Source organism: Roseibium aggregatum IAM 12614, assembly GCF_000168975.1.
Lineage (GTDB): Bacteria > Pseudomonadota > Alphaproteobacteria > Rhizobiales > Stappiaceae > Roseibium > Roseibium aggregatum.
Genome location: NZ_AAUW01000030.1, coordinates 1 through 57,671, shown reverse-complemented (window position 1 = coordinate 57,671; position 57,671 = coordinate 1). Strand labels below are relative to the sequence as shown.

Genomic DNA, 57,671 nt, shown 5'->3' with positions numbered 1-57,671 from the left:
TGTGAGGCATGTTTTGCAGTGTGTCAGCAAAAGGGACGGAAGATGGATCAGGCCGAAACCCAGAACCAGGCGCTTGCCTACCTGAGCAGCCTGCCTTCCGACGATCCTCAACGGCCCAAGGTCAAGCGGATCGACACTCACGCCAATATCGTGTTTCTGGTGGGAAGCAAGGCCTACAAGGTCAAGCGGTCGGTCAAATTCCCCTTTCTCGACTATTCGACGCTGGCCCTTCGGGAAGAGGCCTGCAAGGCGGAAATCACCTATAACCAGCCAAATGCGCCGCAGATCTACCGGCAGGCACTGGCGATCACGCGAGAAGCGGACGGCAGCCTGACCCTTGGAGGCTCGGGTGAGGCCATTGAATGGGCGATTGAAATGAACCGGTTCGAACACCAGCACGAACTGGACATCATCGCCGAAGAAGGCCCGCTTCCCGACAGCCTGTCCGACCGGCTTGCAGACATGATGGTAAGCGCCCACGAGACCGCGCCCCTGCGCCAGGGCAGCGGGTTCTACTCCGAGCTTGCAAGCTACGTGGAGCAGAACGACGATGCCTTTCGTGAGCATCCCGATCTGTTTGATGCAGAATCGGTCCGCCATCTGACCGAAACATCCCGCACCGTCCTGACTTCGCTGCACGAACTCATCCTGCAGCGCGGCGAGCAGGGTCTCGTCCGCCGTTGCCACGGCGATGCGCATCTTCGCAATATCGTGCTGGTCGACGGCGCGCCTGTGCTCTTCGATGCGGTTGAATTTTCAGATGCGATCGCCACCGGCGACGTTCTTTATGATCTTGCGTTTCTGCTGATGGACCTGTGGGACCGCGGGCAACAGCGGGCGGCCAACCGTGTGTTCAACCGCTATCTGGACAAGAGCCGCCTGGACACACATTCGGAAGGTCTGGCGGCCCTGCCCTTCTATCTGATGATGCGCGCTGCAATCCGCTCCAAGATCGCGGCCAGTGCCGCTCTCAACCAGTCGGACCCGGACCAGAAACAACGTGAGCGCGATCAGGCGCAAGCCTATTTCCGCCATGCCCTGGCCTTTCTGGAGCCCTCGCGGCCGCACCTGGTTGCCATCGGCGGACTGTCCGGCACCGGAAAGACCACGCTCGCCTATGAAATCGCGCCGGAGATCGGCCGGGCACCGGGAGCACGCGTGCTGCGCACGGACGTGATGCGCAAACGGCTGCTCGGCATCGCGGAAACGGAGCAGGCACCGGCCGAAGCCTATACACGGGAAGCCTCGCAGAAGGTGTACCACGCACTGGACGAGACAATTCAGACCGTCCTTGCCGCCGGGCACTCGGCAATTATCGATGCCGTTTTTGCAGCAGAGAGCGAGCGGGAGCGCATCGAAAGCATCGCGGCCAAGGTCGAATGCGGCTTCTGTGGCCTGTGGCTGTCGGCGCCTGAAAAAGTACTGAAAGCCCGCGTGTCTGCGCGCGAGGACGACGCCTCTGATGCAACGCCCGCCATCATCGATACCCAGCTTGGCTATGATCTCGGCCGGATGACCTGGGCGGAGATCGACGCGGGACACAACGTTGACGAAACAGCGGCCCAGGTTCGGCGCGTCTTGAACGGCTAGCAGCTTACAGCCCGGCAGCCCTGAGGGCGGCAGCGGCACCGGCAGCGCAAAAGACGGCGACATATTCCTTGCGCAATGTCACCTGTGCTACGGCGGCAACGACAAGGCACAGCGCCACCGCCAGCCCGCCTTTCAGCACGATTGGCAGGATGGTGGACACGATGATCGCTCCCGGCAAGGCCTCCAGCCCCCGGCGTACCCTCGGCGTGATCGGAAGCCTGCCCATGACCCAGTATCCGCCCGCCCTGAGCGCGTAGGTGACAAGGGCCATGCCAAGCACGGCCAGAAGGAAAATCGGATCGGCGGTCAATGCTCCCTCAGTCATCAAGGTAGGCCCCCGCGAACGCACCGGCGATGGCACCGGTGAAAATGCTCCAGTAGCCGCCGACCAGATACCAGGTCAGCGCGGCAATACCGCCGGCAAACAACCAGCTCACCGTCTGGCGTTTGCCTTTCCAGAGCGGCACCAGCAGCGCGGCAAAGAAAGCCGGCAGAACCACATCGAGCCCGTAGACTTTCGGGTCCGACACCAGGCTGCCGGCGAAATAGCCCGGAATGACCGCCAATGACCAGACCGCCCAGGTGAACAGGCCGCTGCCCAGATAGATCCCCCAGTCCCGCGTGCCCTTGTTGTATTCCGACAAGGCGAGCAACCAGTTGAGGTCGGTCAGCAGGAACAGGGACGGATAGGTCTGCCAGGCCGGCACCTGGCCGAGCCAGGGCCGCAAACTTGCACCAATCAGGAGCATGCGCATGTTGACCGCGGCCGTGACCCCGATCATCGCCACCACGAGACCGTAGGTCAGCGGATCGTTGTAAACTTCCATTGCAACGAACTGGCTGGCCCCGGCAAAAACCAGCGAGTTGAGCAATATGGTCTCCAGGAAGGTCAGCCCCTTTTGCGCGGCCACCGTTCCGAAGACCAGGCCAAGCGCGATGATGCCCGGCGACACCGGAATGCAGATCGTGGCTCCCCGCACACAGCCTTGCAGGCTGAGGGTCACATTTTTGTTCAACATGTCTGTCCAAGAGTTTCAGGCGGCGGGAAGACCCCGCGAAGAAAGGTCAGTATTGCTGATAAATCGCCTAAGAACCATTGAAACCTTCGAGGGAACTGACCAATCGTCAGAACAGGACACCATAGATCATGCGCAGGCCGGTGAACCCGAGGAACAGCGCGAACACCAGCTTGAGCTTCGACGGGTCGATGGCATGGGCGATCTTGGCGCCCCATGGCGCGGCAAAAGTGCTGGCCGGAATGATCAGGAAGAAGCCGATGAGGTTGACATAGCCAAGCGAGAACGGCGGGCGACCTTCCTCGCCCCTGCCGAAGAATATCGACAGCAAGGTGCCCGGAACGGCAATGATGAGGCCGATGGCCGCCGCCGTGCCAACCGCCTTGCGGATGGGGTAATTGAAGAGAGTCAATGTCGGGACACCAAGCGTGCCGCCGCCGATGCCCATCATCACGGAGATCCCGCCAATCAGAAAACCCAGTGCTTCCTTGATCGGAGATCCGGGCAGCTTGTCGGCCAGATGCGAGCCATCCTTGCGGAACATCATGTTGGCCGACACGGCGAGCGCCACGATCCCGAAGACCAGTGTCAGCGCGCCGCCGGAAATGTTTCCTGCAAGCGTTCCGCCTGCAATGACACCGAGGGCGATCGCCCACCACCAGCGTTTCAGGAGATCCATGTCGACGCTGCCACGGTTATAATGGGCGCGCGCCGAGGATGTGCCGGTTGCCAGAATGGTTGCGAGCGATGTTCCAACGGCCACATGCATGAGGACGGACGGGTCGATCTTAAGCGCGGTGAACATGTAATAGAGCACCGGCACGATGACGATGCCGCCGCCGACACCAAGCAGGCCGGCAATGATCCCGGCCACAAGCCCGGTTGCCAGCAGTGCAACAGCCAGTAAGCCAAGGGAGAAAAGGCTAAGATCTTCCACGCGATTATCCTCGTTGCCGACGGCCGCCAGTGCCGGCCGCCAAAGTCGTTCCCCTGCGCTTAGACCAGCTGCGCGAATTTTTCCAGCCGCATCCGCGGACTATCTGTCTTGCAGCCACAGGTGGTGCTTGCGGCAAGCGCCTTTTGCGGCCAGTCTCGGCACTGGTTCATTCGGGCCATATTCATTCGGGCCAGGTTCAATTGGCCCAGCTTCATCGGGTAGCGAGGAAACATGAGCGGTCACTGGCTTGCGCTCTACACATTCGGCCAATTCCGTACCCGGTCAGACCACCCGGATGTGGACCCCTTCCATCAGTCCGAACCCTTTGTGTGGGCGGCAATGGAACGGGCCGAAGGGTTCGTTGCCCGATCCGGCTACGAGGACGAGCCGGGGCCGGAGAGTTGGGGCGAGCAGGTGTTTCCAAAATACTGGCAGGACAATGGCGACGGCTGGGCCCCTTCCACCATCTCGCTTTGGCAAGACCTGGAATCAGCGCTGGCTGCCGTCTATCGCGGGCCACACGCCGCGATCCTGAAGAAGGGCCCCGAGTTCATGCGGGACGACCATGCCTACCCTGCCTACGTATTGTGGTGGGTGCCCGAAAGCCATCAGCCGGACTGGGTGGAAGCGGTCGAGAGCTTCGAGCGTCTGGGCGACGCGGGCCCCACACCTGAAGCCTTCACATTCAAGTCTGCGTTCGACCCTGCGGGAAAGCCGACAACAGTGAATGGCGGCGTTTCGAAACAGATCGCCGAACGCAACCGCACCCGAGCTGAAGCTCCCAAGGCGGTTCAATAGGTTATTGTTCAAAAATCGATGACTAATTGTCCAGTTTCGGCTGAATTGTAAAACGACCGGTCAATGGCAATCTAAAGCTCAACAACGCACGAGCCTTTTCGTGCCAGAGATTGGGAAAGGATTGATCCATGAACCAGATACTGCGTCCGTCGGATGCCAGAGGTGATGCCGATTTCGGCTGGCTGAAAAGCAAACACTCTTTTTCCTTCGGCTCCTACTTCGATCCGAACCACCTCGGCTTCGGTGCCTTGCGGGTGATCAACGAGGACCGTGTTGCCCCCAGCGCGGGCTTCCCGACACACCCGCACCAGAACATGGAGATCATCTCCTACGTCGTTTCCGGCGGTCTGGAACACAAGGATTCGCTCGGCACCGGTTCGGTGATCCGTCCGGGTGAACTGCAGCGCATGAGTGCCGGCACCGGTGTCCGTCACAGCGAGTACAATCATTCGGACACGGATCCGGTCCACTTCCTGCAGATCTGGATCATACCGGAGGCCGAAGGACTTGCGCCGAGCTACGAGCAGAAGGCTTTCCCGGAAGATGGCCGCCGCGACGCCCTGCGCCTGATCGGATCGCGCGACGGGCGGGACGGGTCCGTCACCATCCACCAGGACGTCGATCTCTATGCGTCGCTGCTGTCTGCCGACCAGAGCCTTGCCTTCGACATCCGGCCCGGCCGGAAGGTCTGGCTGCAACTTGTGAAAGGCAAGATCAGCGTCAACGACCAGCCGCTTTCCGCCGGCGACGGTCTCGGCCTGCTTGAGGCTGGAGCGATCTCGCTGGCGGCCAGTGAGAATGCCGAGTTCCTGCTGTTCGATCTGGCAGCCTAGACCATGTTGGGGCGGGATCATTCCCGCCCTTCCCGCTCCTGACAGTGCCGAGCCCTGCGTTGATGGGGAGGGATGAAGGACCGGAGCGGCATTCGCCTCTTCGCACAAGGACCAAGAAACGGAACAGATGAGCCGAGCAATCGTTCTCATCCCATTCAGGAGACCGACAATGCCCGAAACAACTTCCCCTTTGATCACGCTGGAACAGGACGGCAGCAAGGGCCGCTATGAGGCCAGGGTAGACGGGATCACTGAGCCCGCCGAGCTCACCTTTTCCATCGTCAACGAGCACCTCATCATCGCCGACCACACCGGCGTGCCGGACAGCATGCGCGGCATGGGAGTCGGCAAGGCTCTGGTGGAACGGCTTGTCGACGACGCCCGCCGCAAGCAGGTGAAGATCGTACCGCTGTGTCCTTACGTGAATGCCCAGCGGCGCAAGCACCCCGAATGGGCGGACGTGTTTCAGGCTTAGGCGATGCCGGTGGTCAGGAGTAGGAGAACACCTCCATTCCAGCCGCACCCGATTTTAAGCAGTCCGCTTGATATCATGCCGGACGTCACGATATGAGCCCGGTTGGCAATGAACCACCTAGGCCTTTGCTTCTTCGGACGTCTCCGGCCCCGTGTCACCGTTCAGCTTGCGGCGCGTGCGCAAGAACTGGCCTGCAAGGCCGTAGATCAGCGAAACCGCACTGAAGAGCAGCAACGTTCCGGCAATCGGGCGGGTGACAAAGGCGGTGACATCGTAGTCGCTCAGCATCAGGCCCTGGCGCAGGCTGAGTTCGGCGATCGGGCCAAGCACAAGACCGATGATGAAACTGGCAACGGGAAAGCCGAACCGGCGCATGGCGAAACCGACGACGCCGAAGACCAGCATGACCGCGAGATCGACCACATTGTTCTGGAGGGCGTAGACACCTGTCATGCACAGAACCACGATGGCCGGGCCGACAAGGGCGTAAGGCGCCTTCAGCACGAGGGCGAAATAACGCGCCATGCGCACGCCGACGATCAGCATCAGCAGGTTGGCCAGCATCATGCCGATGAACACCGAATAAACCAAATCGGAATTTGTCTGCATAAGCTGCGGACCTGGGATGATGCCGTGGATCGTCAAACCGCCGATCATAACCGCGGTGGTGGCGCTACCGGGGATACCGAGAGCGAGCAGCGGGATCATCGACCCGCCGACGGCTGCATTGTTGGCAGATTCCGGCGCCGCGATGCCTTCCGGAACGCCGGTGCCGAATTTTTCCGGATGCTTGGACCAACGCGAGGCTTCCGAATAGGAGATGAAGGCCGCCGTTGTTGCCCCGACACCCGGCAGCGCGCCGATGACCGTGCCGATGACGGAAGAGCGAAGCAAGGTGACCCGGGTCTGGATGAATTCGCTTATGGTCGGCAGTTCCGTCGAAACATCATCGATCACATAGCCTTTTTGCGGGCCTTCCCCGAACCGCTGCAGAACCTCGGCAAGTGCGAAGATGCCGATGATTGCCGGCACGAAGCCGACACCGGTCAGAAGCATCATGCTGCCAAAGGTGAAGCGGGGCATCCCCGTCAGAGGGTCGATACCGATGGTGGCAACGCCCAGCCCGAGCAGTCCGGCCATCAGCGCTTTCAGTACCGAACCGTGGCCGATGGACGCAATGGCCGTGATCCCGAGGACAGCGAGCGCAAAATACTCCGGCGGGCCGAATTCAAGCGCCAGTCTGGCAAGCGGCGGTGCCGCGACCATCAGCACCACCGTGCCGAAGATACCGCCGATGGCCGATGCCGCCAACGCGATGCCCAGCGCCTTGCCCGCCTGTCCCTGGCGGGCCATCGGATACCCATCCAGCGCAGTGCAGGCCGCTTCGGGTGAGCCTGGCGTGTTGAACAAGATGGCGGAAATGGATCCACCGAACGTCGAGCCGACATACACCCCGCCCAGCAGCAGCAGTCCTTCGATCGGGTCGAAGGCGAACGTGAACGGGATGAGCAGCGCGACACCGACGATCCCGGTGAGACCGGGGATGGAACCGAACGCGATGCCCCACACAACACTGAAGATGATGAGCAGGAACGTGAAAGGGTTGCTGGCCATGTAGCCGAGCGCGGACAGGTAAGAGTCCAGCATTTTCGGAAAGCTCCGTTTATGGGTCTGCCCGGAGCAGGCTGCATTCGGCTGAATGCAGAAACGATGCTCCAACACGCTGAAATCTGGAGGCTTTTCAGCCTGCGGTCGATTTCTGGCGGCGACTGTTTCCTAGTAAAGCAGCAGGCTGAGGTCGTAGAAGATACCCTGGCCGCGCGGCAGCGGCAGTGACAGCCCGCGCGTGAAGAACAGGCACAGACCGAACGTGAACAAGGGTGAAAACAGCAGTTTCGCAGTCAGGTTGCTGTAGGGCGTGGCAAAGGATGCCGCCCACAGGAACAGCATGGTCGCGACGACGAAGCCCAGCCACTGCAGGGCAAAGAAATAGGCCAGGATGAGACCGCCGATCAGAACAAGACGCACCACATAAGCCGGGTCTACGGACGACCGGGTTCCTCCGGAGGCCGACTGCAGACTCGCTCGCAACCCCACGGCCTGTTGCAGCAACTGCAGGAACGACACAACCGCGAGAGCGCCGCACACCAGCTTCGGCCAGTAGTCGGAATCGATCTTCGCGTATTTCATCGAGTTCGGAAATTTGTCGGCAACGAACCACATCGCGACCGCTAAAACCAGAATGGCGAATACAACGACCATTTCCATAATTCTGGAACGCATTTCAGACCCCTCCCAAGGCTAGTTGCAAATAACCGGCCCCGAACATCTCCTGGACCGGTCATCGCGATCGGTCTACTCGACGTAACCGAGCTGCTTGAGCACGTCGGTGTAGATCTCCACCTCGTGCTCCATGAACTCCTTGAACTGGGTCGGGCCGAGAACCTTGGAACGGAACTGGAGACCGCTTTGCGTTTCGATGGTCTTGTAGCTTTCCGAGACCGCCGCCCTGTCGAGAATGCTGAACATGGTGTTGGCATTGGCTTCGTCATCGGACGCATGCATGGCGAAACCGCGCCACCGGCCAAGGCTGACATCAAAGCCCAGTTCAGTTGCGGTCGGAACGTCGCCGAGTACCGGCAGGCGGAATTCAGAGAAAAGCACGAGCGGCCGAAGATCTCCGGATTCGATCAGACCCCGTGCCGGGCCGTATTCCTCGTACATGAGGTCGACATGACCGCCGAGCGTGTTCGACACCATTTCCGATGCGGAGAACGGCACCGTGGTCAGTTCTGCTCCACTCTTGATGTTCCAGAGACCGACCAGCGTATCGTCGAAGCCCGCTGTGCCGGTGACGGCAACCTTGAGCGAACCGGGATTTTCACGCGCCGTCTTGATCAGATCGTCGACGGACTTGATCGGGCTGTCCTTGGAGACGAGAAACAGACCCTGGTCGTACTGGATACGTGCAATCGGCCTAAGCTCGTCGATATTCATCCGGCCAAGGACATGATTGATCACCTGTTCCGGGCCAACCGCCATCATGCTATAGCCGTCGCTCGGACGCTGCATGAAAGTGACCGCCGCCGGCACACCGCCTCCGCCTTGCACCGAAATCGGAACCAGTGCCTGGCCGGTGATCTCCTGGAACGGTTCGCCGATTGCGCGGATGAAGCGGTCCGTCCCTCCGCCCGGACCGAACTGATGGATCGCCTCGACGGTGCGCGACGGATAGTCGTCGGCCCGTGCGGGCATTGCCGCAAGCACGGATCCGACTGCGGCCATCATCATGGCCGCACGCATTGACTGAATTGGAAACATTTCAAACCTCCCTAAGTTTCGGCTGGAAACCCCAGCCTGGCTCCTCCTGTCCGGGCAGAGTTTTCCGCCCGGACTGCATGGCTGCCCTCAAGACAGCGTCACGTCATGCGACCTGCGAGGCCTCCTGTTCCTGTCCGGCTGCCTCCAGAAACTGCATCGCCACCTCCACGCCTCCCGAGCGGTGGGGCACGCCTGCCTTGCGCAGGCCCAGTTCGACGCCGGACAAGGTTCCGATCAGCATCAGATCGTTGAAATCGCCCAGGTGCCCGATGCGGAACACGCGATCGGCGACTTTCGACAAACCGTTCCCGAGCGAGATATCGAAATTCGAAAGCGCGGTGGCGCGGAAGGCATCCGCGCTATGTCCGTTCGGCATCATCACTGCCGTCAGCACACCGCTTTCCTGGCCTTGCTGCTTGCAGAGAACTTCCAGCCCCCAGGCGCGCACCGCGGCGCGCGTCGCCGCCCCATGCCGCTGATGGCGGGCAAAGACGTTGTCGAGCCCTTCCTCGTGCAACATGCGGATGGCTTCGTTCAGGCCATAAAGCAGGTTGGTGGCAGGGGTGTAGGGGAAGTATCCGGTCGCGTTCAGGGCCTTCATGTCATGCCAGTCCCAATAGGACCGGCGCATGCCGCCGGTTTTGGCAACCTCCATCGCTTTGGCGCTGGCGGCATTGAAGGAAAGCCCCGGCGGCAGCATCAGGCCCTTTTGCGAACCCGATACCGCAACATCGACACCCCAATCGTCGAAACGGAAATCGATGGAGGCGAGGCCGGAAATGGTGTCGACCATCAGCAGCGCCGGATGACCGGCTGCATCGATGGCATGGCGAACAGCCGCGACCGGTGAAACCGAACCGGTCGACGTTTCGTTGTGAACGACGCAGACCGCCTTGATCTCGTGAGCGGTATCGGCCCGGAGCCGCTGCTCGATGCTGTCCGGATCGGCCCCGCCGCGCCAGTCGCCCTCGATAAATTCCGGCTTCAGGCCGAGGCGTGTTGCCATCTTCATCCAGAGCGTTGCGAAGTGGCCGGTCTCATACATCAGAACCCGGTCGCCCTCCGACAGCGTGTTGACCAGGGCCGCCTCCCAGGCGCCGGTTCCGGACGCCGGAAAAATGAAGACGTCCTGGGTTGTCTTGAAGATCGTTTTCATGCCGCTGAGCGCGTCCAGCCCGACCTGAGCGAAATCAGGACCCCGGTGGTCGATCGTCTGTGCGGAGATGGCCCGAAGAATCCTGTCCGGCACGGCACTCGGCCCCGGAATCTGCAAAAAATGTCGGCCGGCTTTTCGAGACATTCAGTTCTCTCCCTTGGTGGTGCGCCCCCGATTTTGGCGGCATAATTGAATTATGTATTTTGCATTTTTAATTTTGCATTATGAATTACATTCGAGTATCGGTGTGTCAACAGGAATTCTTTCGGGAGGAAAACGTGCTAGAAAAAGCCCTGAAAAACGGCTTCTCGGGCGAGGTCTACTTCGACCGCTTCACGCGCGGACGTTATGCGACGGACGCGTCGTTCTACCAGATCATGCCCAGGGCGGTGGCCATCCCCCGTGGCAAGGAAGACATCGAGCTTGCGCTTGATGCAGCCAGGGAAGCCGGCATTGCCATCACCGGGCGCGGGGGCGGCACCTCCCAGTGCGGACAGACCGTCAACACGGGTCTGATCCTGGACAATTCCCGGCACTTCAACCGCATTCTGGAACTGGATGTCGAGAACCGGCGCTGCATCGTGGAACCCGGCATCGTGCTGGACGACTTGAACCGCGCCCTCAAACAGCACGGCCTCTGGTTTCCCGTTGACGTCTCCACCGCCTCGCGCGCGACGATCGGTGGAATGACGGCGAACAATTCTTGCGGCGGGCGGTCCCTGCGCTATGGCACGATGCGGGACAATGTGCTGTCGATCGAAGCTGTCCTGCATGACGGGTCGACCGCACGCTTCGGACCGGTGTTTGAGGACTTTCCGGGCAACGACACGTTTTCCCGGATCGCAAGGGACGTCATCACGCTCGGCGAGAAACATGCCGACCTGATCGACGAGCGCATTCCCAAACTCACCCGGCGGGTTGGTGGCTACAACATCGATGCCCTTGTGCCGAACGGCAAACCAGCGAACCTTGCCCACCTCCTCGTCGGGTCAGAAGGCACCCTCGCCTATTTCACCAAGATCGAACTGAAGCTGTGGCCGCTTGTCGGCAAGCGGGTGCTCGGCGTCTGCCACTTCCCCACCTTCTACCAGGCGATGGATGCGACCCAGCATCTGGTGGAACTTGGACCGCTGTCGGTCGAGCTGGTGGATTCGACCATGATCGCGCTGTCGCGCGAGATCCCCATGTTCCGCAGCACCATCGAGCAATTCGTGCAAGGCACGCCCGACGCCCTGCTTCTTGTCGAGTTCGATGAAGGCTCGCAGGACGCCAATCTTGAAAAGCTGCGCCTGCTGGAAGAACGGATGGGCGATCTCGGCTTTGCCTGGAGTAACGAAGGCAAGGGCTGGGGCGGCGTGCTGACCGTGACCGACCAGCAGCTTCAGGGCCAGATCGCCGAGGTGCGCAAGTCCGGTCTCAACATCATGATGTCGATGAAACAGGAGGGCAAACCCGTTTCCTTCGTCGAGGATTGCGCCGTTGAGCTGAAAGACCTTGCCGAATACACCCGTGAACTGACGGATGTGTTCGAAAAGCACGGCACCCGCGGCACCTGGTATGCCCATGCGTCTGTCGGCTGCCTGCACGTGCGGCCGGTCCTGAACCTGAAACTTGACAGCGATGTCCGCCGCATGCGCGCCATCGCCGAGGATGCATTCGAACTGGTTGCAAAATACAAGGGCTCACATTCGGGAGAACATGGCGACGGCATCGTCCGGTCCGAGTTTCACGAACGCATGTTTGGTTCCCAGATCATGGCCGCCTTCAAGGAGGTCAAGCGGAGCTTCGATCCGGACCTGCGCTTCAACCCCGGCAAGATCGTTGACGCGCCAAAGATGGACGACCGCAGCCTGTTCCGCTTCAAGCCGGACTACAAGGTCAAGGAACTGAAGACTCATTTCGACTGGTCGGCCTATCCGGGTGCCGGCGGCGGTTTCCAGGGCGCGGTCGAGATGTGCAACAACAATGGCGCGTGCCGCAAGCTTGCCGGCGGGACCATGTGCCCGTCCTACCGCGCAACCCGCAACGAACGCGACCTGACCCGTGGCCGTGCCAACTCGCTGCGGCTTGCCCTTTCCGGCCAGCTTGGCCCGGATGCTCTGACGTCCGACGAAATGATGGAGACCTTGAAGCTTTGCGTTTCGTGCAAGGGCTGCAAGCGGGAATGCCCGACTGGCGTCGACATGGCCAAGATGAAGATCGAAGTCCTGGCCGCCAGAGCGGAAGAGAAAGGCATTTCGCTGCACGACCGTCTGGTGGGGTATTTGCCGCATTATGCCGGTCTCGCCTCACGGCTTCCCTGGCTTGCCAACATGCGCAATACCGTTCCCGGCCTGGCAAAGCTCCTGGAAAAGCCAACCGGCTTTTCCGCCAACCGCAAGCTGCCGCACTGGTCGTCCCGGCCGATCCGCGACGCAGAAGTAAAACCTCAAACGGGCGATGCCGACGTCGTGCTGTTTGCCGATACATTTAACCGTTACTTCGAACCGGAAAATCTGCGCGCTGCGCTGAAGGTGCTGGAAGCGGGGGGCCGGTCCGTCACCCTGGCCCAGCCGCAGTCCGGCCGGCCGCTGTGCTGTGGCCGCACGTTCCTGTCCGCCGGCCTGGTCGACCGCGCAAGAACCGAGGCAAAGCGGCTGGTATCGGCGCTGCTGCCTCATGTGGAAGCCGGCCGCCGGATCGTCGGTCTTGAGCCGAGCTGCCTCCTGACCCTGCGCGACGAGATCCCCTCACTGCTTCCCGGCGATGACGCTGCACGTGTCGCAAGGGCGGCGCGCATGTTCGAGGAATATATCGCGGAGGAAATCGACACCGGCACGTTCAACCTGTCCCTGCGCTCGCCCGCACCGAAGGTGCTGCTCCACGGCCATTGTCACCAGAAGGCCTTCAACGTGGTGCCCGCAATCCGGAAAACCTTGGATCTTCTGCCGGAAACGAGTATTGAAATGGTTGAAACAAGTTGCTGTGGCATGGCCGGATCATTCGGCTATGGAGTTGAAACGGAAGAGGTATCACGGCGTATGGGCGAGATCAGTCTGTTCCCGGCTGTCCGGGCAGAAAGCGCTGAGGCAATCGTCGTCGCCGACGGAACTTCCTGCCGCCACCAGATTCATGACGGCACCTCGCGGAATGCCATTCACGTGGCGCGCCTGCTCGAGCTTGCCCTGGACGGGAGCTCCCCGGCATGAACCGCCCCATCGCGACCGTCACGTCCCTGCGCCGGAAATCGCTTCACGAGGAACTGGCCGAGTCGCTGCGCGAGCTGATCGTCAGCGGAGAGCTGAAACCCGGCGAGAAGGTTCCCGAAAAGGACCTGTGCGAGATGTTCAGCGTTTCCCGCACTCCCTTGCGGGAGGCGCTGAAGGTGATGGCTGCCGACGGCCTGGTGTATCTGGAGCCCAACCGGGGCGCCTGGGTGACGCCGATCACCGTGGAAGACATCGAGGAGGTGTTCCCGGTCATGGGCGCGCTGGAGGCCCTGTCGGGCGAACTTGCCTGTCAGAACATCACTGACGCGGAAATCGCCCATGTCCGCAGCCTGCACGAGAAGATGGTTCGCGAATATGAGGCCGGTAACCTGGCCGACTATTTCCATATCAACCAGGAAATTCACGAAGCCATCCTGGCCGCGGCCCGCAACAAGACGCTGAGCACGCAATACATGTCGCTGGCAACACGGGTGCGCAGGGCGCGCTATGTCGCGAATATGACCGCCGAACGCTGGAAACAGGCAACGGAAGAGCACGAACTCATCCTGAATTGCCTGGAAGCACGCGATGGCGCCCGGCTTGCCGAAATCCTCAAGGACCACCTCAAGAACAAGCTTGAGACGGTCAAGGACTGGCTGATTTCGCAGGAGGAAGGGCAGGTCTGACGCGGGAGCACTCCCGCCGAACCGAACGCCCTCTCATCTTCGGCCAGAACGCGCCTTGCATCATCCCCTGCTCCGCCGAGCGTCAAAGGCTCAGCTCGACGGCCCAGAGCCTTCCACGACAGTCTCGCAGCCCCTGAGGGTGTAGAGCGCACGGGTCAGCATGTCGCCGGCCTGCTTAAAGGCTGTGTCGGTGATTTCCGGACCCGCCGCGCTCAGCCCGGCGGCCGCCAGCTTGATGTCGGCAAGGTTCCGGTTCAGATCCTTCAATTGCTGCGCCACTTCCCAGTGGTCCTTCAGATCCGGATCGGTAAGCTCTGCCATGAGAGCGGATATCTTTTCGTCGAGGGCTTCGATCCGGGCCTTGAAGTCAGCCGGAGAGACCTGCAACCGGGCGAGCGCGGCTTCGGTCACATTACCGGCGATGCGTTCGCCTGCACTGTCGACCCTGTTCAGCACGACAAGCGACAGCACGCAGGCCGCAATGACGAGCAGCGCCGTCGCATTCACAAGCGCCAGCAGAAGCTGACCGGGCAAGCGGACCAGACGGCGGCCAAGACCGGGGGCATCGTGATAGGACATTCTGCGTTCCTTTGAGATCAGGTGATCTCATTCAGACTGAGTCCCGCATGACGCACAACGGCCTAAGCACCCCTCAACCGGCAGAAACACTTAATTTCTTGGGAGAACGGGCCGTGGCCTCTGCAATCCAGCCGGGAGTTCTTGCGCACCTCCTGCGGATTGAGAGTTGAGGTGACAGTCCTGAAAACGAGCAATGGTGCGAAGGGATGCCCCTCATTTCGCGTCATGAAAGATAATTCCTGCGGTATGCCGAATGCCGGAGCGGACGCGGCTCACGCCGTGCCTCATGTTCACACGGTAGGTCCCCTTCGTTCCCTGAACCGGACGGCTGTGAACGGCAAAGGCAACCGCATCGCCTTGACGCAGGCTCACGACCTCAACGCGGCTCTGCATGCGGGGGCGTTGTTCGGTCATGCAGAACTCACCGCCTGTGAAATCCTTGTCTGGTTCCGACAGCAAAATCGCGACCTGGATCGGAAAAACAAGCTCGCCATAAAGGTCCTGGTGAAGGCAGTTGAAGTCGCCGGGACTGTACTGCAGCAAAAGTGGCGTCGGCCGGTTCTGGCCCGCCCCATGGCAGAGTACCAGATAGTCAGCGTGGGTATCGGGATATCGCTGGTCGAACCCCATTGTCGCGTTCCACCTGTTGGCGAGACCAGCGAAACGCGGATAAAGCGCGGTCCGCAATCCACCGAGAAGATCCGGCAGCGGATAATTGAAATAACGGTACTCCCCCTTGCCGAACCCGTGCCGCGCCATGACGACATGGCTTCTGAAATGGGTCTCATCGGAATAGAGAGACGAGAGGGCACGACACTCCTCGGGCGACAAAAGTCCTGGCAGCGCGGCACAGCCATGACCGTTCAATTCTTCGCTGACAGCGGTCCAATCATAGCCGGCGACCCGCGCTTCAACGGAGGTCTTGGTGACGCCCGAACGTTCCGGGACGGTGGAGGTGGTCTTCATGCCAGCTTCTCCCGCTCGATCAGATCGCGCTTACGGTCGACACCCCATGCATAGCCCGAAAGTGAACCGTCATTGCGCACCACACGGTGGCAGGGAATGGCCACCGCGAGGTTGTTTGCGGCACAGGCCCGTGCGACGGCGCGGGTTGCTTTTGGTGCCTTGATGCGCCGGGCAACTTCCGCGTAGGAGACCGTTTCGCCGGCAGGGATTTCCTGAAGGGCTTGCCATACCCTTTGCTGAAAAACGGTGCCGCGGACATCAAGAGGAAGATCCAGGCCGATCCTCGGACACTCGACGAACCCGACCACCCGTGCGACCAGCACTTCATAGTCGTGGTCCGCACCAACCAGTCTTGCCTTCGGGAACCGATCCTGCAGGTCCCTGACCAATTCGCCCGGATCATGTCCAAGGAGAATCGAAACAACGCCTTTCCTGCTGGATGCGACCAGGATTGCACCAAGAGACGTCTGGCCGACCGCGAATCTGATTTCCTCATCCGCCCCGCCGGCGCGATATTGCGACGGTGTCATGCCCAGCATTCCAGTGGACTTTTCGTAAAAGCGTCCGCTGGAGTTGAAGCCTGCGTCGTAGATGGCCTCGGTCACCGTAATTCCGGAACCAAGTCCGTCGCGAACCTTGTTGGCCCGGTGGGCCGAGGCATAGTCCTTCGGTGTAAGGCCTGTCGCCGCCTTGAATATACGGTGAAAGTAGCTCGGGCTGCGACCTACGGAGCGCGCGAGGTCGTCCAGCGACGGCTCTTCCTCGCTTTGTTCAATGAGGCGGCAAGCCCTGGCAACGACAGCGGCATTCTCGGCGCCGGGAGGCAGGCCCTCCGGCTTGCATCGTTTACATGCCCTGAAACCGGTTGCCCGCGCGCTTTCAAGCGTTTTGTGGAGCTGCACGTTCTTCGGATTGGCCAGGCGCGACGGGCACGAAGGGCGACAGTAAACCCCGGTCGTTGAAACGGAATACCAGAACTGGCCGTCTGCGGTCTTGTCGCGGGCAGCGATGCGTGCCCACCGGGGATCCTCGGCAACGGGCAGCTTTATCTCATTGGTGTGTACGGCTTCCATTGGTGCGTCTTCCCGGACTTGTTGTCTTCAACTTCGCTGATCCTGCCACCGGCATTACGGCCGCGCACTCCGGTCCTTACCTTCAAATCAGACCCCTCTGCGACCCGGTTCCCGAGCCACGGGCGAATTCGAATATCAAGGCAGAGAACGGAGTGGGCGCAGCATTCGGTCTTTCTAAATTGGCGCTATCAACGCCAATTCAGGAGCCCCCATGTCAGCATCCGTCCAACATGCTTTGCCTTCAGGAGCCGCCAGCTTCGAACGCCGTCACGTTGCCGGTACTGATGGTCAGGCTTCTGAAGATCCTGTCCCGGCGCCCGCTCTTACGCGGGCCGGCCTTGCCTCTGGCCATGCCGCTTCGCTCGCAGCAGAAGACGACCCAGGCATCCGTCTCATGTCCGAGACAGAGCGAGCAGCGTCGCTGGAGGCCTTCATGGCACACCGGCCTGCAGGTGACGTCTGGGTATTTGCCTATGGGTCTCTCATCTGGAACCCGGCCATGAACGTGGTGGAGCGCAGATACGCACGCGTCGAAGGCTGGCACCGGGCCTTCTGCCTTTCAATGACAGCGGGCCGAGGGACAAAAGCGCAACCGGGTCTGGCGTTGGGGCTTGATCGCGGGAGGGCATGTACCGGGTTGGCCTATCGCCTCAACGAAGACCAAATCAGCACGGAGCTTCCGCTTCTGTGGAGCCGCGAGATGCTGTTTGGCGGATACATTCCGCAATGGGTGGGGATCCAGGATAAAGGGGGAGGAACCTTCGGAGCGGCAATCGCCTTCACGATCGACAGGCAGCACCGGCACTATGCCGGCGCTTTGCCGCGAGCAGCCATCGTTCGGCACCTGGCGACTGCGACCGGCAGTTGGGGCTCGGCGGCAAACTATCTGTTCCGCACAGTCAATGCCCTGCGCCAACATGGCATCCACGATGCCGATCTGGAGACTGTTGCCGCGCATGTGGCGGCAACACTTCTGACCCCTTGAGTTGGGCGACCGGTCTCTTGAATTTCGACCACATTGTCATTTCGCTGCGGAGACCTTTTTGGGTGTGGCCCCATAAATCTTGCCACAAGGCGGCCGACCGCCTTGTGGCAAAGTCGTGTGCTTATGTCAGCCGAATGGACATGCCGCCATCGACAATCGTCGGGCTTCCCGTCATGAAGCTCGCCCGATCAGACAGCAGGAAGAGCGCCGCCTGGGCGATCTCCCTCGCGTCAGCCATACGCTTCATGGGATGCAGTCCGGCAATGAACGCCATGACGTCGGGATTGCCTTCCCCACCGGCCGGCGTAATCGTGCCACCGGGCATCAGGGCATGGGCGCGAATACCTTCTGCGGCATGGTCGGCAGCAAGTGATTGCACAAGCCCGTTAAGACCGGCTTTGGAGGCTGCATAAGCGCCCATGCCAGGCATGCCTGCGTTGCTGAACCCAACGAATGACGATGTGAAGACGATCGATCCACCACCGGTTTTCTTCATGGCCGGTATCTGCACCTTTGCAGCTAGAAAAGCCGCGGTCAGGTTGACCGTGAGGACTTCTTTCCAGTTGCCAATCTCCATGTCCGGGATCGGCTCCATCGCGCCGACGATGCCCGCATTGTTGAAGGCACCATCCAGCCGGCCAAACTCCTTCAGGGCAAGGTCGACGAGCGCGTCAGCATAGCCCTCGTCCTTGACGTCACCGTCCAGGAACACGGCAGTGCCGTTGGCCTTAAGAATTTTGGAAGCAACAGCCTCAAGCTCCTCGGAACGCCGCGCACCGAGCACGACATTCGCTCCTTCGGCAGCAAACAATGCCGCTGCAGCAGCGCCGATCCCACTGCTTGCCCCGGTGATGATGATCGACTTGTTTTCGAGTTCCATGACGTTTTCTCCTGTCTGTCATTGGCCCCGGCCTGAGCCAGGGTCCGCGTGACAGGTGTCATGATCGAGCCGAACCGAACTATCCGTTTCTTGTCTTGAAATCCATAAGCGGCATTTGACAACTATGGCCAGGCCAAGGGGGCACCAGCTCACGCCACCTTCAAACATCGTTGGCGCGCTCAAGGAGGCCAACGTCCTCTATCGATCAATGTGCGAGTGGACTTTAGGGGTGACGACAGGCAGCTTCAGAGGTGACCGTACGTTTACTGACCGTAACCGGATGCACTCGAGGCTTCCCCGTATGTCGAACCTGTCCCGCAACAGATTTTCATTACATAGGTATTTCCCATAGTCACAAAACTGTCGCTCGGGATGGCACCTTCCTTTTTCAACCCCTTGGTGAAATAGAGAGCTTCTTCCTTGTCGAATGGCTTAGCAATCGTCACCGCATACCATCCATTGGTCGCAAGGTAGACCGCCAAAGGAAGATCTCTGGCCATAGCGTAGCCAACCGCTTCATCGATGTTGTCGAAACTTTTGACCTGGATGAGTCTAAGCTCGCCAGGTGTGGCATCGAATTGATCCACTCGTATCCATGTATGATGCATATACCCGGTTACGCCTGCAACATTCACACGATACCAGCGGTCTTCCTCACCAGTGATTTGTACAGCTACGCCATTTGTAAAGCGACGCAGGCTATGAGATTTCCCGTCAGGTGCCGCCTTCATTAAAACTGAACCCTTGGGGTGCCGGACACGTCCAGAACGAGCAACGGGAATGGTAACCCTGCTCGGCTCAACTTGCTTCGGATTTGTCGATACGGAAGGTCGTGATGCGACATACGGCTTTGTTTCGCTTGATGGCTTGGAGATTGCGGCCGTGTCCGTGGCACCCTCAGACAAGGTAACTCCAAAGTTAGCCATCTCCTGCCCAGAGAGATATCTAATGTCATTCGCTTCAGTCTTGAATGCGAGCTGCAAGAGTGCGGGGTTCACTCCCATCTCCACCATGTACCCAATAATGTCCGCAGTGACGTCCTGAACAGCAGAAACAGCCTCCTCCTTGTTGAAAGGAGTTGTTGGCGAGAACGAAGACTTGTGCACGCCGATGGAGCCCGGTTCAGCATATCGTGATCGGCCACCCATAAATGCCAGGGCGCAAGCGGAAGCGCATTCCAGCTGGCGGAGTTGGATCGTGGCTAACCCGTGTGATCTGATGATCCGACCAAGTTCCATCGCCTTGAAAATGTTCCCGCCGTCACTGTCAAAGCCGATCACGTTGGGATTGAAAGAACGAATGACTTTCTCGAATTCGGACAGGTCATCACTGGGTGTGAAGGTACCCTCGACAACAACAAACCTCAGACCATCGTCCCCCTCCCCCGAATTGTAGCTAAGTTCGGCTTTTCCCACAGAAGGAAGGATGGTGACCAAAAAGATCATGAGGATTCGGATGATCATGGGTAATCACACACTCAGGTACAATTCATTGACACCGCAATTCAGTGTATTCGAGCGACTTAAGGTATTGCAACCAGACTTCACGCCATATGGTTGATCTGCTCAGCCCAAATTTCAGTGTTTTGAGGTAAGTCTGTTTCCAAGTTAAGGTTACAGACTATGAAGCGATCCAGATTGTGCGAAGAAAGATCATTGGTATTTTGAAGGAATATCAGGCAGCCACTGCGGGTTCGCCGGCCTTTGATTGCCTGTAGGTGCGCATTCTGCAGTGCAGTAGCAGCATTCTTGGAGCACCATACTGCAGCGCTCAGCCAAAGCAATGGCAGCAAGAATGTCTCGCGTTCCAAAAAATAAATCTTAGAGTTTAAGAAGAGGGGGATGGTACAGACGAGTGGATTCGAACCACCGACCTTCGGAGCCACAATCCGACGCTCTAACCAACTGAGCTACGTCTGCTTAAAGGCGTGAGGTGACGCGGACCATACTGACCCGTGCCGCCATTTGCAAGGGCGTCTTCTAAACTCGTTTTTTCCAACCCGCAAGCGGGAATTTGCGGAAATTTTCGAGCTGTTGAAAAGCAAATGCCCGGAGCGATGCTCCGGGCATATCAACTGCTTGCCGAGGGTCTCGGCATGGCCTGGGCAATCCGCACTCGTGTGAGTGCGGCCGCCCGATAAGCCGATTAGTTGAGCTTCATGTCCTTGAAGGACTTCTCGAACGCTTCCTTGACCGGAGCGGAAACGTCGGTGCCGAGCTTGGTAGCCAGCTCCTGCATTTCCTTGGACTGGGCGCTCAGAGCGTCAAACTGCTGGCGAGCAAACGTGGACTGCAGCTCGATAGCTTCAGCCAGGCTCTTTGCAGACATGATGTCCTTGACGAAAGTGAAAGCAGCGTCGGTGTTGGCTTTTGCAGCATCAACAGCCTTGTGGTTGAATTCGACAACACCCTGACGGGACGTTTCGAAGGTGTCTTCCATCAGGTCAGTCGCGTCTTCAGCAGCGTTTTTCACTTTTGCATAAGCTTCGCGGGCGTTCTCGATGCCTTTTTCCGTGGCTTCACGGAACATGGCAGGAACTTCCATTTTCGGCATGGCAAAGGCTTCAAAGTCCGGGAAAGCTACACCAGGAGCAGCGGTTTTCGCTTTGGTGGTGCGGGCTTTCGGGGCCGTTTTTGCCGGGCCAGTGGTTGTGGTGTCAGTCATGATCTCATCTCCTTGAGTCCGGATGCGATCATTGGTGTCATTTCTTTCCGCCGATACGTTTGCCGGCGGACCCTGTCGTCATCCGCATCCCTTACATAGTGCATGTCGTGCTGCATTGCAACATTTTTTGCACTGCACAATTAAATTACCGTCGGGGATCTCTCGTGTTTCCGCTGTTCCGTTCTGCAACAAACCTGTCGGAAAGAACGCGTGGCATGCCAAGTCATTGGCCTGACAAGAGAAGATGAAATCGGGTGAATGCACCTGATGAAAAATACAACCAAAACTGGAGAAGTTCAATGAAACACTTTTGACGCCTTGCGCGGGGTTGTGCCGCCCTGCGCAAGGAAAAAAGCCGGGGGGCTTATTTTTTCTGGGTCGCCTTGGCGGCGTCCTGAACGGCCTTGGTCGCCGAGTTGGAAAACTCGCGCGCCTGTTCGCCGAGGGATTCCATCTGCCTGCGCAGATAGTCCTGCTGCAGCTTCATCATGTCCTCGACATTTTCTGCCTTGACCAGTTCCTGTGCGAATTTGAAGGCCGCGTCGACATGCTCTTCAGCATAGGACAGTGCCTTCTTGTTTACATCCGCGGCTCCGGCCTGAACTGCATTCGCGCTATCTTCCACATTGCTGACAGCCTTGTGGGTCGCGCCCATGAAGTCGTCGAAGGCCTTGCGGGCCTGGTCGACACTCTTTTCCGCGAAATCGCGCATCTGGTCGGGAATTTCAAAACCGGGTTTGTCTGTACTCATGTCGGCACTCCTCAGGTCGACGAAAGATGTCAGGCGGGTATCCTGAAATCCTTCCATGCCAAAAATTCGTAACACGGCGATGGCATTCCGGCAAACTTGTCCAGTTGGATTAACCACGCCTTCATGTAACCCCTTTAGCAACCTTGCTTTACGTGGACTGAGTTGGAGATTGCTTGTATTAACGGAGTGTTTACCACTTTAGGCAAACCCGGCCGCCACGCACCCGTCAACCGGTATTGCGGACCAGTTTGGAGCAGAGCCATGGACGAACAGACCCTATCATTCCTGGAACTGACCGCCATGGATGATCTGGTTCAGCTTGTCGACGACAAAAGGGCAGCCTGGCTCTGGTCGGCGGACGGCGCCCGCATTCTTTGGGCGAATGCTGCCGGTGCGGCTTTCTTTTCCGCGCAGACCGTTTCCGATCTGGCCAGCCTGACGTCGCTCGAGCGCTCGCCGGCCCGTCCGCATATCGCGCGCATTGCCGAATCCGGTCTCACCGACAAATTCAGCATCGACAGGCTCCGCTTTTACCGCGGCCTGCGCGTCATGCTGCTGACCTGCCAGTGCATGCGCATCGAGCTGGAAACTGGCGATGCCGCCGCCCTGATCGTATGCGGCGACAAGGGGCTTTCGATGACGAAGGACCCGCTACCGGCATTTGCACATTTGCTGCGCGGCAGCGATGCCACCGTGTTCGTGACGAATGCCGGTTCGGTGGAGAGCCGTGTCGGCGAGCTCGGCGGAACGCCGGAAGACCTCGACATACCGGACGGCCAGACGGCGCTGTTCGGACCGCTGGAGCTGGAAGGTGCCTTTCACGAAGGCGTCGTGCTGAAGCTGACTGACCGTCAGAAGCTGGTGGTGCTCGAAAACCAGCCTCTGGCAGACGGCGAAACGGACGCCGGGGACAGCGCTTCCGAAAGCACGCCCGCGCAAGAGACATCCGCGACTGGGGCCGGGCTTCTCGCCGCCGGTGCCGCCACTGGTGTTGCGGCAGAGACAACTTCCTCCGACGAGGACAGGGCGACCGAAACCGCCATGGACGATGCCGGCTGGGTGCGAGCCGATGAAGACGAGCTTGAAACCTCCGAGGACGTAGCTCAAACGCCGACCGCGGAGGCGCCAGCCGAAGATGAGCCCTTTGAGGAAGATCTCGACAGCCAGACCGATGACGAGCAATCGATTGCCGCCAGCCCTGTCATGTCTGACGAGCTCTCTTCGATGGATCCCGGCGAGGTCGACCTCGACGCCTCTATTCTAGAGACGCCTGACGAAATTGAAGAGGGCAGCGCAGAGACGGCTGAAGACATTGCCGCGGATGCTGACGGCGAGGACGCCGGCTCCGAAAGGTCTGAGCCCGAAGCTGCTGCTGTTGAAGAAGCAACCGCCGAAGACACAGCCGGGGATACGGATACGGACCAAAACGATGACTTCGTCTTCCAGCCGCGGCGCAGGCCTGTGCGTTTTGCCTGGAAGATGGATATCGACCAGCGCTTCACGTTTCTGTCCGACGAATTTGCCGAAGTTCTCGGCCCGTCGTCGACAGACATCGTCGGCCTGACCTGGCAGGAGGTAGCTGAGGCATTCGACCTCGACCCGCGCGGACACATTGCGCGGGCGCTCGACCGGCGCGATACCTGGAGCGGCAAGACCATAGACTGGCCTGTCTCGGGCGCAGCCCTGCGCGTGCCCGTCGATATGGCTGCCCTGCCCGCCTTTGACCGGAACAGGAAGTTCGAAGGCTATCGGGGCTTCGGCGTGTGCCGGACCGCCGACGCGGTGCCGGAGCGCGGCGACCTGCCCACCGGACCGGTGCTCGCCGTTGTCGGGGCAGGTGAGACAGTCTCTCAGGAGACCGAGGCCGGAGCCGACCAGCTTTCGGAGGAAGACATCGCGCGCAGCGCTGACACGCAGCCGGACGCTGTCGCCGGTGCAGAAGCCAGTGCCCCCACCGCAGTGGCGGACATGGACGATGACCGTGCCGCCGACGGCGATGACAACAAGGCCGAAGTCGCACGGGACGATGATGACGCCGTCTCTGAAACAGCCGACAAAAGCACGGAGACGCCCAGCCGCGACGTTGAAGCGCTGGACGCAGCACAGCAACAGGCAACGGCTGACGCAGCAGCGAAGCTTGCGGAGTTGAAACCGGCAAAACCGGACTCTTTTGCGGGCAAGACATTTCTGGGTGCAAGCGCAGCGGCTCTGGTCGGGTCGCTGGCGAAGTTTACCGGCAAGACCCCGCAGCGCCCTGCCGAACCGCCTGCAAAGCCAGATCAGCCTGCAAAGGCAGACACCGCAGCTCGTGAGGCTGACAAAGCGGCTGATGATGCCCGTCCGGAAGCTGACCAGGATTTCGACGATCTGCCGGGTGCGGCGCTCGACAGCAAGTTCAAGGCCCTGGAATCGGGCCTGCAAGACGCTCCGGAAAGCGTGGTTTCACCGGAAGAAAGCGCCGTTGCGGAGGCGACCGAAGAGGCGTCTGTCTCCAGCGATGATGAACCTGCTGAAGAGACCGGTGATGCATCCGGCTTCGACGCTCACACTGAAGATGCAGGAACGTTGAGCGAAGAAACTGGCGACGACGAGACGGAAGACACGCTGGAAGCGGCAGCCGAAGACCTCGACCCTGACGCAGGCGATCCTGGCGCAGACGATCCTGAAGTCGACACCAGCGACGCCGCGACAGAGGCTGCCGCGTCTGACCAGGACGATGCTGATCTGACGGACGAGAGCGATGAGGCAAGCGACGAACCGACCGTTGAAGAGACCGGCACTGCCGTGGTTAAGCCCAAACCTTCAGCCGTCGAGCCGACCGGCATTTCCGGACCCGCGGCGCTGAAGCCGGCCGAAATCGAAAGCGCGGTCAAGTCGCTGGCCAAGGCCTACAAGGAAGCTGCCAAGAAGCCGCGTGACCTCTTTGAGGAAGACGACGACATGCCGACCATAGCGGTGGAAGCCGACGATACTGACGACCGGCTTACCGAGGCGGACGAAGTCCTTCAAACGGGGAAAGAAGATACCTCGACACGGGACGAGGATCCGTTCGAGCCAGAACCCGCTTTTGAAGACACGCATTTCGATCTCGTCGAGGAAGAAGACCGTGAGATCGAAGCTGTGGCCGCATCGCTCGAAACGGATGATGCCGCCGACGAGCGCGAGTTCTTTGAGGAAACCGCTGCCTTCGAAAGCGAAGACAAGGCCGCCGAAGTGGCGGACGAACCGAAGAAGACCGGACAGGTCATCCCGCTTGCGACTGTCAAGCCGCGTCTCGTTCCGGTGGATACCTCTGGCCTTTCCCGGCCCGAGCGGCAAGCTTTCCGCAAGATTGCCGAAGCACTCGGAGCACGGCTTGAGGGCGATCTTGAAGATTTCGACGCCCCCGATCCGGAAGAGCCGGTCGACGACCTGCCGCCGGAGGTTCCGGAAGCCGGGCCGATCGACCCCAGTCTGCTGGACCGCTTGCCCATCGGCATCGCCATCGCCCACGATCGCGAGGTTCTCTACGCCAACAAGGCGCTGTTGAGGATGCTTGGTTACAGATCGATTGCCGCCCTGTCCGAAGCAGGCGGTCTTGAGGCGCTGTTCATCGATGACGCGGAAGAGTTGCCGGATGAAGGCATGGACGGCGAGGTCGACGAGACCATGAAGATGCGCCTGTCCGACGGCGGTGTTCTGAATGTCGATGCGCATATGCATTCGGTGCCATGGAACGGCAGCCGGGGGCTGATGATTTCGATCACCGAACGCAAGGTAAAACCGGCACCTGCGGCTGCGGCTCCATCCTCGCCGAACTTCTTTGCGGAGGTGCGCGCGGAACTCGACAGCGCACGCAACCAGATCGCCGAGATGGACACCATCCTGGAAACGGCTACCGATGGTGTTCTGGTGCTCGATCAGAACGGCACCATCTTGAAGGTGAACGGTTCGGCGGAAGCCCTGTTCAGCGCCAACCGGTCCGACATGATCGGAGCGCCGCTGACCGAATTCCTGGCGCCGGAAAGCCACCGCGCCGCCGCCGACTATCTGGATGGGCTGTCGCGTAACGGCGTAGCCTCCATCCTCAACGATGGCCGCGAAGTGCTGGGCAAGGTTCCGACCGGCGGGCTCATCCCGCTGTTCATGACCATCGGCCGGATCAGCGGCACCAAGGACGATGTCAAATACTGCGCGGTGCTGCGAGACATCACCCAGTGGAAGACGGCTGAAGAGGAACTGACCCAGGCCAAGCGCCAGGCGGAAAACGCAAGTTCGCAGAAGTCCGATTTCCTGGCCAAGATCAGCCATGAGATCCGCACGCCTCTGAACGCCATCATCGGCTTTTCGGAAGTGATGATGGAAGAACGCTTCGGCCCGATCGGAAACGACCGCTACAAGGACTACCTCAAGGACATTCGCACATCCGGCTCGCACATCATGAGCCTGATCAACGATCTTCTGGACCTTTCCAAGATCGAGGCGGGCAAGCTGGATCTGAAGTTCTCCGCAGTCTCGACCAACGACGTCATCAACGAGTGCGTTGCCCTGATGCAGCCGCAGGCCAACCGGGAGCGGGTGATCATCCGCGCAAGCCTTCCGGAATCCGTGCCTGATGTCGTGGCCGACCCGCGCTCGCTGCGCCAGATCGTGCTGAACCTTCTGTCCAACGCCATCAAATACAACAAGTCGGGTGGCCAGGTGATCCTGTCGACCGCGCTGGAGAGCAACGGCGAGGTTGCGCTGCGTGTCCGCGACACCGGCACCGGCATGACATCAAAGCAACTGGCCGCCGCCCTTGAACCGTTCCGGCAACTTCATACATCCAGCCGCGGAGGCGGTACCGGGCTTGGCCTGCCGCTGACAAAGGCGCTGGTCGAGGCCAACCGGGCCAGCTTCCACATCGATTCCACGCCTGACCAGGGCACGCTGGTGGAAATCATCTTCCCGACGCAGCGGGTGCTTTCGGAATAATGCCGGGCCCCGTCAGGAGCGGTTCTTGATTGAAGTCGACAGCAATATCTGGATCCTGGAAGGGGGCAATGTCTCCTTCTACGGCCTCGCTTATCCAACCCGCTGTGTGATCGTCCGCTTGCCGTCCGGCAGGCTTTGGGTCTGGTCGCCCATCGCCCTGACGCCGGAGATCCGCCGAAAGATCGATGACCTGGGCACCCCGGCACATCTCGTCAGCCCCAACAAGATCCATCACCTGTTTCTGCAGGACTGGAAGGCTGCCTGGCCGGAGGCAAAGCTCTGGGGACCTCAAAGCACGATTTCCAAACGCTCCGATCTTGTCTTCGAAGCCGCGCTGGACGAGACCGTGCCTGACGCCTTTGAAGGCGCCTTCGACATGGTCCGCTTTTCCGGCTCGCCCGTGATGGACGAAGTCGTGTTCCTGCACAGGCCATCCAGAACGGTCATCCTGGCCGATCTCAGCGAACATTTTTCGCAAGGGTTCCTGGAGCGGTTCTGGAAGCCCTGGCAGCGCTGGATCGCCGGCCTCTGGGGCATTGTCGAAGGCAAGGGGTATGCGCCCCTGGAATGGCGGTTGAGCTTTTTCGACCGCCGGAAGGCCCGTGCCTGCCGGGACAGGATCCTGGCATGGGCGCCGGAAAAGGTGATCATGGCCCATGGCGTCTGGCAGCAAAGCAACGGCACAGCCTTCCTGCGGCAGGCATTTACCTGGGTGTGACAGTTTTTCACGCCACCGGTAACGCGTTCGTGATCAGCCACAGAGACGGGCTTTGCCAGCTCTGCACCCATAAAGTAGAGTCTTAAACTCCTGTATTCTCACCGGTTTTCGGGAAAATAGTGGAATGCAATCCTCCAGTTAGTTTTGAATAATTCTAAAGTATTGATTTTGCTTGATTTATTGACTTCGGACCACTCCGACGACATATTCCCGGCAAGCGTCGGACCCAAAATCCGGCCAACAAGAACCTTTTCACCGGGAGAGTTACATGAACTCCACTTTCCGTATCCTGGCAGGCGCCGCCCTGCTGTCTTCGGCAACCCTTTCTGCCGTACCCGCATTTGCCGACGGGGAAGTGAACATCTACTCCTACCGCCAGCCTTACCTGATCGAGCCGCTGCTGGACGCCTTCACCAAGGAAACCGGCATCAAGACCAACGTGGTCTTTGCCGCTGAAGGCCTGGGCGAGCGCATTGCAGCGGAAGGCGCCAACTCACCTGCCGACGTTCTCCTGACCGTCGACATCGGCCGCCTGGACGGCGCCAAACAGCTCGGCATTTCGCAGCCGGTTGAATCCGACATCGTCAACGCCAACGTACCGGCCGAATTTCGCGATCCGGAAGGCCACTGGATCGGCCTGACCAACCGCGCCCGCGTGATCTACGCCTCCAAGGAGCGGGTCGAGCAGGACAGCATCACCTATGAGGAACTTGCCGATCCGAAGTGGAAGGGCCGCCTGTGCACCCGTTCCGGACAGCATGTCTACACCGTCGGGCTGGTCGCCTCGATGGTCGCCCATCATGGCCCGGAAGAAACCGAAAAGTGGCTTGAAGGCGTTCGCGACAACCTTGCCCGCAAACCGGCCGGCAACGACCGCGCCCAGGTGAAGGCAATCTTCGCCGGTGAATGCGACATCGCGCTTGGCAACACCTATTACATGGGTCTGATGCAGACCAACGATAAGGAGCCGGAACAGCAGACCTGGGCCGAGAGCGTGCGCATCCTGTTCCCGAACACCGACGACCGCGGCAGCCACGTGAACATTGCAGGCGTCATCCTGGCGAAAAACGCTCCGCACAAGGACAATGCGGTCAAGCTGATCGAATTCCTGTCCTCCGGTGAAGCCCAGGAAATCTACGCCGAGACCAACCATGAATATCCGGTCAAGCCAGGTGTTGCGGTTTCCGAACGCGTTGCAAGCTGGGGCGACTTCAAGAAGGACACCCTGCCGCTGGCCGACATTGCCAAGAACCGCAAGACGGCAAGCGAGCTGATCGACAAGGTCGGCTTCGACGACGGCCCGGCCTCCTGAGCCTAGATCGACAAGAAAGACTGGCGCCGCATTTTGCGGCGCTTTTCTGTTGAGAGCAAGGAAGGCGGACTTTCAAACTATTATGGGGCCCGTCATTGCCGGACTTGATCCGGCAATGCATGCCGTTCCCTGTCGACAAAATTCAGAGGTGACGTCGATCCGATCCTCAACGGCATGGATGCCATGGTCGAGCCATGGCATGACGAAAAGAAAACCACCGCAAAAATTCAGGTCACGCCTCGGGATCTCTTGGCTTTTGCATTTTCCAGCAATTGCCTATAGAGCTTCCTGCGAACCATTCTCAAAGAAATGACAGGCCTTGCTGCGCACGCCCTCCCTCACTGTTGCTGACCGTTTCTGGCAAATTGCATCGCTGGCGATTGCCGCGCTGGTGCTGTTGCCGATGGCTGCGATTGTCTGGATTGCAGTGACGCCCACGGGCGAGGTCTGGGGCCATCTTCTGACGACGGTTCTGCCCGGCTCCCTGCAAACCACGGTCCTGCTGATGCTGGGCGTCGGGCTGACCACGGGCATTACCGGCGTGGCCACCGCCTGGCTGGTAACGATGTGCAATTTCCCGGGAAGGAAGGTTCTCGACTGGGCCCTTCTCGTACCTCTGGCCGTGCCGACCTACATTGTCGCCTTCGCCTATGTCGAAGTGCTCGATTATACCGGACCGGTGCAGAGCCTGATCCGCACACTCTTCGGCTTCAAGACTTCCAGAGACTACTGGTTTCCCGAGATCCGCTCGCTCGGCGGCGCCATCTTCGTCATGGGCGCGGTGCTCTACCCTTACGTCTATCTGATAACCCGGGCGAGCTTCCTGATCCAGTCCGCTTCGACGCTGGATGTCTCGCGCACGCTTGGTGCTTCACCTTACGGGCTTTTCTTCCGCGTCGCCCTGCCCCTGGCACGGCCCGCCATCGTCATCGGCATATCGCTTGCCTTGATGGAATGCCTCAACGATATCGGCGCTGTGACGTTCTTCGGCGTAAAGACGCTGACCTTTTCCGTCTATGACACCTGGCTGCACCGCTCCAGCCTTGGCGGCGCCGCCCAGCTTGCGCTGGCCATGCTGGTGATGGTGTTCCTCCTGCTCTGGCTGGAACGGTTCGGCCGGCGGAAACAGCGCTTCGACAGTGGCGGCGGTTCCAAGCACCGCCCGCCAACGCGGTTCGAACTGGGCCGTTGGCAGGCTGCACTGGCGCTGCTGTTGTGCCTGACACCTGTCTTTGTCGGCTTCGTTGTGCCCGGCCTGTTGCTTGCAGACCTTGCCAGCCGGCGGCTGGAGAGCTTCTGGGACGGCCGATTTCTGGATGCAATCTGGAACAGCCTTAGCCTTGCCGCCATTGCGGCATTGATCACCGTACTCATTTCCGTTGCCCTGGCCTATGCCCTGCGCCTCAATCCCAGGGGCCCGCTGAAAGTCGCCGTCCGGCTCGCCTCCATCGGCTACGCCATTCCGGGCACCGTTCTGGCCATCGGCATTCTTGTGCCGCTGGCAGGCTTCGACAATTTTCTCGACGCCCGCATGGAAGCCTGGTTCGGCATCAGTACCGGTCTTCTGTTGCTGGGCAGCGGCACCGGCCTGGTTTTTGCCTATGTGGTCCGCTTCCTTGCCGTCTCCTATGGCCAGGTGGAAGGCGGCTTCGGCCGGATCACGCCGCATCTCGACATGGCCGCGCGCACGCTCGGCCGCAACAGCGGACAAACCCTGACACAGATCCACCTGCCTATCCTGAAGCCGGTGCTGCTCTCCGCGGCCCTGCTCAGCTTCGTCGATTGCATGAAAGAACTGCCGGCAACGGTGCTCCTGCGCCCGTTCAACTTCGAAACCCTGGCAACGACAGTGTTCGAGGCGGCCTCGCGCGAGGCGTTCGGCGAGGCCGCCTTGCCCTCGCTAGCGATCGTCCTGGTCGGTCTGATCCCGGTGATCTACCTTGCCCGCTCCAGCGCGTCATCATTCCGGACGCAAACCTCCAGACGGCAGGTAGAGCCGGTCGTCTGAACCCGACCAGCCATGCCGTGTCGCGCCCCACTTCAAGCCCCACTTCGCGCCTTGACAGCCTCCGGGCGAACCGCGTCAATGGCAACATAGTTCAGATATTTACCGGGACGATTCCTCAATGGAAAAGAAACACCAGATAAACCTTTGGTACGCCTTCATCGCCATGATGCTGGTGCTGATGTTCCAAAGCTGGTGGACCACCTACAAGACTGTCGAGCAGATTCCCTACAGCCAGTTCGAGCAGTATCTCAAGGATGGAAAGATCGAGGAGATCGCCATCAGGGAGAATTTTATCGAAGGCAAGTTCAAGGCGGAGCTCAAGGACGGAAAGCAGTATTTCATCACCACCCGGGTCGAGGTGCCTCTCGCCGACGAGCTCAGCAAATATGACGTGAAATACACCGGTGTCGTCCAGAACACCTTCATTCGCGACATCCTCTCCTGGGTGCTGCCGGTGCTGCTTCTGTTCGGTCTGTGGATGTTCTTCATCCGCCGTTTTGCCGAGAAACAGGGCTTCGGCGGCATGATGACGGTGGGCAAGTCCAAGGCGAAGGTGTTCGTCGAAAAGGACGTGAAGGTCAGTTTTCAAAATGTCGCCGGCGTCGACGAAGCCAAACGGGAGCTGAAGGAAATCGTCGACTTTCTGAAGGAGCCGGCCTCCTATGGCCGCCTCGGGGCGCATGTGCCCAAGGGCATCCTTCTGGTCGGCCCTCCGGGCACAGGCAAGACGCTGCTCGCCCGGGCGGTTGCCGGTGAGGCCGGTGTACCGTTCTTTTCGATTTCCGGTTCCGAATTCGTGGAAATGTTCGTCGGTGTCGGCGCGGCGCGTGTGCGCGACCTGTTCGAGCAGGCCCGCAAGGCCGCCCCCGCCATCATCTTCATCGACGAGCTGGACGCTCTCGGCCGGGCACGCGCGGCTGGCCCCATGGGCAGCAACGACGAGAAGGAACAGACCCTCAACCAGCTCCTGACCGAACTCGACGGCTTCGATCCGTCCAGCGGCATCATTCTTCTGGCGGCGACCAACCGACCCGAGATCCTGGACCCTGCCCTCCTGCGTGCCGGGCGTTTCGACCGGCAGGTGCTGGTAGACCGGCCGGACAAGATCGGCCGGCGTGCGATCCTCGACGTTCATGTGAAGAAGATCAAACTGGCCGCCGATATCGATCTCGACCAGGTGGCACAGCTCACTGCAGGCTTCTCGGGCGCCGATCTTGCGACGCTGGTCAATGAGGCCGCCCTCCTGGCAACACGGCGGCAGGCCGATGCCGTCACCCTTCTGGACTTCAACGAGGCGGTGGAGCGGGTGATTGCGGGACTGGAAAAACGCAGCCGGATCCTGTCCGACAAGGAACGCAAGACCGTCGCCTTCCACGAAATGGGCCATGCCCTGGTGGCCGCCAATCTGGACGGCTGCGACCCGGTGCACAAGATCTCGATCATCCCGCGCGGCATAGGCGCGCTCGGCTACACGATGCAGCGGCCGACCGAAGACCGTTTCCTCCTGTCATCAAAGGATCTGGAAAACCGAATGGCTGTCCTGATGGGCGGCCGGGCGGCGGAGGAGATTGTGTTCAACGAAATCTCCACGGGTGCTTCGGACGACCTGCAGAAGGTGACCGAAGTTGCCCGCGACATGGTCATGCGCTACGGGATGGATACCGATCTCGGCAATCGTGCCTATTCCACCCAGCGTCAGAACTTTCTCGGGCAACCCGCCGGAGACATTGCCGAGGTTTCCGAAGAGACGCAGCGGGAAATCGATCTTGCTATCAAGCAACGGGTGGAAGCCGCACTGCAGCGCGCCAAGGACCTCTTGAACAGCCATCGCAGTGAGCTTGACGAAGGGGCCACGATGCTGCTCGCAAAGGAAACCTTGACCGACAAGGACTTTCCCGCAATCCGCCCGATTGGCGAACGGCGGAAAAGCGAAGCGGCGGAATAAGCTGCGGGGCTCTGCCGCTTGCAGCGTCAGGCGGCGAAAGTGTTGCCATTTTCCGGCCGCGTCCCGGCGGCCGGGTTGCGTTGCCAACCCTCGCGCTGGAAAGCTTTCGACCAGGCTTCGAAATGCTCCGCTGTCATCGGCCGGGCAAACAGGAAGCCTTGCGCGGTCGTGCAGCCGTTCTCGGCCAGGAAAAGATACTGCTCTTCCGTTTCAACACCTTCGGCGACGACTTCATAGTGGAGGCTTTTGGCCATTGCCAGAATGGTCTGGACGATTGAGCGGCTGTGATGGTCCGCGGCAAGGCCGCTGATGAAACTGCGGTCGATCTTGAAGGTATTGAACGGCAGACGCTGAAGATGCGCCAGACTGGAATAGCCGGTGCCGAAATCATCGATGGCAAAGGTGATGCCTGCCTCCAGAAGAGGCTTGGCCGCCTCCGAAACCCGATCAGGATCTCTCATGGCAACGGTCTCCGTCACTTCGAGCTGCAGCAGGCTGGCCGGAAACCCCGTGACCTCCAGAACGTCAAGCACGCGCGCCGTAAACCCCGGCTTTTCGAGTTGCCGAATGGAAACGTTGACCGCCAGGGGAAGGCGCTGGCCATGATCGAGCCAGACCCGCCCCTGACGGCACGCCTGCTCCAGAACCCTGTCGCCCAACCGGGTGATCAGGTCGCTTTCCTCGGCGACATCGATAAAACAGCCCGGCGTCAGCAGGCCGCGTTCGGGATGATCCCAGCGGGCAAGCACTTCGGCACCGGCCACCTTCAGCGTGGCACAATCGATCTTGGGCTGGAAGGCGATGGTGATCTCATCCGCCAGAAGAGCCCGCTTCAGTTCCGCTTCCAGGCGAATGCGTTCGTGAGACCGCGAGTCACGTTCGATTTCGTTGAAGAAACACGCCCGGTTGCCGCCGGTCCGCTTGGCCGCATACATGGCAATGTCCGCGTTCTTCAGGATGGCCGTATAATCCTCACCGTCATCGGGATAGGTCGAAACTCCGATGCTGGCGCCGACGGCCATGGTCAGGCCGTTGATTTCCAGAGGTTGCTCCACACATTGCACCAGCTCATCGGCAAGCGTGTAGACATTGGCCATCGGCTTTTCCGCGGGAATGACGATGGCGAATTCGTCGCCGCCAAGCCTGGCAACAAGCGGCGGGAAAGCGGGCGGTGCCTCACCGGCCCTGTCCGCGCTGTTCAACAGGCGTCGCAGCCGCGACGCCACTTCCTTCAACAACGCGTCGCCATGGTCGTGGCCGTAACTGTCATTGACCCGTTTGAACCGGTCGAGATCGATGAAGAGGACGGACATGCGCACAGGCGTGCCGTCAGCGGTCTGCATGTTTGAATTGAAGTGCAGCCGGAAGCTCTCCCGGTTCGGCAGGCGCGTTACAGGGTCCAGATAGGCCAGTTCGTGAATGCGGGCCATGTTGCTGCGGATGGTCCCGACCATGTCGCGATAGGCGCGGGCCAGAACGCCGATTTCGTCGGTCCGCTGCACCGGGAACGGCGCATCGAAATTCCCGGCACTGACCGTGTGGGCAGTCTGGGTCAGGGCCTTGATCGGCCGGACGAAGTTCTCCGCAAAGTGAAACGTCACCGGAACGCAGAATATCAGGAGGACGAGTGTGATGAAGATGTTCCGGCTCCAGATGGCGAACAGCATGCCATTGGCCTGAAGCCGCTTCACCGACACCAGCGCAGCGCCAAGAACCGGGCTGCCGTCCGTCTCACGCACTGGCAAGGCGATTTCGATCCTGTCGCCTGTCTGGCGGATCTGGTCGAGACCGGTTTCCAAGGACAGTTTGATCAGCGGGTGCAGGTCCTGTTCGTCGAAGTAACTGGTGTCCGGATCGCTGTCGATGGTGACTGCGCGAGCGGGATCGTGCACCTGCGCCAGCTCGACAACACCGCTGCCTGCAATGCTCTCAAGTTCCTGTTCCAGGATCAGGTAGTGGTGGTTGGTCAGATGGGGCACGGCCAGACGGCTGACGGTCGCCCCGATGGCCCGCGCATCGGAAACCACCCTTTGCTCCTCGTCGCGCAGATCCAGGTAGCTTGCCACCATGATCATCACGACCGAGAGGACCAGAAACAGCCCGGCAACCAGCAGCACGAAACGGGTGCGCAGGCTGGGAAGCCAGGTCGACAGGACTTTGATCAGCTTTGAGACAGCCCCATGCGTTCCAGGCACGCCTAACACCCCTTGCGATTACCTGAAAACCATACAGAACAAGTCTTGAAGGTGGATTGAAGAGGGTAAAGGCAGGTCTTCAAAACGTGTAAACACTGACCTGTTTCTTAGCCGGGAAATCGACTTTCCCGGCTTTTAAAGGATAACGGGCTGTCAATGCTTTGTTTACACGCATTAATCGCAATGCCATCCATTAACGAATTCGGATATTTCCTCCTCAATTCTACGAATTGGTTCCAATTCGGGACATTCTGCGCATAAGCAGCTTCAACAAAATAGTTTTTATTGAAATCAGATCGCCGGAAATGACCAGTCGGACATAAAAAAGGTGCCTGCGAGACCGCAAGCACCCTTGCTTGTAACGACACTGTCGGTTGTTTCCTGCCTTACGACAGAAGCGTTGCCTGTGTCTTTTCCTTGACCTCGTCCAGCGTCACACCGTCAGCGAGCTCAACCACCTTCAGGCCGCCCTCGACGACGTCGAAGACACCGAAATTGGTGATGATCCGGTCAACGCATTTCACGCCGGTGAGCGGCAGCGAGCATTCTTTCAGAAGCTTGGGATCGCCGGCTTTCGAGGTGTGATCCATGATCACGACCACGCGCTTGACGCCGGCGACGAGATCCATCGCGCCGCCCATGCCCTTGACCATCTTGCCCGGGATCATCCAGTTGGCGAGATCGCCCTCTTCGGACACTTCCATTGCGCCCAGGATCGACAGGTCGATGTGGCCGCCGCGGATCATGCCGAAGCTGTCGGCAGACGAGAAATAGCTGGTCTGCGGCAGTTCGGTGATGGTCTGCTTGCCGGCGTTGATGAGGTCTGCGTCAACCTCGTCGTCGGTCGGGAACGGGCCCATGCCCAGCATGCCGTTTTCCGACTGGAGGGTCACGTGGACACCTTCCGGAATGTAATTGGATACAAGCGTCGGAATGCCGATACCCAGGTTCACATAGAAGCCGTCTTCCAGTTCCTGCGCGGCACGCTTTGCCATGTCATCACGAGTCCATGCCATGATGTTATCTCCCTCAGGCTGCGCGCGTGGTGCGCTTTTCGATGAGTTTTTCGTGGCTGCCGACGATGATGCGGTCGACGAAGATGCCGGCGGTGTGGATGTTGTCCGGATCGAGTTCACCGATCTCGACAAGCTCCTCCACTTCCACCACACAGGTCTTACCGGCGGTTGCCATCATCGGATTGAAGTTGCGCGCGGTCTTGCGGTAGATCAGGTTGCCTTCCTTGTCGGCCTTCCAGGCCTTGACCAGCGACACATCGGCCACCAGGCCGGTTTCCATGATGTAGGTCTCGCCGTTGAAGTCCTTGTGCTCCTTGCCCTCGGCAATCAGCGTGCCGACACCTGTCTTGGTGTAGAAGCCCGGAATGCCTGCGCCACCGGCACGGATGCGCTCGGCCAGCGTGCCCTGCGGGTTGAACTCCAGCTCAAGTTCACCGTTCAGATACTGCTTTTCGAAAGTCGCGTTTTCACCGACGTAGGATGAAACCATCTTCTTGATCTGGCGTGTCTGCAGCAGAAGACCGAGGCCAAAGTCATCGACACCGGCATTGTTGGAAATGGCGGTGATGTCTTTGGCTCCGGAATCCCGGAGCGCCACGATCAGATTTTCCGGAATGCCGCAGAGGCCGAACCCGCCGGCCATCACCGTCATGCCGTCAAAGGTCAGCCCCTCAAGGGCGGCCTTTGCGTCCGGATAAATTTTGTTCATGTTTCACTCCCGTTTAAGACCGCTACATGCGTGAGGCGCACATTCGCCGCTTGGTTCGACCGGGTCAAGAGCTCTTTCCCGCGTTGCAGCGAAAAACATGAATGACCCGTCACTTAATCGATTTGCCCCGCAATGCCCGACGCCAAACTGCCGTTGCGGCGCGGTTTTAGGCGGTTTCCGGCAAGTTGTTTATGGTTTGTAAATTCTTAATGGCAAGAATTGAGCACCGGCTGCGGGGTGTTATCACCACTCTCCAGCACACCGGATACCTTGAGCCTACTGAGAGACACCACGCACCGTGTTCCCGTTTCTGTCGACATTCTTCAAGATCGCGGTCATCTCGCTGCTCGTCGGCGCGGGTCTTTCCTTCGTGAATATCACCGCACAGGACATTCTGGGGTCTGTCGGCATGAGCCCGCTGGAGCTGTGGATCTATCTGCTGGAGTTTCGGGACTGGGCCATTCCCAACATGATCCTCGGCGCATTCATCGTCGTGCCGATCTGGCTGGTCATCTACCTGATCCGGCCACCCCGGGCGGGATGACAGGTCCCGATCAGGCTGTCTGACTGGTTTTCTGCTGTTTCCAGCGATCAACGGTTTCCCGGAGACCCTGTTTGGCCTTCAGGGCCGTGATCGCTGCATGGCCTTTGACCGTAAGCGGCAGAAGCAAGCGACGCGTTGACTGCTCCATGGCGCCGAACCTGCTTTTGTACGCCTGCAGACCAGTGCCGAAACTGTAGATCCGAATGTTATTGTCCCGCGCCCAATAAATGGATTGAACGAGCACCACAATTCCAGGTGAAAACCGGTGCCATTGCTCCGGCCCGATTGAAATCAAGATACCGGTCGCGCATCCATTTTCCACCAACATGGCAACCACGGCGACAATGTCACCGTCGGACGTCAGCGCCAGAACCTTGAGCGGATTTCCACCTCCCGCCTGGGCCGCAAGGGCGCGATAAAAATTCTCGCGGTTGTCCTGTTTGAGGGAATTCGCGCGGCCGAGAGCTTTGAACCGCTGCGCCCTGCAGACCATCAGGGCCTCGAGAATTTGCAAGCGCTCTTCAGGGGTCGTCGCCTCGACTAACTGCACGCCTTCATTTTGAAGCTTGCGAAAGGTGCCACTTGTCTTCTTGTAAATCCCTTTCCCGGAGCTCGCTCCGGCCGCAAGCAGCGCGTCGGCATCAAGGTAGAGGGTGCAGCTTTCCGCACTCGCCTTTGGATGCAGGAAGAAAGGATTATGTGCGCTGCCAATCGAGGCGTGCAGTTTCTTGATGTCCACCACATCAGCATCGGGAATGGCGTCGATCATGGCGGCCATGACCGCCTGCACCGTTTCTTCGCCTTCGCTTGCGAGCGCCTTGCTCAAAACCGGGCCGTTCTGGTCCGCGACGCCAAGGTCGGGCGTGGATGCGATGCGAACCGGGCCTTTCCGGAGGCGGATCAGCGGCAGCAATGCAAACGGGTCCGGCAAGCCAGCTCGATAGGCGGCAAGGACCCCGAAGGTGTCGCAGGCAGCAGGTGCCATTTCCTGAAAAAAGCACTCGACGAATTGCCGGGTCTGAAAAGCCGAACAGACCGCCCCGCCGGGAAGAGACGCCCAGAGCGAACGCAAAAGGTCTGCACCGGGTTGCTCATGCCAGACAACATGAAGATCCTGCCCAGCCAACTGCCCGCAGAACGGCTCGTTTTCAGCCATCGCCAGCATTTCGGTCACGAGTCCACTCCGTTCCTGCGCAGCGCGATCTGAAGCACGTTCTGTGCGGCGCGATGCGCTTCCCGGGCACCGACAAACAGGCGTCCGCGTGTGCTGAGGGGCATAAGCAAGCGGCGGGAGGGGTGTTCCTCCCCCCCGAAGCGCTGCTTGTATTCCTGCTGACCCGTGCCAAAGCTGAACCAGCGCACGCCTGCCTCGTAAGACCGCTCTATCGCCTTGGAAAACAACACCATACCCGGCGAAAAGGCGTGCCATTTCTGATCCCCGATGGAGACGAGGACAGCGGTCGCCTGCGCACCCGTCATCATCAACACCATGGCAGCCACGGTCTCTTCGCCCTGCTTCAGCGCAAGGGCCTTGATAGGGGTTGGCGACGCTTCCATCGCCGCCAGGCGGAGATAGAAGGCCGAGCGGTCTTCCCGACCAAGGCTGTCGACCCGCCCGAGCTGGCGGAACCGTTCCCTGCGCTGTGCGGCCAGGGTTCTGAACAGGCCGACACGCTCTTCAGGCGTTACCGCCTCGACCAGCGTGACGCCTTCGCTCACGAGCCTGCGGAACTTGGAGCGGGTCTTCTTGTAAATGGACTTTCCGCACCAGTTGCCGGAGGCATTCGCGCTTCGAAGATCAAGCACAAGCGAGCTGTTGTGCGAGATCGTTGCAGGCAGAAAACTCAGAGGATTTTCCAGGCTGCCGACCTGCTCGTGCAGCTTGTGAATGTCGACAACGTCTGCATCGGCGATACGCTGCAGAAACGCCTGGATCATTTCAGCCCGGCAATCGCCGGAGAGCCGGCATCCTGCTGCAATGACCGGCGCATTCTGATCGGCCAGTCCGAAGTCCGGCATGCCGACGACACGGATCGGGCCTCGCTGATAACGCGCCAGCGGCAACAGCATCAGGGGATGTTCGCTTTCGCCGGGCTCTGCGAAAACACCGACGGAAAATCCGCCTGCCCCCGTCTTCTGACCGCTGTCCTGAAATGCTGCGAGAAATTCCGGTGTCTGGAATGGCGTCGATACCACGCCGCCTTTCAGGGAAGCCCAAAGACTGTTCATTTGCGACAGCGACGGGGCCTTGATCTCACGAACCCTGATACGAGATACAGCGCGGCTTTCCAGAGCCAGCAGATGCTCTGTTTCACGCAATGCCATCACTCGCAATACCCCAATACGAAACCACTGGCCTGAACACACCTAATAGGTGCAGCGCCTGCCTGCAATATAGGCATGGTTTTGTTAAAATTCAGTATTGCAGGCAGACCCGTCTAACCGATCAGGGCCTGCTCTGCTGTGTTTCTCTTTCAGCCTTCCGCGCCGAAAGCGGCTCGTTCATCCCGTTCCTTTTGCACCTGCTGGCGTTTGGTCGCGATGGAGGCTGCGATGACGCCCATGGTGACAAGAACAACAAGGATGGTGCAGACCGCGTTGATTTCCGGTGTCACGCCGAGCCGCACCTGGGAATAGATCTTCATCGGCAGCGTGGTTGCCCCCGGGCCCGTGGTGAAGCTGGCGATCACCAGATCGTCCAGCGACAGTGTGAAGGCCAGCATCCAGCCGGCGATGACGCCGGGCAGAATGATCGGCAAGGTGATCAGGAAGAAGGTCTTGACCGGCGGGCAGCCAAGATCTTCCGCCGCTTCTTCGATCGATTTGTCGAAACCGACCAGGCGTGACTGCACCACGACAGCCACATAGCAGCTTGCAAAGGTCGTGTGTGCCAGCATCACGGTCCAGAAACCACGGGAATAATCCATGGCCACGAAGAGCAGAAGCAGCGACAGGCCAAGGATCACTTCGGGCATCACCAGCGGTGCGAAGATCATGCCGGAAAACAGCGACCGGCCGACAAATCGTCCGGAGCGGACAAGAACAAGCGCGGCAATGGTGCCGATGATCGTTGCAAGGGTGGCCGAGGCAAAAGCAACACGCAGGGTCACCCAGGCCGCGTCGAGCAGTTGATCGTTCTGCAGCAGCGAGGCGTACCATTTGGTGGAGAAGCCACCCCAGACGGTCACCAGCCGGCTTTCGTTGAACGAATAGATCACCAGCAGCAAGATGGGCAGATACAGGAACGAAAAGCCTGCCACGAGTGAAGTGATGTTGAACCAGGTCGGACCGCGCGTCATCCTTCTCTCTCCGACATTTTCTGCTGCTGGTTCTGGAAGAGCACGATGGGAACCACCAGGATCATCAGGAGGATCACGGCGACTGCCGACGACACGGGCCAGTCGCGGTTGTTGAAAAATTCCACCCAGAGCGTCTTGCCGATCATCAGCGTGTTGGAGCCGCCGAGAAGATCCGGGATGACAAATTCACCGACCGCGGGAATGAACACCAGGAAACACCCCGCTATGACACCAGGCAGCGACAGGGGCACCGTGATTTTCCAGAAGGCCTTCCAGGGTGGGCACCCGAGATCCTCGGCCGCTTCCAGCAGGCTTCCGTCCAGCCGCTCCAGGCTGGCGTAGAGAGGCAGGACCAGGAACGGCAGGTAGGAATAGACGATGCCGATGAAGACCGCGATGTTGGTGTTCATGATCACCAGCGGTTCGTTGATGACGCCGAGCGTCAGCAGGAGCTGGTTGAGAAGTCCTTCGTTTTTCAGGATGCCGATCCAGGCATAGACGCGGATCAGGAAGCTGGTCCAGAACGGCAGGATCACCAGCATCAGCAGCGTCGGGCGCAACGATTGCGGACTGCGTGCCATGCCATAGGCGATGGGATAGCCGATGATGAGCGTCAGCAGCGTTGAGATGGCTGCGATAACCACCGAGGACAGATAGGATTTCCAGTAGAGATCGTCTTCCGTCAGCCAGACATAGTTCTCGAAGGAGAACTCCGAAACACTGTCCCAGATGCCGTTCCAGCCTTCCGCCAGATCGAAGGTTGGCACATAGGGCGGAATGGCAACCGCCACCTGCGACAGGGAAATCTTGAAGACGATCAGAAACGGCGCCAGAAAGAAGATCAGCAGCCAGACATAGGGCACCGCGATCAGCAGCCAGCCGCCAAGCGATCGTTTGGGTTGGGCGGGAACGTGTACGTCGGACATCGTTTCCTCCTACCCTTTGAGTATTACGCCGGCATCCCGGTCGAAGGACATGACGACCTCGTCATCCCAGGTGATCGGGTTTTCGACCATGCGCGAGACATTGGCGAATGTGGCTCGCAGCGTATCGCCGTCGTCGTCGCCGACTTTCGAATGGATGATGGACATGTCCCCGAGGTAGGCGATGTCCCAGACGACGCCGTCGATCCTGTTGGGAACACCCTTTTCGCGGCGACCTTGCGCAATGCGCACCTTCTCCGGACGAATGGCATACCAGACCCGGTCGCCCACGGCGGCATCGGTCACCTGATCGCTATCGATGGAGAAATTATCCGCAACCGAGCGAAGCCTGGTGCCGTCGTCCGATTTCTCGATGACGTTGGCTTCGATCAGATTGATGTCGCCGATGAAGTCGGCCACGAACTTGGAGTTGGGGGCTTCGTAGATTTCGGCCGGAGTGGCGACCTGCACCAGTTCGCCCTTGTCCATGACTGCGATCCGGTCCGCAACGGTCATGGCTTCTTCCTGGTCGTGGGTGACGATCAGGAAGGTCATCTTCAGTTCTTCCTGAATGTTCATCAGTTCGAACTGGGTTTCCTCGCGAAGTTTGCGGTCGAGCGCGCCGAGCGGCTCGTCGAGCAGCAGCACCTTCGGGCGCTTGGCAAGCGAACGGGCCAGCGCGACGCGCTGGCGCTGGCCGCCCGAGAGCTGATGTGGCCGGCGTTTGGCAAATTGTTCCAGCTTGGTCAGCCGCAGCATTTCGGCAACGCGCGCATCGACCTCGGACGCCGGCAGCTTGTCCTGCTTCAGGCCGAAAGCGATGTTCTTTTCAACGCTCATATGCGGAAACAGCGCATAGGACTGGAACATCATGTTGGAGGGACGCTTGAAAGGCGGAATTCCGGCAAGGTCCTGACCATCCAGAAAGATCTGCCCGGATGTCGGCGTCTCGAAACCCGCCAGCATGCGCATCAAGGTGGTCTTGCCACAACCCGAGCCACCAAGCAGCGCGAAAAACTCGCGCTCGTAGATCTTCAGAGACAGGTTGTTGACCGCGGTGAAATCACCAAATTTCTTTGTGACATTCCGGAATTCGATAAACGGTGCTTTTTCCGGATCGTCCCATGGGCTGTACGCCCGACGAACCGGTCCAATCGATTTCTTCGCCAAAACAATCTCCCACCCCTAAGAGACCCGCACAAAACCAAAAACGCCGGACCCTTGGAAGGGCCCGGCGGTTCGCGTTCGCTTACTGCCCGCTCTTGACCGCGGTCCAGGTGCGGGTCACGACCCGGTTCACCTTCGGCGGATAAGGGGTGACGGTGTAGAGGTTCTTCACCGCTTCCTCGGTCGGGTAGATCGCCGGATCGCCGATCACGTCTTCGTTGAGGAATTCCTGCGAAGCCTTGTTGCCGTTGGCGTAGTAGACCACGTTGGAGGCCTTCGCCATGACTTCAGGGCGCATGATGTAGTTCAGGAACTCGTGCGCTTCTTCCTTGTGCGGAGCATCCGCCGGGATCGCCATCTGGTCGAACCACATCAGCGCCCCCTCTTTCGGGATCGAATACTCGACGGTCACACCATTGTCGGCTTCCGCCGCACGGTCGCGGGCCTGCAGAACATCGCCGGACCAGCCGACCGCCAGGCAGATATCGCCGTTGGCGAGCGCGTTGATATATTCGGAAGAGTGGAACTTCTGGATGTACGGACGTACCGACATCAGCAGCTCGCCGGCCTTTTCGATTTCCGCCGGATCCTTGCTGTCCGGATCAAGACCCAGATAGTTGAGCGCCGCCGGGATCAGCTCGGTCGGAGCGTCCAGAATGAACACGCCGCAATCCTTCAGCTTCTCGATGTTCTCCTTCTTGAACAGGAGATCCCAGCTATCCACCGGCGGGTTGTCGCCGAGGGCGGCTTTCACCTTCTCGACATTGTAGCCGAAGCCGGTCGTGCCCCACATGTAGTTGATGGAGTGCTTGTTGCCCGGATCGTACTTGTCGACGCGCGCCTCGATGTCCTTCCACATGTTGGACAGGTTCGGCAACTTGGACTTGTCGAGTTCGGAGAAGACGCCTGCCTGGATCTGGCGGGCCAGGAAGGTTCCGGTGGGGACGACGACGTCGTAGCCCGTGCCGCCAGCCAGCAGCTTGGTTTCCAGCACTTCGTTGCTGTCGAACACGTCGTAGACGACCTTGATGCCGGTTTCCTTGGTGAAGTCTTCCAGAATGGTTTCGTCGATATAATCGGACCAGTTGTAGACATTCACCACCTTGTCCTGGGCGAATGCGGCACCGCTCATCAGGCTGAGAACGGCGACTCCGGTCAACATGGATTTCAACGTCATTTGAGAACTCCCCTCAGAGTTTTGTTTGCGGCCTTCTGGTGGCCTAGTGCCTGAATGCAAATGGACATTTGCGCTTTTGCGTCTTGTCTGTCCCGCAGATTGGCTATGGTGCCGGTTTTTGTCCAGCGTCGATTTTGGGCAACAGCCGATCACAAATACGTCTGTCGCTCAAGCGACGAGATCTCCCGCCCAAATTCGTTCAGTTCCTCCCGTTTGATCTCCGTAAGCACCTTGTGCATTTCCTTGCCGACTGCCTGTTTCATCAGCTTCGAGGCTTCAAAGGCATCAATGGCCTCGTCCATCCAGGGCGTCAGGCGCTTCTTGCGCTTCTCGTAGGCGTTGCCGGTCACGGGAGCAGGCGGATCCTTTTTCAGCCTGAGGCCTTCCATCATACCGGCAAGAACGCCGGTGAGCACAAGATAGGGATTGGCGTCGGCTCCGGCGATCCGGTGTTCGACACGGGCCGCCTCCGGTGTCGAGGCCGGAACCCGCAAGGCAACGGACCGGTTGTCGTAGCCCCAGCAGATGGAAGCCGGAGCATAGGACCCCGGCTGCATCCGGCGGAAGCCGTTGAAGGTCGAGATGAACAGAAGCAGGGCCTCCGGCATCGTCTTCAACAGACCGTTGATGGCATAACCGAGCCTGTCGGCGCCGGTTTTCGGGTCCGCGAACAAATTGCCGTTATCGTCTTCCATGGACACATGCACATGCATGCCGTTGCCGGGCCATTCCACGAAGGGCTTGGCCATGAAGGATGCCTTGAGTTCGTGCTTGCGGGCGACCCCCGCCACGAGGCGGCGCAGCATGACGACGTCGTCGGCGGCCAGCAACGGGTTGCGGCGATGGTGCAGGTTGAGTTCGAACTGGCCGGGCGCGGCTTCGGACACCGCCGCATCGGCCGGAATGCCCTGAACTTCGCAGGCCCGGCGCAGATCATCGACCACCGGCAGCAGGGCTTCCAGATCCGACAGGGCATACATGTTCTGCCGTGCTGGACCGAGATGGGTGGAGAACAGCGGTTTCGGCTGCTCGGTCCAGTCGCCGTCGCTCTCCTCGAACAGGTAGAACTCCAGCTCGAAGGCGCAGGTGGCCGTCACGCCGAATTCATCCTTCAGGCGGTCGACCATGTTCTCCAGAACGTGGCGCGGGTCGGCCAGGAACGGTTCGCCGTCCCGGTCGTACATGGACAGCAGCACCTGGGCAGTCTTGCGGTCGGCCCAGGGAACCAGTTTCAGCGTTTCGGGGATAGGCCAGCAGACGCCGTCCTTGTCGCCCGTTTCCAGATGCATGCCGGTGGACTCGACCTCGCGACCCCACACATCCAGCCCGTAGAGCGAATAGGGAAAGGCAACGCCGCCCTCGAATACCTTTTCCAGCGCCTTGCCCGGCAGCCACTTTCCGCGCAGCACGCCGTTGGTATCGGGCAGAATGACCTCGAGCGTATCAAGATCTGGATGAGCGGCCATGAAGGCCTCGAAATCCGTCTTCCAACCGGGCAGCGCCGGATGCTCGAGGATCTGGTGGGGAAGCTCGTTCATTTAGAGTTTTACGCCCCTGCGTCTTGCTGGACTGGACCGTCCGCATTCCTGCGGTAGCCGGCAGCTTTTGTTTGCGTCCTTTTTAAAAATGTGATCACTTTCGGAAAACCCTGTCAAGCGGGAACGCATAAATTGACCGTTTGACTTGCCCGGGAGGATGTCTTTGGCCCTACGGCGATCCGCTTTGCAATCCGGCCCTGTGAAGGAGGCCACCGGTCCCTCGACGTCTCGCGGCGCGACCCGCGGACAGGTCGATGCCGCCGTGCGATCCGGTCTGCTCTCGGGCCGCTTCATTCCCGGAAAAGCCGTGACGATACGGGGGCTTGCGGCGGAACTGGGTGTCAGCCCGATGCCGGTGCGCGAAGTGCTGCAAAGGCTTGCGGCGGAGAACGCTCTCGAAGTCAAACCCAACGGGCGGGTGCAGGTGCCGGACATGACGCCGGCGCGATTCGACGAGGTGTTGAAAGCAAGACGGCTGCTGGAACCGGAACTGGCGGAATTGGCCCTTCCGCACCTGACATCCCGGGACGCGAAGGATCTTCGGTCGATCGATGACGACATCGACCAACGCCTGATCAGCGGTGATGCCGAAGCCTATATGCGGCTGAACCATGCCTTTCACTTCCGCATCTACAGGGCGTCCGGGTCCAAGGTTCTTCTGCCTCTGATCGACAGTCTGTGGCTGCAGTTCGCGCCGTTCATGCGCACGGTCTATGGACGGGTCGGCACCGCCAGCCTGGAAGACCGGCACAAGGAAGCCATCCGCGCCATTGAAGAGCAGGACAGCGCTGCACTGCGCGCTGCGATCGAGGCCGATATCACCGACGGAATGGGACTTTTGGGCAAGGAAATCCTGTCGAACGCATCAGGCGGTTGATCCTTTTCTCAAGTCGTGTCATTTTGTGATCACAAAATGATTTCTCCGACCCGGGGCAGCCCTTCGCAGACAGGTACTTGATCACATGCCTGTTTACCGTCCAAATGGCCTTCCCTGCCCCGGCCAGAGTGCCAAACCATTGGAGCTTCTTGTGACTGCTGAAACGCCTGCCAGCGAAAGCGAAAACCCGCTCGACAGCCTGCGCGGCGTCCCGGACGTCGACGCCGCCCGTGACTGGCTCAACGCGCGCAACATCCAGGACATAGAATGTATCGTGCCGGACCTTGCCGGTGTTGCCCGCGGCAAGATGATGCCGACGGGGAAATTCTTCTCCGGGCCCGTCATGACCATGCCCGCCTCGATCTTCGCGCAGACGATTTCGGGCGACTATCCGGACGACGACGACTGGTTTCAGCACAATCCGATTGACGGCGATCTCTATTTCAAGCCGGACTACAGCACCCTGACCACGGTGCCCTGGGAAAGCGATCCGACCGCGCAGCTCATCCACGATGCCGTTACGCGCCAGGGCGATCCGGTAGAAACCGCGCCGCGCAACGTACTGAAACGCGTTCTGAAGCTCTACGAGGACAAGGGCTGGGAGCCGGTGGTGGCCCCGGAGATCGAATTTTACCTCGTCCGCCCGAATACCGATCCCGACTATCCGCTGGAACCGCCCCGGGGCCGGTCCGGCCGTCCTGAAGTCGGCCGCCAGTCCTATTCGATTTCCGCGCTGAACGAATTCGACGACCTGATCGACGACATCTACGACCTGTCGGAACAGCAGGGCCTCGAGATCGACACCATGATCCATGAGGAAGGTGCTGCGCAGATGGAGATCAACCTGCGCCACGGCCACCCGCTGGCCCTGGCCGACCAGGTGTTCCTGTTCAAGCGCACCATTCGCGAAGCCGCGCTGCGTCACGAAATGTATGCCACCTTCATGTCGAAGCCGATGTCGAACCAGCCCGGTTCGGCCATGCACATTCACCAGTCGGTGGTCGACAAGGAAACCGGGCTCAACATCTTTGCCGATGAAAACGGCGATGAAACCCCGGCATTCCTGTCGTTCATCGCCGGTCATCAGCGGTTCCTGCCGCGGGTCACCTGCATCATGGCGCCCTTCGTCAATTCCTACCGCCGGTTCTCCAAGACCTCGACCGCGCCGGTGAACGTCTATTGGGGATACGACAACCGTACGGTTGGCCTGCGCGTGCCTTATTCCAACGCCCAGGCGCGGCGTCTGGAAAACCGGGTGCCGGGCTCCGACGTCAATCCCTATCTCGCCATCGCCGCCAGCCTTGCCTGCGGCTATCTGGGCATGGTCCACGGGCTGAAGCCGGATTCTCCGAAGTCCGACGACTGCTCGGAACGGTCCAAGTCCCTGCCGCGCGGCCTGCCCGAGGCTCTCGCCAAGTTCGAAAAATCCGAAGAGATGATCGAGGTGTTCGGCGAGCAATTCGTCGCCACCTACCGAGCGATCAAATACGAGGAATTTGAAACCTTCATGTCCGTGATCAGCCCCTGGGAGCGGGAATACCTGCTGCTCAACGTCTGATCCCGCCTGTCACTATCCGGAGCGTTCGCCAATGACGGCCCATTCCAACATCTATCCGACCAAGGCCCTTCAGGAACTCGATGCCGCCCATCACTGGCATCCGTTTTCCGACATGAAGTCGCTGAATCAGGAAGGCAGCCGGGTGATTACCCATGCCGACGGCATCTGGCTGACGGATTCGGAAGGCAACCGGATCCTGGACGGCATGGCCGGTCTTTGGTGCGTGCAGGTGGGCCATGGCCGCAAGGAAATTGCGGACGCGGTCTACAAGCAGATGAACGAGCTGTCCTATTACAACACGTTCTTCAAGACAACCCATCCGCCCGCGATCGCCCTGTCGGAAAAGCTGGCGAAACTTGCGCCCGATCACATCAACAGGGTGTTCTACTGCTCGTCCGGCTCCGAGGCCAACGACACCGTGTTCCGCATGGTCCGCACCTATTGGGACAAGATGGGCAAACCGGACAAGAAGGTGATCATCGGCCGCTGGAACGGTTACCACGGCTCCACGCTTGCCGGTACCAGTCTGGGCGGCATGAAGGGCATGCACCAGCAGGGCGATCTTCCGGTTCCCGGTGTCCATCATATCGACCAGCCGTACTGGTTCGGTGAAGGCCACGAGATGAGCCCGGAAGAGTTCGGTGTCTTTGCAGCCCGCAAGCTCGAAGAAGCCATCGACGAACTTGGCGAGGACAAGGTCGCGGCCTTCATCGCCGAACCGATCCAGGGCGCGGGTGGTGTCATCATTCCGCCGGAGACCTACTGGCCGGAAATCCGCCGCATCCTCGACGAGCGCGATATCCTGTTCGTTTCCGACGAGGTCATCTGCGGCTTCGGCCGTCTCGGCGAATGGTTCGGTTCGACCCATTACGGCATGAAGCCGGACCTGATGCCGATCGCCAAGGGCCTGACCTCCGGCTATCTGCCGATGGGCGGCGTCATGGTGTCCGACCGCGTGACCGAGGGGCTGATGATGTCCGGCGAGGAGTTCTATCACGGCTACACCTATTCCGGTCACCCGGCGTGTGCCGCGGCTGCGCTCGCCAATCTGGAGATCATCGAGCGGGAAAGCCTTGTCGATCGCGTAAAGACCGACATCGGTCCGTACCTCAAGGAACGCTGGCTGAAGCTGGCCGACCATCCATTGATCGGCGAAGCCCGCATGGCAGGCCTTGTCGGGGCGCTGGAACTGGTTCCGGACAAGAAGAACCCGCATCGGCCGTTCAAGGACGTGGGCACCGCGGGCACCATCTGCCGTGATATATCCTTCGGCAACGGCATGGTCATGCGCGCGGTGCGCGACAGCCTGATCATCTCGCCGCCGCTGGTGCTGACCCATGAAGAAGCCGACATTCTGGTGAAGACCGCCGAGAAGACCCTCGACGAGACCTATCAGGTGCTGAAGCGCGACGGCTGGATCGGCTAACCACTCTTGCCGGACCGGTTGCCATGACGATGGAACATGCGTCATCTTGGCACCGGTTCGGCATTGCTTTATTTGCTAACATCCGAACATAACCTGCCAGCGGCCAGTCCAACTGAGGGCAGGCCATTTCTGCTGCGCCGATTGCGGAACTCCCGCACCATGGCATTCCATCGTGAGAGGCATTGATGTTCGGACGTGTTTTCAGATTTGGAAAGCGGGATTTCTCCTCCCTTTCCGAACAGGAAATCCTGGCGCTTGCGATTTCCTCCGAAGAAGACGATGCCCGCATCTACAAGGCTTATGCCGATGGTCTGCGCGAGCAGTTTCCGCAGTCTGCCAAAGTCTTCGACGACATGGCGGCAGAGGAAAACCAGCACAGGCGGCGGCTGATCGAACAGCACCGAGCCCGGTTTGGCGAAACGATTCCGCTCATTCGCCGCGAGCACGTCAGTGGCTACTACGACCGCAAGCCCGACTGGCTCGTGCGCCCGCTTGGGCTGGAAAAGGTCCGGGCGATGGCAGAAGACATGGAGGCGCAGGCCTACCGTTTCTACATCGAAGCTGCCAAGCGCACGACGGACGCGGGAACCCGCAAGCTTCTCGGCGATCTTGCAATGGCCGAAAAGGGGCACGAAAGCCTTGCCCAGCGCCTGGGTGCAAAACACACGCCTGAGGACGTACAGGAGCAAGAGCGCCAGACGGAACGCCGGCAATTCATCCTGACCTATGTCCAACCGGGCCTCGCCGGCCTGATGGACGGGTCCGTGTCGACGCTGGCCCCGATCTTTGCCGCCGCGTTTGCAACGCAGGATACCTGGCAGACCTTCCTTGTCGGCCTGTCGGCCTCCGTCGGGGCGGGTATTTCCATGGGCTTTACGGAAGCTGCCCATGACGATGGCGTGTTGTCCGGGCGCGGGTCGCCGCTGAAGCGCGGCCTAGCCTCCGGCATCATGACCGCGCTCGGCGGTCTCGGCCACGCTTTGCCCTATCTCATTCCCGAATTCTGGACGGCAACAAGCGTCGCGGCCGTCATCGTTTTCATCGAACTGTGGGCGATTGCCTGGATCCAGAACCGCTACATGGAAACACCGTTTCTGCGGGCCGCCTTTCAGGTTGTCCTTGGCGGTTCACTGGTTTTTGCCGCAGGTGTTCTCATCGGCAACGCATAGGCGTTGGCTGAAAGCTGTCCGTTGACGAGACAAGCGCCTGCCCCTTTTTTGGGCAGCAGGGGTGAGGCTGGCGGACAAGTTTTCTCTTTTTTTGGTCCGGCTGTCGGCTAAGCTCTCACCTGAACGTTCCTCGGGTATCAATCCAAGGAACCGGAGGGACCGACATGCTGTTTTCCGTATTGATTTATGCCAGTGAAGATTTCATCGATGCTCTGCCACCGGAAGAGCTTGCCACCATCTATCAGAAACACGGCGCCTTTCACGAACACACCAAGACAAACAAGTCCTTCGCCGCTGCCACCAAACTGATGTCGACGGGAACGTCCGTCACCGTCAACAAGAACAACGACGACTTTGTTGTTACCGATGGCCCGTTTGCGGAGACGAAAGAGCAGTTCATGGGCTTTTACCTGATCGACTGCCCGACGCTGGAAGAGGCCATCGAGGCGGTGAAGATCCTGCCGCTCGATCATGGCCGCATTGAAATCCGCCCGGTGGAGTTCTTCGAGGGAGCTGATTTCAAGAATGCCGAGCGCCTGGTTATCAACGCATCTTAGGGCGGCCCGCCCGCGTGTGCTGGCGGCTCTCAACCGCGTCTTCGGCGACATCGACCTTGCCGAGGACGCGTTTCAGGAGGCCTCGCTCAGAGCCCTCAAGGCCTGGTCACCCGACCATATGCCGGGCGATCCCGTTTCCTGGCTGATCGTCGCAGGACGCAATGCCGGTGTCGACGCCTTGCGCAAACGCAAGAGGGAAACGCTCACGGCACCGGACGATCTCGCCCCGCTTTCAAAGGGCCCTCATCCGGAAGATGACCTGACCCAGTCGCTGGATCATGCTGTCTACCGGGACGACATTCTGCGCCTTCTGTTTACCTGCTGTCACCCGGTGCTGCGCCGGGACCAGCAGATTGCCCTTTCGCTGAAAGTCGTTGCCGGTCTCACGGTAGAGGAAATTGCCCGTGCGTTCCTTGTCCAGCCCAAGACCATGGAACAGCGCATCACGCGGGCCAAGAAGCGGCTGCAGGCGGCGAACCTCACCTATGAAGAGCCGGACAGGACCGCCCGTTCCGAACGGCTTTCAGCGGTTGCCAATGCCATCTATCTGATCTTCAACGAAGGCTATTGCGCTTCGCAGGGTGAGCACCTGATCCGTGAGCCGCTGTGCGAGGAAACGATCCGTCTTGCCCGACTGATCGTCCGGCTTTTTCCCGAAGAGCCGGAACTGCGCGGGTTGCTTGCCCTGTGCCTGATCCAGCATTCCCGCCGCAGCGCGCGGCTCAGCGAGAGCGGCAGCGCCATCACGCTGGAAGATCAGGACCGTTCGCTCTGGGACCAGACACTGATCGCGGAGGGCAACGTTCTTCTTGAAGCCGCCCTGCGCAAGGCCCGGCCCGGACCCTTTCAGATCGAGGCGGCCATCGCCGCCACGCACACCCAGGCGGCCACCTATGCTCAGACCGACTGGGCGGAGATCGACCGGCTTTACAGGGCACTGCAACACATCCGACCTTCGCCTGTTGTCGCACTCAACCGCGCCGTGGTCCAGGCGAAGCTGAAAGGTTCGCAGGAGGCATTGGGCAGCCTGGAAAAGCTTTCCAGCTCTCTGGAGCGCTACCCGAATTTCCATGTTGTGCGCGCCACGTTTCTGGAAGACCTCGGCCGATATGAAGAGGCTCAGGTGGCCTTTCGGACCGCGCTGGACTTTGCCGGAACCGATGTCGACCGCGCCCACATCCTCGAGAAGATGAGCGGTCTTTCACGAAAGTGACCACGTCTCCAGCTATCGAAGCCTGAGACCCAATATGCCCAGAAGATTTTTTTCCAGCTCCTGTCGGATCTCTCCCTTCCCCACCGTCCTCTGATCACCTGGCTCGACCAGGTGAACTGTTCAACGATGAGGACGAAAGACATGAGCACTCCGTCGCAAACCCATGGCGCATTCAGCTGGATGGAACTTCACTGCGCTGACGGCGCCAAGGCGCAGGCCTTCTATTCCGACCTGCTCGGCTGGGAAACGAAAACCGTGGATGTGGGTGTCGGCCCCTACACGATGATCCTGAACAATGACGAGATGATTGGCGGCTTTCCTGCGATGGAAACCGACAGCCCGCGCTGGCTGCCCTACGTGACGGTCGACAATGTCGATGCGCGTGTCGAAAAGGCGCGCGGGCTCGGAGCAACGGTGGCGATGGAACCGATGGACATTCCGAACGTCGGCCGCATGGCGACAATCATCGACCCGCTCGGCGGTGTCATCGCGATGATCAAATACAGTGAGCCCGCCAACGCGTGAAAGCGCCTGGCGATTGGCACATGACGTTCAACCCCTCAGCCGCCCCGGCCTTACGCCGGGGCTCGCCTGAGGCGAGCAACCCGCGTCCGTCTTTCGACAGGACTTTCTCGAAGGAATTCCCTTATGCAAGCGATGATTTTTCTGCCGGTGACGGCTCTCTTTGTTGCTGTGTTTGCCTTGCTGCAGGTGCCTATGACCGTGGCCGTCGGCCTCCGGCGAGCCAAAAGCGGTATCCAGTTTATGGATGGAGGTGATGGAACCCTGCTGAAGCGCATGCGGGCGCATGGCAATTTTACGGAAACCGCGCCGATGTGCCTGCTGGCCATGGGCGCCGCGGAACTTGCCGGAGCACCAGGGGTGTTGCTCTGGTCCGTCGGCGGCGCCTTGCTGGTCGGCCGTATTCTGCATTACGGCACGCTTGTCACGTCCGGTTTCGGCATCGGCCGCGCCATCGGCATGATCCTGACGCTGGCACCGCTGCTGATCTTTCCGGGGTTTGTGCTGGCACAGCTTTTCCGTCAGTGAACGGTGAGCCCTGCCCGCTGGCGGTCAGAACTTGTACCAGAGAAACAGGCCGCCATGGCCGCTCAGTGCTTCGCCCCGGTCTTCGACAATCGGGCTGTCGGCCATGCTGCCGAGAAGCACCGAGCCGCCAACAAGACCGCCGACGCCCCAATGTTCGGTAACCGCGAACCTTGAGGACACATCCACGCTCACGTCACGGAAACCGGCGTCGGCCTTGTATTCCTTCAGGCCGCTTGCGGCCGCGCCCTTTGCGGTCACGGAATAATAGGCATCGGCATAGGCCCCGTCGACGAAGGTCGTCGACACATCGAGGCCAAAAGCCAACCGCTGTGTGGCATTGATTTCATAGCCCAGACTGAAGGTTGCCGTGGTGCCGCTGTCGCCGATGACGTCGTGGGCGATGTCGACACTGGCCCCGAGCGAGTCGCGATCCAGCAGCAGACCGGCGTAGCCGCCGCCAACCGAGGCCCCGACCCAAAGTTCCTCGTCCACATCCGGAAGTTTGTCGACGACCTTGTCGGACACATCCTTACGGCCGCTGCCGTAGCCAATCAGGGGACCGGCATAAACGCTCTCGAACGGCAGCACGTTGGCGGTTGCCGTCAAGCCGTTGAACTTGACGAAATACGGCCCTTTTTGCACCGACGCGATGATGCCGGGTACAAACCCATAATCCTTTGAGCCCAGATACTCCGGACCAAAGAAGGGGCCGGCGCCGACCAGGACGCTCCAGTCCGTCTGCTCCTCCCCCCTGGCCGGAGCTGCGGCAAGGGCGAGACTTGCAAGGAGGCTAGCCCGCACATAACACTTAGACGACATAAGACAACCCTTCTGCATTGCGACCCCAGCAATGTTGTCACTGTCTATATATCGAATTCCGTGCCGTCAACGAAAATGTTGACAGTGTCTACTTTGGAGTAAGAAGCTGAGCGACCCGAAATATCATCACGGCAACCTGAAAGAGGCTCTGATCCAGGCTGGACTGGACATTCTGCGTGAAGATGGTCTGGAAGCCCTGTCGCTTCGGGCCTGTGCTGCGCGTGCCGGCGTGTCGCACGGAGCGCCGAAGAACCACTTCGCCAATCTCGCCGTTCTCCAGGCTGCCATCGCAACGGAAGGCTTCAGGCAGTTTGCCGGGACGATGCGCCGCCACATGGCGGACGCGGAGAAAGACGCCCGCTCGCAGATCCTTGCCAGCGCACGCGGTTACATCGCTTTCGTGGAAGAAAACCCGCATCTGTTCCGGCTGATGTTTTCCATGGAACGCCGGATCGATATCTATCCGGACCTTCAACCGGCCAGCCAGGAAGCCTATGCGGTTCTAAGGGAAGTCTCGGAAGGGCTCTTTGCGGACAATTGCGAAAATCCGGTGCACCGGACGTCCGTTGAAACCATGCTGTGGGCCTTCATCCACGGCTATGCCAACCTGAAGGCCAATCGGCAGTTCTACACCGCCAATGCGGAAACCGGACGGGACCCGGCGCTGGAAGAGATCTTTCCGCAGTTGCGCTATCTGACCGGAAAGAAAGAAGATTGACGCAGCCAGGCTGGAAGCTTCACGTCTCTTCAATGGCTTCCACGCGGTTGCGGCCGCGTTTCTTTGCCAGATAACAAAGCCGGTCTGCCTCGGCCAGCAGTGTGTCCAGACTGTCTGCGTCACCGTGCTCGACAGCAACAACGCCGAGGCTTGCGGTGACCCGAACTTCCTTGCCGTCTCCAGCCGGAACCGGCTCAGTCCCGACGCTTTGACGGATATTTTCCGCTTCGGCCACGGCATCCACCTGCCGGCAGTCCGGGATCAAGACGGCAAATTCCTCACCGCCCATGCGGCCAAGAAGACTTCCAGGCGGCAGGGTGTTTTTCACCCGGTGGACGAAATTGACCAGCACGGTGTCACCGGTGGCATGTCCGTGGGTGTCGTTGACCGCCTTGAAATCATCGAGATCGACCATCAGCAGGGCAAAGCCGCTTGTCCCGAGAGCAAGCCTGCGGGCGGCCTCTTCCCGGAAGGCGTTCCGGTTCAGCACGTTCGTAAGCTGATCGTGGGTGGCAAGGTATTGCAGACGGCCCACCAGGGCATTCCGGTTTTGCGTCACACAGGACAGCATGATTGGGGCCAGCGCAACGAGGGAAATGCCGAGACGGATCGAGACCAGCGTCATCACGTCGAGCTGAAGCGATGCGCTGTCGCCGAGCCCATTTGAAAGGATGACCAGCCCCCAGACGCCGATGCAGAGCGTAAGGATGGTGGTCGGGAACACCGGATAGACGAGACCGCACCACAATAGCGCCGGGACCGGAAAGGCGATGGCGCCAGGTCCGCCGACAAGCGTTCCTGCGATGCAGGACACCAGAAGCAAAATCAGAGGCGCCCATTTTTCCTGCCAGAACTGCCTGATCCGCGCGGGAAAATCGGTATGAGTCCCATCCAGTTTCGGAGCGGAGAGCACGACCGGCAGGAAAGAGATGTAATTGACCAACTCGGTGGTCGACCAGAAGATCCATCCCGAAAGACACTCCCACCGAACAGGACCGGATTTGCAATGCCTCCGACGATCCCTGCGACGGATGAAGCTATTGCCGAGGCCATCGCAAGATGAATGAGAGAAACCGGGTGTTGCAGCCGGCTGGAAGCAGCGGGCAAACACTTGTAGACCTGATATCCGGCAACCACCCCAGCCATGTTGGCGGCATTCAGGAGAACCGACTTTTCCAGCGTCGACCCGGCCAACAGGTCCGCAGCCAGATAGGCGGCGGCAGCGGCAAACCAGCCCTGCCATCCGGCCGAATTCGGCAGGCGTATCATCAGGCCGAGGAGAACCGCGTTGGCTGGCCAGATCGCAGCGAGAAAGCCTACAGGTCGCGTCAGAATACCAAAGAGGCAGATCAGGAAAACGACAAGGCCCAGCAACAGCGGTACGCAGAGGTCGAACCGTGCGATGCGGTCCAGGATACCACCCTTTCTGCATAAATTTGCGACCACAGCATTCTCCATCTCCGGCAGAGCGAATAAAAATAGTTCAGGCATTCGCTGCCGAGCGTTCCACACTTCCTGAAATGCGCTTTTTGTTTTGGAAGGTTCCGGTCGTCGAGCCCGCCGAACCATGGACCGTGTAATGACGGTGTTAGTCTAAAGATCTAATAAAAACGTACAAGAAAGTATGCATTAATTTTGTGCGCTGCGGGTTTATATGCCCTGGTCTTTTGGTCTGACCGTCGGTCCTGGAGAGTATTTGGGCGTGACAAGGCCGCTCCGCACGCGGTGGCGGCCGTAATCTCATGAAGGTTACAAGGAAGAAGCAACCCCGGTCCGCGACTGCTGCACACAGCGCGAAACGGGACGGGGCCGTTACAGCACCGTGTGACGCAATCCGCCGTTGACCTGCAGGATTTCACCCGTCATGCCGCCGGACACGTCGCTGAGCAGATAAGCTGTCGCTCCGGCGACTTCCTCTGCGGTAACGCCCCGGCGCAGGAACGACTGGCGCGACAGAACCTCATGGACCTTGCGAAAATCGGGCAGCACTCGCGACGACGTGGTCGGGACAGCGCCGGCGGAAACCCCGTTCACACGCACGTTCTCATGCCCCAGCTCCGAAGCCAGCGCCCGGACGGAATGCTCAAGGGCTGCCTTGGCGACGCCAAGAACCTCATAACCGGGAACCACCCGCTCACCGCCCAGAAAGGTCAGCGCGACAACAGACCGGAGATTCGGGTTGCGCCGCTGCACCTCGCGTACAAGGGCAATGAAGGCATAACAACTGGTGCTGATCGTCTTCAGAAAATTCTCTTCGCTCGTGCCCAGAAGCCCGCCCTGCCCGGCCTCGGTCACGTCGGTCTTGGCAAGGCAGAAGACCATTCCCGTGAGGTCGGTCAGATCGTCGATCGCATCGATGGAGTGCGGATAGTCCAGAAAACGGATGTCGTGATGCGGTGTCTTCGCAGCCAGCTTTTCAGGCCGGCGCGACGTCAGAACGGTTTCCCAGCCGTTTTGATGCATGTGCTCACCGATTGCCAGGCCAAGCGAGCGCTTGGAACTGACCCCGACCACAAGCACCTTGTTGGTCTTGACGGCGGGCTTCCTCAGATCGAAGAGCGTTTCGAGAGTGCGAGTGACGGCCATTGAGCGACATTCCTGCTGGGGACCGAAACCGGCCTGCGGTAGTGAATTCCGGGAAACGAAAGGCAAGGCCCCGGCATCTCGATTTGCCGCCACTTTGCCTGATCAGCGGCGACCGGTTCGCCGGCAAATTACTTCGCCGCCAGACCATAAGGCGTATAATAAGTCAGTCTTGTGACAACGCGATTCACACCCTGTAACCGGATGTTTCAATCCACTGACGAACTGCAATCCGGTTTCTGACCCGCCGGCAAAGGTGTGTCCGCAACAAAAAAGGGATCTCGTGTGACGAGATCCCT

The 57,671-nt window shown here is 59.9% G+C and carries 50 protein-coding genes and 1 tRNA gene; 23 read left to right on the top strand and 28 right to left on the bottom strand.

Annotated features, from left to right (window positions below; translation table 11 throughout):
• The first annotated feature begins 42 nt into the window (after window positions 1–42).
• Complete coding sequence (locus tag SIAM614_RS28675) at window positions 43–1,590, top strand: bifunctional aminoglycoside phosphotransferase/ATP-binding protein (RefSeq protein WP_006940049.1); 1,548 nt, start codon at window positions 43–45, stop codon at window positions 1,588–1,590.
• Between the two features lie 4 nt (window positions 1,591–1,594).
• Here the strand turns inward: SIAM614_RS28675 and SIAM614_RS28670 are convergent, their stop codons facing one another.
• The 3 genes from SIAM614_RS28670 to SIAM614_RS28660 all read right to left on the bottom strand — a co-directional run bounded on the left by SIAM614_RS28670 (window position 1,595) and on the right by SIAM614_RS28660 (window position 3,543).
• Complete coding sequence (locus tag SIAM614_RS28670; RefSeq protein WP_006940048.1) at window positions 1,595–1,915, bottom strand: AzlD family protein; 321 nt, start codon at window positions 1,913–1,915, stop codon at window positions 1,595–1,597.
• Window positions 1,908–2,609, bottom strand: a complete 702-nt coding sequence (locus SIAM614_RS28665) for an AzlC family ABC transporter permease (protein WP_006940047.1) — start codon at window positions 2,607–2,609, stop codon at window positions 1,908–1,910. The genes SIAM614_RS28670 and SIAM614_RS28665 overlap by 8 nt, the downstream gene beginning before the upstream one ends.
• A gap of 106 nt (window positions 2,610–2,715) precedes the next feature.
• Complete coding sequence (locus SIAM614_RS28660; RefSeq protein WP_006940046.1) at window positions 2,716–3,543, bottom strand: sulfite exporter TauE/SafE family protein; 828 nt, start codon at window positions 3,541–3,543, stop codon at window positions 2,716–2,718.
• A gap of 231 nt (window positions 3,544–3,774) precedes the next feature.
• Here SIAM614_RS28660 and SIAM614_RS28655 point away from each other — a divergent pair, with 231 nt between their 5' ends.
• From SIAM614_RS28655 to SIAM614_RS28645, 3 genes are all read left to right on the top strand, one after another.
• On the top strand, window positions 3,775–4,341 hold the full coding sequence (locus SIAM614_RS28655; RefSeq protein WP_006940044.1) for a DUF3291 domain-containing protein: 567 nt from the start codon (window positions 3,775–3,777) through the stop codon (window positions 4,339–4,341).
• Between the two features lie 128 nt (window positions 4,342–4,469).
• Window positions 4,470–5,174, top strand: a complete 705-nt coding sequence (locus tag SIAM614_RS28650; protein ID WP_006940043.1) for a pirin family protein — start codon at window positions 4,470–4,472, stop codon at window positions 5,172–5,174.
• A gap of 169 nt (window positions 5,175–5,343) precedes the next feature.
• Window positions 5,344–5,649 (top strand): GNAT family N-acetyltransferase, encoded by a 306-nt coding sequence (locus SIAM614_RS28645; RefSeq protein ID WP_006940042.1) that lies wholly within the window; start codon window positions 5,344–5,346, stop codon window positions 5,647–5,649.
• Between the two features lie 117 nt (window positions 5,650–5,766).
• On the opposite strand, the gene SIAM614_RS28640 is transcribed toward SIAM614_RS28645, so the two are convergent.
• The 4 genes from SIAM614_RS28640 to SIAM614_RS28625 form a co-directional block, all read right to left on the bottom strand.
• Window positions 5,767–7,296 carry a tripartite tricarboxylate transporter permease gene (locus tag SIAM614_RS28640; RefSeq protein ID WP_006940041.1) on the bottom strand — a complete coding sequence of 510 codons (1,530 nt, stop codon included), beginning with the start codon at window positions 7,294–7,296 and terminating at the stop codon, window positions 5,767–5,769.
• A 129-nt stretch (window positions 7,297–7,425) separates the two neighbouring features.
• The gene (locus SIAM614_RS28635) at window positions 7,426–7,932 is read right to left on the bottom strand and encodes a tripartite tricarboxylate transporter TctB family protein (RefSeq protein WP_157140149.1); all 507 of its coding nucleotides are present in this window, start codon (window positions 7,930–7,932) and stop codon (window positions 7,426–7,428) included.
• 72 nt (window positions 7,933–8,004) lie between these two features.
• The gene (locus SIAM614_RS28630) at window positions 8,005–8,970 is read right to left on the bottom strand and encodes a Bug family tripartite tricarboxylate transporter substrate binding protein (protein WP_208984118.1); all 966 of its coding nucleotides are present in this window, start codon (window positions 8,968–8,970) and stop codon (window positions 8,005–8,007) included.
• 103 nt (window positions 8,971–9,073) lie between these two features.
• A complete protein-coding gene (locus SIAM614_RS28625; RefSeq protein WP_040441411.1) occupies window positions 9,074–10,270 on the bottom strand; it encodes a pyridoxal-phosphate-dependent aminotransferase family protein in 1,197 nt (398 codons plus the stop codon).
• 80 nt (window positions 10,271–10,350) lie between these two features.
• On the opposite strand from SIAM614_RS28625, the gene SIAM614_RS28620 reads away from it, so the two are divergent.
• Both SIAM614_RS28620 and SIAM614_RS28615 read left to right on the top strand, forming a co-directional pair.
• Entirely contained in the window at window positions 10,351–13,314 is a 2,964-nt protein-coding gene (locus tag SIAM614_RS28620; protein ID WP_050789521.1) for an FAD-binding and (Fe-S)-binding domain-containing protein, read from the top strand.
• Complete coding sequence (locus tag SIAM614_RS28615) at window positions 13,311–14,000, top strand: GntR family transcriptional regulator (protein WP_006940035.1); 690 nt, start codon at window positions 13,311–13,313, stop codon at window positions 13,998–14,000. Before SIAM614_RS28620 ends, SIAM614_RS28615 begins: the two co-directional genes overlap by 4 nt.
• A 90-nt stretch (window positions 14,001–14,090) precedes the next feature.
• On the opposite strand, the gene SIAM614_RS28610 is transcribed toward SIAM614_RS28615, so the two are convergent.
• From SIAM614_RS28610 to ada, 3 genes are all read right to left on the bottom strand, one after another.
• Entirely contained in the window at window positions 14,091–14,579 is a 489-nt protein-coding gene (locus SIAM614_RS28610) for a hypothetical protein (RefSeq protein WP_006940033.1), read from the bottom strand.
• A 213-nt stretch (window positions 14,580–14,792) separates the two neighbouring features.
• Window positions 14,793–15,545 carry a 2OG-Fe(II) oxygenase gene (locus SIAM614_RS28605; protein ID WP_006940031.1) on the bottom strand — a complete coding sequence of 251 codons (753 nt, stop codon included), beginning with the start codon at window positions 15,543–15,545 and terminating at the stop codon, window positions 14,793–14,795.
• Entirely contained in the window at window positions 15,542–16,618 is a 1,077-nt protein-coding gene (gene ada / locus SIAM614_RS28600) for a bifunctional DNA-binding transcriptional regulator/O6-methylguanine-DNA methyltransferase Ada (RefSeq protein ID WP_006940028.1), read from the bottom strand. The genes SIAM614_RS28605 and ada overlap by 4 nt, the downstream gene beginning before the upstream one ends.
• 211 nt (window positions 16,619–16,829) lie before the next feature.
• On the opposite strand from ada, the gene SIAM614_RS28595 reads away from it, so the two are divergent.
• A complete protein-coding gene (locus SIAM614_RS28595; RefSeq protein ID WP_006940026.1) occupies window positions 16,830–17,603 on the top strand; it encodes a gamma-glutamylcyclotransferase in 774 nt (257 codons plus the stop codon).
• 121 nt (window positions 17,604–17,724) lie between these two features.
• Here the strand turns inward: SIAM614_RS28595 and SIAM614_RS28590 are convergent, their stop codons facing one another.
• The 5 genes from SIAM614_RS28590 to SIAM614_RS28570 all read right to left on the bottom strand — a co-directional run bounded on the left by SIAM614_RS28590 (window position 17,725) and on the right by SIAM614_RS28570 (window position 21,898).
• Entirely contained in the window at window positions 17,725–18,483 is a 759-nt protein-coding gene (locus tag SIAM614_RS28590) for an SDR family oxidoreductase (protein ID WP_006940024.1), read from the bottom strand.
• 263 nt (window positions 18,484–18,746) lie between these two features.
• On the bottom strand, window positions 18,747–19,946 hold the full coding sequence (locus SIAM614_RS28585; RefSeq protein ID WP_006940022.1) for an SH3 domain-containing protein: 1,200 nt from the start codon (window positions 19,944–19,946) through the stop codon (window positions 18,747–18,749).
• A gap of 379 nt (window positions 19,947–20,325) precedes the next feature.
• Window positions 20,326–20,402, bottom strand: a tRNA-His gene (locus tag SIAM614_RS28580).
• Between the two features lie 226 nt (window positions 20,403–20,628).
• On the bottom strand, window positions 20,629–21,147 hold the full coding sequence (locus tag SIAM614_RS28575) for a phasin (protein WP_006940020.1): 519 nt from the start codon (window positions 21,145–21,147) through the stop codon (window positions 20,629–20,631).
• A 364-nt stretch (window positions 21,148–21,511) separates the two neighbouring features.
• Window positions 21,512–21,898, bottom strand: a complete 387-nt coding sequence (locus SIAM614_RS28570; protein WP_040441421.1) for a phasin — start codon at window positions 21,896–21,898, stop codon at window positions 21,512–21,514.
• 261 nt (window positions 21,899–22,159) lie between these two features.
• On the opposite strand from SIAM614_RS28570, the gene SIAM614_RS28565 reads away from it, so the two are divergent.
• From SIAM614_RS28565 to ftsH, 5 genes are all read left to right on the top strand, one after another.
• Window positions 22,160–26,851, top strand: a complete 4,692-nt coding sequence (locus SIAM614_RS28565) for an ATP-binding protein (protein ID WP_006940016.1) — start codon at window positions 22,160–22,162, stop codon at window positions 26,849–26,851.
• A 25-nt stretch (window positions 26,852–26,876) separates the two neighbouring features.
• On the top strand, window positions 26,877–27,569 hold the full coding sequence (locus tag SIAM614_RS28560; RefSeq protein ID WP_006940015.1) for a DUF4336 domain-containing protein: 693 nt from the start codon (window positions 26,877–26,879) through the stop codon (window positions 27,567–27,569).
• Between the two features lie 268 nt (window positions 27,570–27,837).
• Window positions 27,838–28,881, top strand: a complete 1,044-nt coding sequence (locus tag SIAM614_RS28555) for a Fe(3+) ABC transporter substrate-binding protein (protein WP_006940014.1) — start codon at window positions 27,838–27,840, stop codon at window positions 28,879–28,881.
• 319 nt (window positions 28,882–29,200) lie between these two features.
• On the top strand, window positions 29,201–30,889 hold the full coding sequence (locus tag SIAM614_RS28550; protein WP_006940013.1) for an ABC transporter permease: 1,689 nt from the start codon (window positions 29,201–29,203) through the stop codon (window positions 30,887–30,889).
• A gap of 118 nt (window positions 30,890–31,007) precedes the next feature.
• A complete protein-coding gene (ftsH, locus tag SIAM614_RS28545) occupies window positions 31,008–32,834 on the top strand; it encodes an ATP-dependent zinc metalloprotease FtsH (protein WP_006940012.1) in 1,827 nt (608 codons plus the stop codon).
• Window positions 32,835–32,860: 26 nt separating this feature from the next.
• Here ftsH and SIAM614_RS28540 read toward each other — a convergent pair whose 3' ends face one another.
• From SIAM614_RS28540 to SIAM614_RS28530, 3 genes are all read right to left on the bottom strand, one after another.
• Window positions 32,861–35,029: a putative bifunctional diguanylate cyclase/phosphodiesterase gene (locus SIAM614_RS28540; protein ID WP_006940011.1), complete on the bottom strand. Its 2,169-nt coding sequence runs from the start codon at window positions 35,027–35,029 to the stop codon at window positions 32,861–32,863.
• Window positions 35,030–35,415: 386 nt separating this feature from the next.
• A complete protein-coding gene (locus SIAM614_RS28535; protein ID WP_006940010.1) occupies window positions 35,416–36,045 on the bottom strand; it encodes a CoA transferase subunit B in 630 nt (209 codons plus the stop codon).
• Window positions 36,046–36,058: 13 nt separating this feature from the next.
• Window positions 36,059–36,754, bottom strand: a complete 696-nt coding sequence (locus SIAM614_RS28530; RefSeq protein ID WP_006940009.1) for a CoA transferase subunit A — start codon at window positions 36,752–36,754, stop codon at window positions 36,059–36,061.
• Window positions 36,755–37,052: 298 nt separating this feature from the next.
• Here SIAM614_RS28530 and SIAM614_RS28525 point away from each other — a divergent pair, with 298 nt between their 5' ends.
• On the top strand, window positions 37,053–37,298 hold the full coding sequence (locus SIAM614_RS28525) for a DUF6460 domain-containing protein (RefSeq protein WP_006940008.1): 246 nt from the start codon (window positions 37,053–37,055) through the stop codon (window positions 37,296–37,298).
• 10 nt (window positions 37,299–37,308) lie between these two features.
• Here SIAM614_RS28525 and SIAM614_RS32330 read toward each other — a convergent pair whose 3' ends face one another.
• From SIAM614_RS32330 to SIAM614_RS28490, 7 genes are all read right to left on the bottom strand, one after another.
• The gene (locus tag SIAM614_RS32330; RefSeq protein WP_157140148.1) at window positions 37,309–38,076 is read right to left on the bottom strand and encodes a GNAT family N-acetyltransferase; all 768 of its coding nucleotides are present in this window, start codon (window positions 38,074–38,076) and stop codon (window positions 37,309–37,311) included.
• Window positions 38,077–38,468: 392 nt separating this feature from the next.
• Window positions 38,469–39,623, bottom strand: a complete 1,155-nt coding sequence (locus SIAM614_RS28515) for a GNAT family N-acetyltransferase (protein ID WP_006940006.1) — start codon at window positions 39,621–39,623, stop codon at window positions 38,469–38,471.
• A 149-nt stretch (window positions 39,624–39,772) separates the two neighbouring features.
• Entirely contained in the window at window positions 39,773–40,597 is an 825-nt protein-coding gene (locus tag SIAM614_RS28510; RefSeq protein WP_006940005.1) for an ABC transporter permease, read from the bottom strand.
• Complete coding sequence (locus SIAM614_RS28505; RefSeq protein ID WP_006940001.1) at window positions 40,594–41,523, bottom strand: ABC transporter permease subunit; 930 nt, start codon at window positions 41,521–41,523, stop codon at window positions 40,594–40,596. Before SIAM614_RS28505 ends, SIAM614_RS28510 begins: the two co-directional genes overlap by 4 nt.
• A gap of 9 nt (window positions 41,524–41,532) precedes the next feature.
• A complete protein-coding gene (locus SIAM614_RS28500) occupies window positions 41,533–42,690 on the bottom strand; it encodes an ABC transporter ATP-binding protein (protein ID WP_006940000.1) in 1,158 nt (385 codons plus the stop codon).
• 79 nt (window positions 42,691–42,769) lie between these two features.
• Window positions 42,770–43,864: a polyamine ABC transporter substrate-binding protein gene (locus tag SIAM614_RS28495; RefSeq protein WP_006939999.1), complete on the bottom strand. Its 1,095-nt coding sequence runs from the start codon at window positions 43,862–43,864 to the stop codon at window positions 42,770–42,772.
• A 149-nt stretch (window positions 43,865–44,013) separates the two neighbouring features.
• Window positions 44,014–45,402, bottom strand: a complete 1,389-nt coding sequence (locus tag SIAM614_RS28490) for a glutamine synthetase family protein (protein ID WP_006939998.1) — start codon at window positions 45,400–45,402, stop codon at window positions 44,014–44,016.
• A gap of 157 nt (window positions 45,403–45,559) precedes the next feature.
• Here SIAM614_RS28490 and SIAM614_RS28485 point away from each other — a divergent pair, with 157 nt between their 5' ends.
• The 8 genes from SIAM614_RS28485 to SIAM614_RS28450 all read left to right on the top strand — a co-directional run bounded on the left by SIAM614_RS28485 (window position 45,560) and on the right by SIAM614_RS28450 (window position 53,252).
• Window positions 45,560–46,279 carry a GntR family transcriptional regulator gene (locus SIAM614_RS28485; protein WP_081455384.1) on the top strand — a complete coding sequence of 240 codons (720 nt, stop codon included), beginning with the start codon at window positions 45,560–45,562 and terminating at the stop codon, window positions 46,277–46,279.
• A gap of 85 nt (window positions 46,280–46,364) precedes the next feature.
• Complete coding sequence (locus tag SIAM614_RS28480; RefSeq protein ID WP_081455383.1) at window positions 46,365–47,837, top strand: glutamine synthetase family protein; 1,473 nt, start codon at window positions 46,365–46,367, stop codon at window positions 47,835–47,837.
• 31 nt (window positions 47,838–47,868) lie between these two features.
• The gene (locus SIAM614_RS28475; protein ID WP_006939995.1) at window positions 47,869–49,263 is read left to right on the top strand and encodes an aspartate aminotransferase family protein; all 1,395 of its coding nucleotides are present in this window, start codon (window positions 47,869–47,871) and stop codon (window positions 49,261–49,263) included.
• Between the two features lie 185 nt (window positions 49,264–49,448).
• Window positions 49,449–50,432, top strand: a complete 984-nt coding sequence (gene mbfA / locus SIAM614_RS28470) for an iron exporter MbfA (RefSeq protein ID WP_006939994.1) — start codon at window positions 49,449–49,451, stop codon at window positions 50,430–50,432.
• Window positions 50,433–50,596: 164 nt separating this feature from the next.
• Window positions 50,597–50,989, top strand: coding sequence for a YciI family protein (locus tag SIAM614_RS28465; protein WP_006939993.1), 393 nt, complete (start codon window positions 50,597–50,599; stop codon window positions 50,987–50,989).
• Window positions 50,958–52,202, top strand: a complete 1,245-nt coding sequence (locus SIAM614_RS28460; protein WP_040441406.1) for an RNA polymerase sigma factor — start codon at window positions 50,958–50,960, stop codon at window positions 52,200–52,202. The genes SIAM614_RS28465 and SIAM614_RS28460 overlap by 32 nt, the downstream gene beginning before the upstream one ends.
• Window positions 52,203–52,343: 141 nt before the next feature.
• Window positions 52,344–52,727, top strand: coding sequence for a VOC family protein (locus SIAM614_RS28455; protein WP_006939991.1), 384 nt, complete (start codon window positions 52,344–52,346; stop codon window positions 52,725–52,727).
• Window positions 52,728–52,850: 123 nt separating this feature from the next.
• Window positions 52,851–53,252, top strand: a complete 402-nt coding sequence (locus tag SIAM614_RS28450; protein WP_006939990.1) for an MAPEG family protein — start codon at window positions 52,851–52,853, stop codon at window positions 53,250–53,252.
• A gap of 24 nt (window positions 53,253–53,276) precedes the next feature.
• Here SIAM614_RS28450 and SIAM614_RS28445 read toward each other — a convergent pair whose 3' ends face one another.
• On the bottom strand, window positions 53,277–54,071 hold the full coding sequence (locus SIAM614_RS28445; protein ID WP_157140147.1) for a MipA/OmpV family protein: 795 nt from the start codon (window positions 54,069–54,071) through the stop codon (window positions 53,277–53,279).
• Between the two features lie 229 nt (window positions 54,072–54,300).
• Here SIAM614_RS28445 and SIAM614_RS30995 point away from each other — a divergent pair, with 229 nt between their 5' ends.
• A complete protein-coding gene (locus tag SIAM614_RS30995) occupies window positions 54,301–54,789 on the top strand; it encodes a TetR-like C-terminal domain-containing protein (RefSeq protein WP_050789520.1) in 489 nt (162 codons plus the stop codon).
• Window positions 54,790–54,808: 19 nt separating this feature from the next.
• Here SIAM614_RS30995 and SIAM614_RS31590 read toward each other — a convergent pair whose 3' ends face one another.
• The gene (locus SIAM614_RS31590; RefSeq protein WP_006939986.1) at window positions 54,809–55,732 is read right to left on the bottom strand and encodes a GGDEF domain-containing protein; all 924 of its coding nucleotides are present in this window, start codon (window positions 55,730–55,732) and stop codon (window positions 54,809–54,811) included.
• Between the two features lie 134 nt (window positions 55,733–55,866).
• Between SIAM614_RS31590 and SIAM614_RS32325 the strand changes: the two genes are divergently transcribed.
• Window positions 55,867–56,223 (top strand): hypothetical protein, encoded by a 357-nt coding sequence (locus SIAM614_RS32325; RefSeq protein WP_157140146.1) that lies wholly within the window; start codon window positions 55,867–55,869, stop codon window positions 56,221–56,223.
• Window positions 56,224–56,601: 378 nt separating this feature from the next.
• On the opposite strand, the gene SIAM614_RS28430 is transcribed toward SIAM614_RS32325, so the two are convergent.
• Window positions 56,602–57,375, bottom strand: a complete 774-nt coding sequence (locus tag SIAM614_RS28430; protein WP_006939984.1) for an enoyl-ACP reductase FabI — start codon at window positions 57,373–57,375, stop codon at window positions 56,602–56,604.
• Window positions 57,376–57,671 lie beyond the last annotated feature (296 nt).

Coding starts and splice junctions, on each gene's coding strand:
- SIAM614_RS28675 (WP_006940049.1), top strand. CDS start 43: ATGGATCAGGCCGAAACCCAGAACCAGGCGCTTGCCTACCTGAGCAGC.
- SIAM614_RS28670 (WP_006940048.1), bottom strand. CDS start 1,915: ATGACTGAGGGAGCATTGACCGCCGATCCGATTTTCCTTCTGGCCGTG.
- SIAM614_RS28665 (WP_006940047.1), bottom strand. CDS start 2,609: ATGTTGAACAAAAATGTGACCCTCAGCCTGCAAGGCTGTGTGCGGGGA.
- SIAM614_RS28655 (WP_006940044.1), top strand. CDS start 3,775: ATGAGCGGTCACTGGCTTGCGCTCTACACATTCGGCCAATTCCGTACC.
- SIAM614_RS28650 (WP_006940043.1), top strand. CDS start 4,470: ATGAACCAGATACTGCGTCCGTCGGATGCCAGAGGTGATGCCGATTTC.
- SIAM614_RS28645 (WP_006940042.1), top strand. CDS start 5,344: ATGCCCGAAACAACTTCCCCTTTGATCACGCTGGAACAGGACGGCAGC.
- SIAM614_RS28640 (WP_006940041.1), bottom strand. CDS start 7,296: ATGCTGGACTCTTACCTGTCCGCGCTCGGCTACATGGCCAGCAACCCT.
- SIAM614_RS28635 (WP_157140149.1), bottom strand. CDS start 7,932: ATGCGTTCCAGAATTATGGAAATGGTCGTTGTATTCGCCATTCTGGTT.
- SIAM614_RS28630 (WP_208984118.1), bottom strand. CDS start 8,970: ATGTTTCCAATTCAGTCAATGCGTGCGGCCATGATGATGGCCGCAGTC.
- SIAM614_RS28625 (WP_040441411.1), bottom strand. CDS start 10,270: ATGTCTCGAAAAGCCGGCCGACATTTTTTGCAGATTCCGGGGCCGAGT.
- SIAM614_RS28620 (WP_050789521.1), top strand. CDS start 10,351: ATGAATTACATTCGAGTATCGGTGTGTCAACAGGAATTCTTTCGGGAG.
- SIAM614_RS28615 (WP_006940035.1), top strand. CDS start 13,311: ATGAACCGCCCCATCGCGACCGTCACGTCCCTGCGCCGGAAATCGCTT.
- SIAM614_RS28610 (WP_006940033.1), bottom strand. CDS start 14,579: ATGTCCTATCACGATGCCCCCGGTCTTGGCCGCCGTCTGGTCCGCTTG.
- SIAM614_RS28605 (WP_006940031.1), bottom strand. CDS start 15,545: ATGAAGACCACCTCCACCGTCCCGGAACGTTCGGGCGTCACCAAGACC.
- ada (WP_006940028.1), bottom strand. CDS start 16,618: ATGGAAGCCGTACACACCAATGAGATAAAGCTGCCCGTTGCCGAGGAT.
- SIAM614_RS28595 (WP_006940026.1), top strand. CDS start 16,830: ATGTCAGCATCCGTCCAACATGCTTTGCCTTCAGGAGCCGCCAGCTTC.
- SIAM614_RS28590 (WP_006940024.1), bottom strand. CDS start 18,483: ATGGAACTCGAAAACAAGTCGATCATCATCACCGGGGCAAGCAGTGGG.
- SIAM614_RS28585 (WP_006940022.1), bottom strand. CDS start 19,946: ATGATCATCCGAATCCTCATGATCTTTTTGGTCACCATCCTTCCTTCT.
- SIAM614_RS28575 (WP_006940020.1), bottom strand. CDS start 21,147: ATGACTGACACCACAACCACTGGCCCGGCAAAAACGGCCCCGAAAGCC.
- SIAM614_RS28570 (WP_040441421.1), bottom strand. CDS start 21,898: ATGAGTACAGACAAACCCGGTTTTGAAATTCCCGACCAGATGCGCGAT.
- SIAM614_RS28565 (WP_006940016.1), top strand. CDS start 22,160: ATGGACGAACAGACCCTATCATTCCTGGAACTGACCGCCATGGATGAT.
- SIAM614_RS28555 (WP_006940014.1), top strand. CDS start 27,838: ATGAACTCCACTTTCCGTATCCTGGCAGGCGCCGCCCTGCTGTCTTCG.
- ftsH (WP_006940012.1), top strand. CDS start 31,008: ATGGAAAAGAAACACCAGATAAACCTTTGGTACGCCTTCATCGCCATG.
- SIAM614_RS28535 (WP_006940010.1), bottom strand. CDS start 36,045: ATGGCATGGACTCGTGATGACATGGCAAAGCGTGCCGCGCAGGAACTG.
- SIAM614_RS28530 (WP_006940009.1), bottom strand. CDS start 36,754: ATGAACAAAATTTATCCGGACGCAAAGGCCGCCCTTGAGGGGCTGACC.
- SIAM614_RS32330 (WP_157140148.1), bottom strand. CDS start 38,076: ATGGCCGCCATGATCGACGCCATTCCCGATGCTGATGTGGTGGACATC.
- SIAM614_RS28515 (WP_006940006.1), bottom strand. CDS start 39,623: ATGGCATTGCGTGAAACAGAGCATCTGCTGGCTCTGGAAAGCCGCGCT.
- SIAM614_RS28510 (WP_006940005.1), bottom strand. CDS start 40,597: ATGACGCGCGGTCCGACCTGGTTCAACATCACTTCACTCGTGGCAGGC.
- SIAM614_RS28505 (WP_006940001.1), bottom strand. CDS start 41,523: ATGTCCGACGTACACGTTCCCGCCCAACCCAAACGATCGCTTGGCGGC.
- SIAM614_RS28495 (WP_006939999.1), bottom strand. CDS start 43,864: ATGACGTTGAAATCCATGTTGACCGGAGTCGCCGTTCTCAGCCTGATG.
- SIAM614_RS28490 (WP_006939998.1), bottom strand. CDS start 45,402: ATGAACGAGCTTCCCCACCAGATCCTCGAGCATCCGGCGCTGCCCGGT.
- SIAM614_RS28485 (WP_081455384.1), top strand. CDS start 45,560: ATGTCTTTGGCCCTACGGCGATCCGCTTTGCAATCCGGCCCTGTGAAG.
- SIAM614_RS28480 (WP_081455383.1), top strand. CDS start 46,365: ATGCCTGTTTACCGTCCAAATGGCCTTCCCTGCCCCGGCCAGAGTGCC.
- SIAM614_RS28475 (WP_006939995.1), top strand. CDS start 47,869: ATGACGGCCCATTCCAACATCTATCCGACCAAGGCCCTTCAGGAACTC.
- mbfA (WP_006939994.1), top strand. CDS start 49,449: ATGTTCGGACGTGTTTTCAGATTTGGAAAGCGGGATTTCTCCTCCCTT.
- SIAM614_RS28465 (WP_006939993.1), top strand. CDS start 50,597: ATGCTGTTTTCCGTATTGATTTATGCCAGTGAAGATTTCATCGATGCT.
- SIAM614_RS28460 (WP_040441406.1), top strand. CDS start 50,958: ATGCCGAGCGCCTGGTTATCAACGCATCTTAGGGCGGCCCGCCCGCGT.
- SIAM614_RS28455 (WP_006939991.1), top strand. CDS start 52,344: ATGAGCACTCCGTCGCAAACCCATGGCGCATTCAGCTGGATGGAACTT.
- SIAM614_RS28450 (WP_006939990.1), top strand. CDS start 52,851: ATGCAAGCGATGATTTTTCTGCCGGTGACGGCTCTCTTTGTTGCTGTG.
- SIAM614_RS28445 (WP_157140147.1), bottom strand. CDS start 54,071: ATGTCGTCTAAGTGTTATGTGCGGGCTAGCCTCCTTGCAAGTCTCGCC.
- SIAM614_RS28430 (WP_006939984.1), bottom strand. CDS start 57,375: ATGGCCGTCACTCGCACTCTCGAAACGCTCTTCGATCTGAGGAAGCCC.